Annotated in this window: 51 protein-coding genes (1 of these 51 running past the window's edge); 34 read left to right on the top strand and 17 right to left on the bottom strand. The window is 57.3% G+C overall.

Annotated elements, in window-relative coordinates; genetic code table 11:
* The 5 genes from mrcB to fhuB all read left to right on the top strand — a co-directional run.
* Window positions 1-2,265 carry the 3' portion of a bifunctional glycosyl transferase/transpeptidase gene (gene mrcB / locus CWM61_RS17210; protein WP_074386835.1) on the top strand. Its footprint begins 291 nt before the window's first position, so the window shows 2,265 of its 2,556 coding nt (coding positions 292-2,556); its start codon lies off the left edge, out of view; it ends in the stop codon at window positions 2,263-2,265.
* A gap of 234 nt (window positions 2,266-2,499) precedes the next feature.
* Window positions 2,500-4,707, top strand: coding sequence for a ferrichrome porin FhuA (fhuA, locus tag CWM61_RS17205; protein ID WP_061155714.1), 2,208 nt, complete (start codon window positions 2,500-2,502; stop codon window positions 4,705-4,707).
* A 45-nt stretch (window positions 4,708-4,752) separates the two neighbouring features.
* The gene (fhuC, locus tag CWM61_RS17200; RefSeq protein ID WP_012968912.1) at window positions 4,753-5,550 is read left to right on the top strand and encodes a Fe3+-hydroxamate ABC transporter ATP-binding protein FhuC; all 798 of its coding nucleotides are present in this window, start codon (window positions 4,753-4,755) and stop codon (window positions 5,548-5,550) included.
* Window positions 5,550-6,443: a Fe(3+)-hydroxamate ABC transporter substrate-binding protein FhuD gene (gene fhuD / locus CWM61_RS17195; RefSeq protein WP_100631607.1), complete on the top strand. Its 894-nt coding sequence runs from the start codon at window positions 5,550-5,552 to the stop codon at window positions 6,441-6,443. Before fhuC ends, fhuD begins: the two co-directional genes overlap by 1 nt.
* Window positions 6,440-8,422, top strand: coding sequence for a Fe(3+)-hydroxamate ABC transporter permease FhuB (fhuB, locus tag CWM61_RS17190; protein ID WP_100631606.1), 1,983 nt, complete (start codon window positions 6,440-6,442; stop codon window positions 8,420-8,422). Before fhuD ends, fhuB begins: the two co-directional genes overlap by 4 nt.
* Before the next feature lie 223 nt (window positions 8,423-8,645).
* On the opposite strand, the gene hemL is transcribed toward fhuB, so the two are convergent.
* Complete coding sequence (hemL, locus tag CWM61_RS17185; protein WP_016160319.1) at window positions 8,646-9,926, bottom strand: glutamate-1-semialdehyde 2,1-aminomutase; 1,281 nt, start codon at window positions 9,924-9,926, stop codon at window positions 8,646-8,648.
* 180 nt (window positions 9,927-10,106) lie between these two features.
* Here hemL and clcA point away from each other — a divergent pair, with 180 nt between their 5' ends.
* Together clcA and erpA are read left to right on the top strand one after the other, a co-directional pair.
* Window positions 10,107-11,525, top strand: coding sequence for a H(+)/Cl(-) exchange transporter ClcA (gene clcA, locus CWM61_RS17180; RefSeq protein WP_100631605.1), 1,419 nt, complete (start codon window positions 10,107-10,109; stop codon window positions 11,523-11,525).
* 81 nt (window positions 11,526-11,606) lie between these two features.
* Entirely contained in the window at window positions 11,607-11,951 is a 345-nt protein-coding gene (erpA, locus tag CWM61_RS17175; RefSeq protein ID WP_015368181.1) for an iron-sulfur cluster insertion protein ErpA, read from the top strand.
* An 85-nt stretch (window positions 11,952-12,036) separates the two neighbouring features.
* Here the strand turns inward: erpA and CWM61_RS17170 are convergent, their stop codons facing one another.
* The 3 genes from CWM61_RS17170 to mtnN are packed head-to-tail and all read right to left on the bottom strand — an operon-like array spanning window position 12,037 to window position 14,188.
* The gene (locus CWM61_RS17170; RefSeq protein ID WP_002889277.1) at window positions 12,037-12,660 is read right to left on the bottom strand and encodes a TRIC cation channel family protein; all 624 of its coding nucleotides are present in this window, start codon (window positions 12,658-12,660) and stop codon (window positions 12,037-12,039) included.
* A gap of 36 nt (window positions 12,661-12,696) precedes the next feature.
* A complete protein-coding gene (gene btuF / locus CWM61_RS17165) occupies window positions 12,697-13,497 on the bottom strand; it encodes a vitamin B12 ABC transporter substrate-binding protein BtuF (protein WP_100631604.1) in 801 nt (266 codons plus the stop codon).
* Window positions 13,490-14,188, bottom strand: coding sequence for a 5'-methylthioadenosine/S-adenosylhomocysteine nucleosidase (gene mtnN / locus CWM61_RS17160; protein WP_008807361.1), 699 nt, complete (start codon window positions 14,186-14,188; stop codon window positions 13,490-13,492). Before mtnN ends, btuF begins: the two co-directional genes overlap by 8 nt.
* Before the next feature lie 83 nt (window positions 14,189-14,271).
* On the opposite strand from mtnN, the gene dgt reads away from it, so the two are divergent.
* The 3 genes from dgt to cdaR all read left to right on the top strand — a co-directional run bounded on the left by dgt (window position 14,272) and on the right by cdaR (window position 18,679).
* Entirely contained in the window at window positions 14,272-15,786 is a 1,515-nt protein-coding gene (dgt, locus tag CWM61_RS17155) for a dGTPase (RefSeq protein ID WP_061155708.1), read from the top strand.
* A 134-nt stretch (window positions 15,787-15,920) separates the two neighbouring features.
* Window positions 15,921-17,354 carry a serine endoprotease DegP gene (gene degP / locus CWM61_RS17150; protein ID WP_008807359.1) on the top strand — a complete coding sequence of 478 codons (1,434 nt, stop codon included), beginning with the start codon at window positions 15,921-15,923 and terminating at the stop codon, window positions 17,352-17,354.
* A 167-nt stretch (window positions 17,355-17,521) separates the two neighbouring features.
* The gene (gene cdaR / locus CWM61_RS17145; RefSeq protein ID WP_002889289.1) at window positions 17,522-18,679 is read left to right on the top strand and encodes a DNA-binding transcriptional regulator CdaR; all 1,158 of its coding nucleotides are present in this window, start codon (window positions 17,522-17,524) and stop codon (window positions 18,677-18,679) included.
* Between the two features lie 117 nt (window positions 18,680-18,796).
* Here cdaR and CWM61_RS17140 read toward each other — a convergent pair whose 3' ends face one another.
* The 4 genes from CWM61_RS17140 to map all read right to left on the bottom strand — a co-directional run bounded on the left by CWM61_RS17140 (window position 18,797) and on the right by map (window position 23,661).
* A complete protein-coding gene (locus tag CWM61_RS17140) occupies window positions 18,797-19,183 on the bottom strand; it encodes a DUF3461 family protein (protein ID WP_002889292.1) in 387 nt (128 codons plus the stop codon).
* 107 nt (window positions 19,184-19,290) lie between these two features.
* Window positions 19,291-20,115: a 2,3,4,5-tetrahydropyridine-2,6-dicarboxylate N-succinyltransferase gene (gene dapD, locus CWM61_RS17135; RefSeq protein ID WP_002889295.1), complete on the bottom strand. Its 825-nt coding sequence runs from the start codon at window positions 20,113-20,115 to the stop codon at window positions 19,291-19,293.
* A gap of 30 nt (window positions 20,116-20,145) precedes the next feature.
* Window positions 20,146-22,809, bottom strand: a complete 2,664-nt coding sequence (gene glnD, locus CWM61_RS17130; RefSeq protein WP_074386830.1) for a bifunctional uridylyltransferase/uridylyl-removing protein GlnD — start codon at window positions 22,807-22,809, stop codon at window positions 20,146-20,148.
* 57 nt (window positions 22,810-22,866) lie between these two features.
* On the bottom strand, window positions 22,867-23,661 hold the full coding sequence (map, locus tag CWM61_RS17125; protein WP_004204446.1) for a type I methionyl aminopeptidase: 795 nt from the start codon (window positions 23,659-23,661) through the stop codon (window positions 22,867-22,869).
* A gap of 322 nt (window positions 23,662-23,983) precedes the next feature.
* On the opposite strand from map, the gene rpsB reads away from it, so the two are divergent.
* The 20 genes from rpsB (at window position 23,984) to tilS (ending at window position 47,666) form a co-directional block, all read left to right on the top strand.
* Entirely contained in the window at window positions 23,984-24,709 is a 726-nt protein-coding gene (gene rpsB, locus CWM61_RS17120; protein WP_061155705.1) for a 30S ribosomal protein S2, read from the top strand.
* A gap of 119 nt (window positions 24,710-24,828) precedes the next feature.
* On the top strand, window positions 24,829-25,680 hold the full coding sequence (gene tsf, locus CWM61_RS17115) for a translation elongation factor Ts (protein WP_004151930.1): 852 nt from the start codon (window positions 24,829-24,831) through the stop codon (window positions 25,678-25,680).
* 147 nt (window positions 25,681-25,827) lie between these two features.
* A complete protein-coding gene (gene pyrH, locus CWM61_RS17110; protein ID WP_004098747.1) occupies window positions 25,828-26,553 on the top strand; it encodes a UMP kinase in 726 nt (241 codons plus the stop codon).
* Between the two features lie 150 nt (window positions 26,554-26,703).
* The gene (frr, locus tag CWM61_RS17105; RefSeq protein ID WP_061155704.1) at window positions 26,704-27,261 is read left to right on the top strand and encodes a ribosome recycling factor; all 558 of its coding nucleotides are present in this window, start codon (window positions 26,704-26,706) and stop codon (window positions 27,259-27,261) included.
* A gap of 227 nt (window positions 27,262-27,488) precedes the next feature.
* A complete protein-coding gene (gene ispC, locus CWM61_RS17100; RefSeq protein ID WP_100631603.1) occupies window positions 27,489-28,691 on the top strand; it encodes a 1-deoxy-D-xylulose-5-phosphate reductoisomerase in 1,203 nt (400 codons plus the stop codon).
* A gap of 237 nt (window positions 28,692-28,928) precedes the next feature.
* On the top strand, window positions 28,929-29,687 hold the full coding sequence (gene ispU, locus CWM61_RS17090; protein ID WP_012968905.1) for a (2E,6E)-farnesyl-diphosphate-specific ditrans,polycis-undecaprenyl-diphosphate synthase: 759 nt from the start codon (window positions 28,929-28,931) through the stop codon (window positions 29,685-29,687).
* A 12-nt stretch (window positions 29,688-29,699) separates the two neighbouring features.
* Window positions 29,700-30,557 carry a phosphatidate cytidylyltransferase gene (gene cdsA / locus CWM61_RS17085; RefSeq protein ID WP_061155702.1) on the top strand — a complete coding sequence of 286 codons (858 nt, stop codon included), beginning with the start codon at window positions 29,700-29,702 and terminating at the stop codon, window positions 30,555-30,557.
* Between the two features lie 11 nt (window positions 30,558-30,568).
* On the top strand, window positions 30,569-31,921 hold the full coding sequence (rseP, locus tag CWM61_RS17080) for a sigma E protease regulator RseP (protein WP_061155701.1): 1,353 nt from the start codon (window positions 30,569-30,571) through the stop codon (window positions 31,919-31,921).
* 31 nt (window positions 31,922-31,952) lie between these two features.
* Window positions 31,953-34,382: an outer membrane protein assembly factor BamA gene (bamA, locus tag CWM61_RS17075; RefSeq protein WP_061155700.1), complete on the top strand. Its 2,430-nt coding sequence runs from the start codon at window positions 31,953-31,955 to the stop codon at window positions 34,380-34,382.
* A gap of 121 nt (window positions 34,383-34,503) precedes the next feature.
* The gene (skp, locus tag CWM61_RS17070; RefSeq protein ID WP_061155699.1) at window positions 34,504-34,989 is read left to right on the top strand and encodes a molecular chaperone Skp; all 486 of its coding nucleotides are present in this window, start codon (window positions 34,504-34,506) and stop codon (window positions 34,987-34,989) included.
* Between the two features lie 3 nt (window positions 34,990-34,992).
* Window positions 34,993-36,018, top strand: a complete 1,026-nt coding sequence (lpxD, locus tag CWM61_RS17065) for a UDP-3-O-(3-hydroxymyristoyl)glucosamine N-acyltransferase (RefSeq protein ID WP_008807350.1) — start codon at window positions 34,993-34,995, stop codon at window positions 36,016-36,018.
* Window positions 36,019-36,123: 105 nt separating this feature from the next.
* Window positions 36,124-36,579 (top strand): 3-hydroxyacyl-ACP dehydratase FabZ, encoded by a 456-nt coding sequence (gene fabZ, locus CWM61_RS17060; RefSeq protein ID WP_061155698.1) that lies wholly within the window; start codon window positions 36,124-36,126, stop codon window positions 36,577-36,579.
* Window positions 36,580-36,582: 3 nt separating this feature from the next.
* Window positions 36,583-37,371, top strand: coding sequence for an acyl-ACP--UDP-N-acetylglucosamine O-acyltransferase (lpxA, locus tag CWM61_RS17055; RefSeq protein ID WP_100631602.1), 789 nt, complete (start codon window positions 36,583-36,585; stop codon window positions 37,369-37,371).
* Window positions 37,371-38,522, top strand: a complete 1,152-nt coding sequence (gene lpxB, locus CWM61_RS17050; RefSeq protein ID WP_100631601.1) for a lipid-A-disaccharide synthase — start codon at window positions 37,371-37,373, stop codon at window positions 38,520-38,522. The genes lpxA and lpxB overlap by 1 nt, the downstream gene beginning before the upstream one ends.
* On the top strand, window positions 38,519-39,118 hold the full coding sequence (gene rnhB, locus CWM61_RS17045; RefSeq protein ID WP_012542806.1) for a ribonuclease HII: 600 nt from the start codon (window positions 38,519-38,521) through the stop codon (window positions 39,116-39,118). The genes lpxB and rnhB overlap by 4 nt, the downstream gene beginning before the upstream one ends.
* A 17-nt stretch (window positions 39,119-39,135) precedes the next feature.
* Entirely contained in the window at window positions 39,136-42,618 is a 3,483-nt protein-coding gene (gene dnaE, locus CWM61_RS17040) for a DNA polymerase III subunit alpha (RefSeq protein WP_061155695.1), read from the top strand.
* Window positions 42,619-42,630: 12 nt separating this feature from the next.
* The gene (accA, locus tag CWM61_RS17035) at window positions 42,631-43,590 is read left to right on the top strand and encodes an acetyl-CoA carboxylase carboxyl transferase subunit alpha (protein ID WP_061155694.1); all 960 of its coding nucleotides are present in this window, start codon (window positions 42,631-42,633) and stop codon (window positions 43,588-43,590) included.
* 113 nt (window positions 43,591-43,703) lie between these two features.
* Window positions 43,704-45,857, top strand: a complete 2,154-nt coding sequence (locus tag CWM61_RS17030; RefSeq protein ID WP_061156413.1) for a lysine decarboxylase LdcC — start codon at window positions 43,704-43,706, stop codon at window positions 45,855-45,857.
* 46 nt (window positions 45,858-45,903) lie between these two features.
* Window positions 45,904-46,293 carry a VOC family protein gene (locus CWM61_RS17025; protein WP_002889387.1) on the top strand — a complete coding sequence of 130 codons (390 nt, stop codon included), beginning with the start codon at window positions 45,904-45,906 and terminating at the stop codon, window positions 46,291-46,293.
* A 53-nt stretch (window positions 46,294-46,346) separates the two neighbouring features.
* On the top strand, window positions 46,347-47,666 hold the full coding sequence (gene tilS / locus CWM61_RS17020; protein ID WP_165785278.1) for a tRNA lysidine(34) synthetase TilS: 1,320 nt from the start codon (window positions 46,347-46,349) through the stop codon (window positions 47,664-47,666).
* Window positions 47,667-47,678: 12 nt separating this feature from the next.
* On the opposite strand, the gene rof is transcribed toward tilS, so the two are convergent.
* Together rof and CWM61_RS17010 are read right to left on the bottom strand one after the other, a co-directional pair.
* Window positions 47,679-47,939 (bottom strand): Rho-binding antiterminator, encoded by a 261-nt coding sequence (gene rof / locus CWM61_RS17015; RefSeq protein WP_002889424.1) that lies wholly within the window; start codon window positions 47,937-47,939, stop codon window positions 47,679-47,681.
* On the bottom strand, window positions 47,926-48,126 hold the full coding sequence (locus CWM61_RS17010) for a YaeP family protein (protein WP_002889429.1): 201 nt from the start codon (window positions 48,124-48,126) through the stop codon (window positions 47,926-47,928). The genes rof and CWM61_RS17010 overlap by 14 nt, the downstream gene beginning before the upstream one ends.
* A 196-nt stretch (window positions 48,127-48,322) precedes the next feature.
* Here CWM61_RS17010 and CWM61_RS17005 point away from each other — a divergent pair, with 196 nt between their 5' ends.
* The 3 genes from CWM61_RS17005 to nlpE are packed head-to-tail and all read left to right on the top strand — an operon-like array spanning window position 48,323 to window position 50,019.
* Window positions 48,323-48,868 (top strand): YaeQ family protein, encoded by a 546-nt coding sequence (locus CWM61_RS17005; RefSeq protein ID WP_074386827.1) that lies wholly within the window; start codon window positions 48,323-48,325, stop codon window positions 48,866-48,868.
* Window positions 48,865-49,278 (top strand): alternative ribosome rescue aminoacyl-tRNA hydrolase ArfB, encoded by a 414-nt coding sequence (arfB, locus tag CWM61_RS17000; protein WP_074386826.1) that lies wholly within the window; start codon window positions 48,865-48,867, stop codon window positions 49,276-49,278. Before CWM61_RS17005 ends, arfB begins: the two co-directional genes overlap by 4 nt.
* Window positions 49,279-49,320: 42 nt before the next feature.
* Window positions 49,321-50,019: an envelope stress response activation lipoprotein NlpE gene (gene nlpE, locus CWM61_RS16995; RefSeq protein ID WP_100631637.1), complete on the top strand. Its 699-nt coding sequence runs from the start codon at window positions 49,321-49,323 to the stop codon at window positions 50,017-50,019.
* Window positions 50,020-50,149: 130 nt separating this feature from the next.
* Here the strand turns inward: nlpE and CWM61_RS16990 are convergent, their stop codons facing one another.
* The 7 genes from CWM61_RS16990 to metN all read right to left on the bottom strand — a co-directional run bounded on the left by CWM61_RS16990 (window position 50,150) and on the right by metN (window position 56,638).
* Window positions 50,150-50,992: a YaeF family permuted papain-like enzyme gene (locus tag CWM61_RS16990; RefSeq protein WP_100631600.1), complete on the bottom strand. Its 843-nt coding sequence runs from the start codon at window positions 50,990-50,992 to the stop codon at window positions 50,150-50,152.
* 59 nt (window positions 50,993-51,051) lie between these two features.
* A complete protein-coding gene (gene proS / locus CWM61_RS16985; RefSeq protein ID WP_074386824.1) occupies window positions 51,052-52,770 on the bottom strand; it encodes a proline--tRNA ligase in 1,719 nt (572 codons plus the stop codon).
* 112 nt (window positions 52,771-52,882) lie between these two features.
* A complete protein-coding gene (gene tsaA, locus CWM61_RS16980) occupies window positions 52,883-53,590 on the bottom strand; it encodes a tRNA (N6-threonylcarbamoyladenosine(37)-N6)-methyltransferase TrmO (RefSeq protein WP_100631599.1) in 708 nt (235 codons plus the stop codon).
* Window positions 53,587-53,994, bottom strand: coding sequence for an Rcs stress response system protein RcsF (rcsF, locus tag CWM61_RS16975; protein ID WP_061155686.1), 408 nt, complete (start codon window positions 53,992-53,994; stop codon window positions 53,587-53,589). Before rcsF ends, tsaA begins: the two co-directional genes overlap by 4 nt.
* 107 nt (window positions 53,995-54,101) lie before the next feature.
* Complete coding sequence (metQ, locus tag CWM61_RS16970) at window positions 54,102-54,917, bottom strand: methionine ABC transporter substrate-binding lipoprotein MetQ (protein ID WP_074386822.1); 816 nt, start codon at window positions 54,915-54,917, stop codon at window positions 54,102-54,104.
* 43 nt (window positions 54,918-54,960) lie between these two features.
* Window positions 54,961-55,614, bottom strand: coding sequence for a methionine ABC transporter permease MetI (locus CWM61_RS16965; RefSeq protein WP_061155684.1), 654 nt, complete (start codon window positions 55,612-55,614; stop codon window positions 54,961-54,963).
* A complete protein-coding gene (gene metN, locus CWM61_RS16960; protein WP_061155683.1) occupies window positions 55,607-56,638 on the bottom strand; it encodes a methionine ABC transporter ATP-binding protein MetN in 1,032 nt (343 codons plus the stop codon). Before metN ends, CWM61_RS16965 begins: the two co-directional genes overlap by 8 nt.
* Before the next feature lie 188 nt (window positions 56,639-56,826).
* Here metN and gmhB point away from each other — a divergent pair, with 188 nt between their 5' ends.
* Window positions 56,827-57,393, top strand: a complete 567-nt coding sequence (gene gmhB, locus CWM61_RS16955) for a D-glycero-beta-D-manno-heptose 1,7-bisphosphate 7-phosphatase (RefSeq protein ID WP_100631598.1) — start codon at window positions 56,827-56,829, stop codon at window positions 57,391-57,393.
* Window positions 57,394-57,671: the final 278 nt, after the last annotated feature.

Genomic DNA, 57,671 nt, shown 5'->3' with positions numbered 1-57,671 from the left:
AAAGTTTGGGAGCTGCCGGCCGCGGTCTATGGCCGGATGGTGAACCTTGAGCCGGACATGCAGATCAGCAAAAACGAGATGGTGCGTCTGCTGAATGCCACCCAGTATCGTCAGGTCAGCGCGATGACGCGCCCGGGCGAATACACCGTGCAGGCCAACAGCATCGAGATGATCCGTCGTCCGTTCGATTTCCCGGATAGTAAAGAAGGGCAGGTGCGCGCGCGTCTGACCTTCGATGGCGATCATCTGGATACCATCGAGAATATGGATAATAACCGCCAGTTCGGTTTCTTCCGCCTCGATCCGCGGCTTATCACCATGCTGCAGTCGCCGAACGGTGAGCAGCGCCTGTTCGTGAAGCGCAGTGGCTTCCCGGATCTGCTGGTGGATACGCTGCTGGCGACCGAAGACCGCCACTTCTACGAGCACGATGGTATCAGCCTGTATTCCATCGGCCGCGCCGTGCTGGCGAACCTGACGGCAGGTCGTACGGTGCAGGGGGCGAGTACCCTGACCCAGCAGCTGGTGAAAAACCTGTTCCTCTCCAGCGAGCGCTCCTACTGGCGTAAAGCCAACGAAGCGTATATGGCGCTGATCGTCGACGCCCGCTACAGCAAGGATCGCATTCTTGAGCTGTATATGAACGAGGTGTACCTCGGCCAGAGCGGCGATAACGAAATTCGCGGCTTCCCGCTGGCGAGCCTGTACTACTTCGGCCGTCCGGTGGAAGAGCTGAGCCTCGATCAGCAGGCGCTGCTGGTGGGGATGGTGAAAGGGGCGTCGGTATATAACCCGTGGCGCAACCCGAAACTGGCCCTTGAGCGACGCAATCTGGTACTGCGTCTGCTGCAGCAGCAGCAGGTCATCGACCAGGAGCTGTATGACATGCTGAGCGCGCGTCCGCTGGGCGTACAGCCGCGCGGTGGGGTGATTTCACCGCAGCCGGCGTTTATGCAGATGGTTCGTCAGGAGCTGCAGGCGAAGCTGGGCGACAAAATGAAAGATCTCTCCGGCGTGAAGATCTTCACTACCTTCGACTCGGTAGCCCAGGATGCGGCGGAAAAAGCGGCCTCGGAAGGGATCCCGGTACTGAAGAAACAGCGCAAGCTGGCAGACCTGGAAACCGCCATGGTGGTGGTTGACCGCTTCACCGGCGAAGTGCGGGCAATGGTCGGCGGCGCGGAGCCGCAGTTCGCGGGGTACAACCGCGCGATGCAGGCCCGCCGGTCAATTGGTTCTCTGGCCAAGCCGGCGACCTATCTGACCGCGCTGAGCCAGCCGAATCAGTATCGCCTGAACACCTGGATCGCCGATGCGCCGGTGACCATTCGCCTGTCCAACGGCCAGACGTGGTCCCCGCAGAACGACGATCGTCGCTTCAGCGGTCAGGTGATGCTGGTGGATGCCCTGACCCGCTCGATGAACGTCCCGACGGTTAACCTTGGGATGGCGCTGGGCTTGCCGGCGGTGGTCGATACCTGGACGAAGCTGGGCGCGCCGAAAGATCAGCTCAACGCCGTACCGGCGATGCTGCTTGGCGCGCTGAACCTGACGCCGATTGAAGTGGCGCAGGCCTTCCAGACCATCGCCAGCGGCGGTAACCGCGCGACGCTGTCGGCGCTGCGTTCGGTGATTGCGGAAGATGGCACGGTGCTGTATCAGAGCTACCCGCAGGCGGAACGCGCTGTGCCTGCCCAGGCGGCCTACATGACGCTGTGGACCATGCAGCAGGTGGTGCAGCGCGGGACGGGGCGTCAGCTGGGCGCGAAGTATCCGGGCCTGCATCTGGCGGGGAAAACCGGGACCACCAACAATAACGTCGATACCTGGTTCGCCGGCATCGACGGTAGCCAGGTGACCATCACCTGGGTGGGCCGCGACAACAACCAGCCGACCAAACTGTACGGCGCCAGCGGCGCGATGTCGATTTACCAGCGCTATCTGGCGAACCAGACGCCAACGCCGCTGGCGTTGACGGCGCCGGAAGACGTGGTCGACATGGGCGTGGACAGCAACGGCAACCTCGTCTGCAGCGGTGGCGTGCGTTCGCTGCCGGTCTGGACAACGCAGCCGGATGCGCTGTGCCGCCAGGGCGAGCTGATGCAGCAGCAGCAGTTGCAGCAGCAGGAAGCGAACAACCCGTTTAATCAGTCCGGGCAACAGCAGCCGCAGCAGCAACAACAACAGCAGCAACAGCCGCCGAAGCAGCAGGAAAAGAGCGACGGCGTCGCGGGCTGGATCAAGGATATGTTCGGCAGTAACTGATTTCGGCCGCATGACCTGACCCCTTAGTACGAAAGTATTAAGGGGTTTTTTTATACCTGTAAAAAAGTTAACGCCTCTTTAACTCCATAATAACTATCTGGTTATTAATTCGGCCTTCGGTTTCTCCAGGCGGGCATATCGCTTGCCTTGCCTTCGGCGTTTCGCCTATTATATCGCCCGTCATAATAATAATTATCGTTTACGTTATCATTCACTTTCATCAGAGATATACCCATGGCGCGTCCAAAAACTGCTCAGCCAAATCACTCGCTGCGTAAAATCGCAGTTGTAGTAGCCACGGCGGTTAGCGGCATGTCTGTCTATGCACAGGCTGCGGAACAACCGAAACAAGAAGAAACTATCACCGTCGTTGCGGCACCGGCCGCCCAGGAAAGCGCCTGGGGACCGGCGCCGACCATCGCGGCAAAACGCTCTGCCACGGCGACGAAAACCGATACCCCGATTGAAAAAACGCCGCAGTCTGTCTCGGTGGTCACGCGCCAGGAGATGGAGATGCGTCAGCCGACCACGGTAAAAGAGGCGCTCTCCTATACGCCGAGCGTCTTCTCCACCCGCGGTAGCTCGACCACCTATGATGTGGTCACCATCCGCGGTTTCACTACCTCGACGACCGTCAATACCAACCAGTATCTGGACGGCATGAAGCTGCAGGGGAATAACTACTCTGAAGTCTCCATGGACCCGTATTTCCTCGAGCGCGTGGAAGTGATGCGCGGGCCAACCTCGGTGCTGTATGGCAACAGCAACCCGGGCGGTATCGTCAGCATGGTCAGCAAACGCCCGACCACTGAGCCGCTGAAGGAAGTGCAGTTCAAGATGGGCACCGACAACCTGTGGCAGACCGGGTTTGACTTCAGCGACGCCATTGATGATGCCGGCGTCTGGTCCTATCGCCTGACCGGCCTGGGCCGCAGCCAGGATACCCAGCAGCAGATGGCGAAGTCTACCCGCTATGCGGTGGCGCCGTCCTTTAGCTGGCGCCCGGACGATAAAACCGACTTCACCTTCCTGAGCAACTTCCAGAATGACCCGGATGCGGGCTATTACGGCTGGCTGCCACGCGAAGGCACCGTGGTGCCGTATTACGACGCCAACGGGAAGGCGCACAAGCTGCCGACCGATTTCAACGAAGGCGAGGCGGATAATAAGATCTCGCGCCGCCAGAAGATGGTGGGTTATAGCTTCTCCCATCAGTTTGATGACACCTTTACCGTGCGGCAGAACCTGCGCTATGCCGAAGTCGATACCTTGTATCGCTCGGTGTACGGGAATGGCTATGTCGCCCCGGGCTACATGAATCGCGCCTATGTGCGTTCTGATGAGCACCTGAACACCTTTACCGTCGATACCCAGCTGCAGTCTGCTTTCGCCACCGGCGCGGTCAGCCATACGCTGCTGACCGGCGTGGATTACTCGCGGATGCGCAACGATGTGGATGCCGACTACGGGACGGCGGATCCTATCAGCATGAGCAACCCGCAATACGGCAACCCGAATATTCAGGTCACTTTCCCGTACGCGGTCCTCAACCGAATGGAGCAGACGGGCCTGTACGCGCAGGATCAGATGGAGTGGGATAAGTGGGTCATGACCCTGGGCGGCCGTTACGATTACGCCACCACCTCAACGTTAACTCGCTCCAGTAACAGCCTGGCGGAGAATCACGACCAGCAGTTCACCTGGCGCGGCGGTATCAATTACCTGTTTGATAACGGCATCTCTCCGTACTTCAGCTACAGCGAATCCTTCGAGCCGGTATCGGGTTCCGGGCTTAACGGCCAGCCGTTCGATCCGTCGCGTGGCAAGCAGTATGAAGCTGGCGTGAAATATGTGCCGAAAGACATGCCGGTGGTGGTCACCGCGGCGGTCTATCAGCTGACCAAAGATAAGAACCTGACGGCGGATCCGGCTAACCAGGCGTTCAGCATCCAGACCGGCGAGATCCGCTCCCGCGGCCTTGAGCTGGAGGCGAAAGCGGCGGTGAACGCCAATATCAACGTCACCGCGGCCTACAGCTACACCGATGCGGAATACACTCACGATACGGTGTTCAACGGCAAGCGTCCGGCGGAAGTGCCGCGTAACATGGCGTCGCTGTGGGCGGATTACACCTTCCACGAAACCGCGCTCAGCGGTCTGACGGTCGGCGCCGGGGCACGCTATATCGGTTCAACGGTCAGTTACTACAAAAACGACACCAGCACCGGTAACAAAAATGATGCCTTCAATGTGGCCGGTTATGCGCTGATGGATGCGACGGTGAAATACGATCTGGCGCGCTTTGGCCTGCCGGGCTCTTCGGTCGGCGTCAACGTCAACAACCTGTTTGACCGCGAATATGTCTCCAGCTGCTATAGCGAATACGCCTGCTACTGGGGGGCGGGACGTCAGGTTGTCGCGACCGCAACCTTCCGCTTCTAACTACTCACGGGCGCGGTTCGCCGCGCCCAACATCAGGTTGTTGCTATGCAGGAACAGACTCCGCACTCTGAGACCACCTTTGCGTTAAATGGCGTGACCTTTCGCGTACCGGGTCGCACGCTGCTTCACCCCCTTTCGTTAACCTTCCCGGCAGGAAAAGTGACTGGCCTGATAGGCCATAATGGTTCCGGCAAATCCACATTACTGAAAATGCTCGGCCGCCATCAGCCGCCTTCCGCAGGCGATGTGCTGCTGGACGGCCAGCCGCTGGAGAGCTGGAGCAGCAAGGCGTTTGCCCGCAAAGTGGCCTATCTGCCGCAGCAACTGCCAGCGGCGGAAGGGATGACAGTTCGCGAGCTGGTGGCGATAGGTCGCTACCCGTGGCACGGCGCGCTGGGGCGCTTCGGCGCGGCGGATCGCGAAAAGGTGGAAGAGGCGATCGCGCTGGTGGGGCTGAAGCCTTTGGCGCAGCGGCTGGTGGACAGCCTCTCCGGCGGCGAGCGTCAGCGGGCGTGGATCGCCATGCTGGTGGCGCAGGATAGCCGCTGCCTGCTGCTTGATGAACCGACCTCGGCGCTGGATATCGCCCATCAGGTTGATGTGCTCGCGCTGGTGCATCGTCTCAGCCAGCAGCGTGGCCTGACGGTGATCGCGGTCCTGCATGATATCAATATGGCTGCCCGCTACTGCGATTATCTGGTCGCGCTGCGCGGTGGGGAAATGATCGCCCAGGGGACGCCAGCAGAACTGATGCGCAGCGACACGCTGGAACAAATCTACGGCATCCCGATGGGGATCCTGCCGCACCCGGCGGGCGCGGCGCCGGTAAGTTTTGTCTATTGATGATGAACCCAACTCTGATAACCCGACGCCGCCTGCTGACGGCGATGGCGCTCTCGCCGCTGCTGTGGCAGATGCGTGGCGCGCAGGCGGCGAACATTGACCCGCAGCGCGTCGTCGCGCTGGAGTGGCTGCCGGCCGAACTGCTGCTGGCGCTTGGCGTCACGCCCTACGGCGTGGCCGACATTCCCAACTATCGCCTGTGGGTGAACGAACCCGCGCTGCCCACGTCGGTAATTGATGTCGGCCTGCGCACCGAACCCAATCTTGAGCTGCTGACGCAGATGAAACCGTCGTTTATCGTCTGGTCGGCAGGCTATGGCCCGTCGCCGGAAAAGCTGGCGCGTATCGCACCCGGCCGCGGTTTCACCTTCAGCGACGGCAAACGGCCGCTGGCGATGGCCCAGCGTTCGCTGCTGGAAATGGCCGACCTGCTGGGTAAACAACAGCAGGCGAAGCACCACCTGGCGGAGTTCGACGCGCTGATGGAGAACCTGCGTCCGCGTTTTGCCGGGCGTGCTGATCGCCCACTGCTGATGATTTCGCTGCTCGATGTCCGCCACGTACTGGTATTCGGTGAGAACTGCCTGTTCCAGGAAGTGCTCGATCGCTTTGGCATTCAAAACGCCTGGCGCGGCGAAGCGGCGTTCTGGGGCAGCATCACCGTCGGTATTGACCGGCTGGCGGCATTTAACGAGGCCGATGTGATCTGTTTCGATCATGGCAACGATCGGGAGATGGCCCAGCTGTTGGCGACGCCGCTGTGGCAGGCGATGCCGTTCGTGCGCGCGGGGCGTTTCCAGCGGGTTCCGGCGGTGTGGTTCTATGGCGCGACGTTGTCGGCGATGCATTTCGCCCGCGTGCTGGCCGATGCGCAGGGGAGGGCGGCGGTATGAACGCGCGTCTCTCGCCGTTAGCCATTCTCCTGCTGACCGGGCTGCTGGTTGCCGCTTTCGCGCTGAGCATCGTCAACCTCAATGTCGCTTTACCTTACGCGCAATGGCGTCAGGCGCTGTGGCAGCCGGATATCGATAATATCGCCCAGATGCTGTTCCATTACAGCCTGCTGCCGAGGCTGGCGATATCGCTGCTGGTCGGCGCCGGGCTGGGCCTCGTCGGCGTGCTGTTCCAGCAGGTGCTGCGTAACCCGCTGGCGGAGCCGACCACGCTTGGCGTCGCCACCGGCGCGCAGTTGGGAATGACCGTCACCACATTATGGGCGATCCCCGGCGTGCTGGCGTCACAGTTTGCCGCGCTGGCTGGGGCTTGTCTGGTGGGGGCGCTGGTGTTCGGCGTCTCGTGGGGCAAACGTTTGTCGCCGGTGACGCTGATCCTGGCCGGCCTGGTGGTGAGTCTCTATTGCGGCGCGGTCAATCAGCTGATGGTGATTTTCCATCATGACCAGCTGCAAAGCATGTTCCTGTGGAGTACCGGCACCCTGACGCAGACCGACTGGAGCGTGGTGCAGCGTCTGTGGCCGCAGCTGCTCGGCGGCGCGATGTTGACGCTGTTGTTGCTACGCCCGTTAACCCTGATGGGGCTTGATGATGGCGTGGCGCGTAACCTTGGGCTGGCGTTGTCTCTGGCGCGGCTTGGCGTGCTGACGCTGGCGATTGTCATCAGCGCGCTGCTGGTTAACGCGGTCGGCATTATCGGCTTTATCGGTCTGTTCGCGCCGCTGCTGGCGAAAATGCTCGGCGCCCGCCGCCTGCTGCCGCGGCTGCTGCTGGCGGCGCTGATCGGCGCGCTGATCCTGTGGCTTTCCGACCAAATTATTCTCTGGCTCAGCCGGGTCTGGCGGGAAGTCTCGACCGGGTCAGTCACCGCGCTGATTGGCGCGCCTTTATTGCTGTGGCTGCTGCCGCGGCTGCGCAGCATCAGCGCCCCGGTGATGAACGGCGGCGATAAAGCGCTGATCGAGCGCCGCCACGTGCTGTGGTTCGCGCTGGGCGGCTTAGCGCTGCTGCTGTTGGCGGTAACCGCCGCGCTAACCTTTGGCCGCGATGCCCATAGCTGGCAGTGGGCCAGCGGCGATCTGCTGGCGCAACTGATGCCCTGGCGCTGGCCACGAGTGCTCTCGGCGCTGTTCGCCGGGGTGATGCTGGCGGTCGCGGGCTGCATCATTCAACGCCTGACCGGCAACCCGATGGCCAGCCCGGAAGTACTGGGCATCAGCTCTGGCGCGGCCTTCGGCGTGGTATTGATGCTGTTCTTCGTGCCGGGCAACGCCTTTGTCTGGCTGCTGCCTGCCGGCAGCCTTGGCGCGGCGGCGACGCTGCTGGTTATCCTGATCGCCGCCGGGCGCGGCGGTTTCTCGCCGCACCGGATGCTGCTGGCGGGGATGGCGCTGAGTACCGCTTTCACCATGCTGCTGATGATGCTGCAGGCCAGCGGCGATCCGCGCATGGCGCAGATCCTGACGTGGATGTCCGGTTCGACCTATAGCGCGACGCCGGAAATGGTGCTGCGTAGCGGTGTGGTGATGCTGGCGCTGCTGGCGCTGGCGCCGCTCTGCCGCCGCTGGCTGACCATCCTGCCGCTGGGCGGCGAGGCGGCGCGGGCGGTGGGGATGGCGCTGACGCCATCGCGTATCGGGTTGCTGCTGCTGGCGGCGAGCCTGACGGCGACGGCGACGCTCACCATAGGGCCGTTAAGTTTCGTTGGCCTGATGGCACCGCACATTGCGAGGATGCTGGGATTCCGCCGGACGATGCCGCATATGGTGATTTCCGGGCTGACGGGCGGGATGCTACTGGTGCTCGCCGACTGGTGCGGGCGAATGATCATGTTCCCCTACCAAATTCCCGCGGGGCTGTTGTCGACCTTTATCGGCGCGCCGTACTTTATCTATTTGCTGAGAAAGCAGAGCCGCTAACGATCCCGGATGGCCTCAACATCCCCGGTGGCGCTATCGCTTACCGGGGTTACAGCGTTGTGCGATTTGGTAGCCCGGATAAGGCGCAATGCGCCGCCTCCGGGAAACTCCCCGGTGGCGCCATCGCTTACCGGGGCTACAGCGCTGTGCGATTTGGTAGTCTGGAGAAGGCGCAATGCGCCGCCTCCGGGAAAATCCCTGCGCCACCAGGCATTCAAGCACCTTACAGTTTGGCAAACACCCGACGGGCGGCGTCGATGGTGTTGTTAATGTCCTCTTCGCTGTGGGCGATGGACATAAAGCCGGCTTCAAACGCCGACGGTGCCAGGTACACGCCTTCCTCCAGCATCAGGTGGAAGAAGCGCTTGAAGCGTTCGACATCGCACTTCACCACGTCCTGATAACAGGTGACGGTTTCGGCATCGGTAAAGAAAATGCCGAACATGCCGCCAACGTTATTGACCACCAGCGGGATCCCGGTTTCGCGCGCCGCGTTCAGCAGGCCATCCGCCAGCTGGTTGGTCAGATCGGTCAGGGTTTCATGCACGCCCGGCTGCGCCACTTCACTTAAGCAGGCGAAGCCAGCGGCCATGGCGATCGGGTTACCGGAGAGCGTACCAGCCTGGTACACCGGGCCGGTCGGCGCCAGCGCGTCCATCACTTCGCGGCGGCCGCCGAAGGCGCCCACCGGCATCCCGCCGCCGATAATTTTACCAAGGCAGGTCAGATCTGGCTCCACGCCGTAATAAGCCTGGGCGCCCGCCAGCGCCACGCGGAAGCCGGTCATCACTTCGTCGATGATCAGCAGGGCGCCGAACTCATCGCACAGCGCGCGCAGGCCCGGCAGGAACTCCGGCTGCGGCGGAATGCAGTTCATGTTGCCGGCCACCGGTTCGACGATGATACAGGCGATATCCTGCGGATACTGCTCGAACGCCGCGCGTACCGAGGCGAGGTCGTTATAGGTGCAGGTCAGGGTATGTTTAGCGAAATCGGCTGGCACGCCCGGCGAGTTTGGCTGGCCGAGGGTCAGCGCGCCGGAACCGGCTTTCACCAGCAGACAGTCGGCATGGCCGTGATAGCAGCCTTCGAACTTAATGATCTTATCGCGGCCGGTGAAGCCGCGGGCCAGTCGAATGGCGCTCATGGTCGCTTCGGTGCCGGAGTTCACCATCCGCACCATATCCATGGTCGGGACCAGCTCGGTCACCAGCGCCGCCATTTTCACTTCCATTTCGGTCGGCGCGCCAAAGCTCAGGCCGCGGGACGCCGCTTCGATCACCGCATTGCGGATAGCCGGATGGTTGTGACCCAGCACCATCGGACCCCAGGAGCCGACATAATCGATATAGGCCTTCCCATCCACGTCATAAAGATAGGCGCCATCCGCGCGTTCGATAAACAGCGGCGTGCCGCCGACGCCGGTGAAGGCGCGCACCGGCGAGTTAACGCCGCCGGGGATCAGTTCGCGCGCAGCATGGTACAGATTTTCAGATTTGCTCATGGCCAGGGTCCTGGTTCGTGAAAAATGTTTTATCGGCTATTCTAAGTTATTCCAGGATGGTTATGAAAGTTTTGCCCAATTGAAACAATGTGCCGCAAGGGCATTTTTTTGACGACGCAGCGCGCCGGGGCGGCTAAAATGCCTCTCTCTTCATTTGTATTACCAATAATTGATAATGGCATGAAAGCAGATACTCCCTCTTTTGAAGCACATCAGTTCGTGCGGGTGCGTCGCGGCGATGCGGTACGCCGTTTGATTCAACGCGATAAAACGCCGCTGGCGGTCCTGTTGATGGCGGCGGTGGTCGGCACGCTGGCCGGTCTGGTGGGCGTCGCGTTTGAAAAGAGCGTGAACTGGGTGCAGAACCAGCGGATCGGCGCGCTGGCGCAGGTGGCCGACCATTGGTATCTGGTCTGGCCGCTGGCGTTTATCTTGTCGGCGCTGTTGGCAATGGTCGGTTATTTCCTCGTGCGCCGCTTTGCGCCGGAGGCGGGCGGCTCCGGGATCCCGGAAATCGAAGGGGCGCTGGAGGAGCTGCGGCCGGTGCGCTGGTGGCGCGTGCTGCCGGTGAAATTCATCGGCGGCATGGGGACCCTGGGCGCCGGAATGGTGCTGGGACGCGAAGGGCCGATGGTGCAGCTTGGCGGCAACATTGGACGCATGGTGCTGGATATTTTCCGTATGCGCAGTCCGGAAGCGCGGCACACGCTGCTGGCGACCGGTGCGGCGTCGGGGCTTTCGGCGGCCTTTAATGCGCCGCTGGCCGGTATTCTGTTTATCATCGAAGAGATGCGCCCGCAGTTTCGCTACAACCTGATCTCCATTAAAGCGGTATTTACCGGCGTGATCATGTCGAGCATTGTGTTTCGTATTTTCAACGGCGAAGCGGCGATCATTGAGGTGGGCAAGCTGAGCAACGCCCCGGTGAATACCCTGTGGCTGTATCTGGTGCTGGGCATGCTTTTTGGCTGCTTTGGCCCACTGTTTAATTTTCTGGTGCTGCGCACCCAGGATCTGTTCCAGCGCATCCACGGCGGCAATATCAAAAAATGGGTGTTGATGGGCGGGGTAATCGGCGGGATCTGCGGTCTGCTGGGGCTGATGCAGCCCTCCGCGGTGGGGGGGGGCTTCAACCTGATCCCTATCGCTGCCGCCGGTAATTTCTCCGTCGGTTTGCTGCTGTTTATCTTTGTCGCCCGCGTGGTGACCACGCTGATCTGCTTCTCTTCCGGCGCGCCGGGGGGCATTTTCGCGCCGATGCTGGCGCTGGGCACGTTGCTGGGCACGGCGTTCGGCATGGCGGCTATTCCGCTGTTTCCGGCCTACCATCTGGATGCTGGCACCTTCGCTATCGCCGGGATGGGGGCGCTGCTTGCCGCCTCGGTACGTGCGCCGCTGACCGGAATTGTGCTGGTGCTGGAGATGACCGATAACTATCAGCTCATTTTGCCAATGATTATTACCTGCCTTGGCGCAACACTACTGGCGCAATTCCTCGGCGGTAAGCCTTTGTATTCGACCATTCTGCAACGTACTCTGGCGAAGCAGGAGGCTGAGCAGGCGGCAAAAGCGCAGCAGCCACCCCGGGAGAATACTTGAACGATTTACCAGGGTATTAGATAATGGCTCAAAAGGTCCGGTTATTCTTTAACCGGCCGGAAGTATCAATGGGAGCAAAAAATGAGTGATGACGTAGCGTTGCCGCTGGAGTTTACCGAAGCCGCAGCCAACAAAGTAAAACACCTGATTGCGGATGAAGATAATCCGAACCTGAAACTGCGCGTGTATATCACCGGCGGCGGTTGCAGCGGTTTCCAGTATGGCTTCACCTTTGATGATCAGATCAACGAAGGCGATATGACCATCGAGAAACAGGGCGTCGGCCTGGTGGTCGACCCAATGAGCCTGCAGTATCTGGTTGGCGGCGCCGTCGACTATACCGAAGGGCTGGAAGGTTCGCGTTTCATCGTGACCAACCCGAACGCGAAAAGCACCTGCGGCTGCGGGTCCTCGTTCAGCGTTTAACGAGAGTACGGCCGATTGCCTTCTCCCACAGAGAGAGGGAGTCAACGCGAAAAACGGTAACCTTACGGTTACCGTTTTGCTTTTATTACCTTCCGTTATCGTCCAGGGCAAACGTCGGCAGCTTCAGGTGCCAGCGGATCGCCGCCAGACGGATCACCAGCGTCACCACCATGCCCATCATCGCCGAATTCTCCAGCGGGAGATGAAAGGTGTCGTGCGCTGTAGCGTGGACAATGCCGCCGACAATACAGGCGGTGGCGTAGATCTCGGTGCGCAGAATCATGGGAATTTCGCGCGCCAGCACGTCACGAATAATCCCGCCGCCGACACCGGTGACTACCCCCATGCAGACCGCCACCAGCGGACCGCTGCCGGCGAGAAAGGCTTTATTGACGCCGATGCCGACAAACACCGCCAGACCGACGGCATCAAGAACGGGCAGTATCCATTTCGGTAGCCGACGCGGCTGACGGACCAGCAGGATGGTCAGCATGCTGGTGACCATCGCCACCACCAGATCGGTGGGATCTTTGACCCAGAATACCGGGCCATTCGCCAGCGCCATGTCGCGAATGGTCCCGCCGCCCACCGCCGTCACCACGCCTAACACCAGCACGCCGAACGGGTCCATGCGTAATTTTCCAGCCAGCAGAACGCCGGAGATCGCGAAGACAGCCGTGCCAATAATATCCAGCCAATAGACAAGCATCGTTGATTCCCACTGAACATCCGGTGTGCCGGATGATTATTTTACCTGGTCAAGCGCCGCACAAAGTTGTTTGGCGGCGAGGATAATACGTGGGCTTGCGCGTTCAAACCAGTCGCTGTGTAACGCAATCAACGAAATGGTGAGCTGATGTTGCCAAAAGCGCTGCGCTTCGGCAATGCGGCTGGCGTCGCCGGTCACCACGATCGCCTGCGGCTGGCGGGCCAGCACCTGTTCGCGGCTCACTTGCGGCCAGGGAACACGGCTGGTGGCAAAGATATTCTCGCCGCCGCACAGCCTCAGCACCTGATCCTGAATCGAATCGGGACCACTGGTGAACAGCGGCGTGGATCCGAACTGCAGGAAGACGCGTTTCTTCGGCGCATTGGCATAGCGCGCTTTCAGCGCATCGTATTCCTGCTGCATCGCCTGTGCCGCCTGCTGCGCTTTTTCCGGCTGCGGGCTCCACTGCGCCAACTGACGCAGGGTGGCGATGATCTCTTCTATCGTCGAGGTCTGCACCCAGAGGACGTGAATACCCAGCGACTGCAACTGGTTAACCTGGCGTTCGGCATTGCCCCCGCGCCAGGCCAGCACCACGTCTGGCTTTAGCGCCACGATGCGCTCCAGGTTCATCCCCTGCCAGCTGGCAACCTGTTCTATGGTTTTGGCCTGCGGCGGATAATCGGAATAGCTGCTGACGCCGACCGGCGTGATCCCGGCGGCAAAGGCCAGTTCGGTATTGGCGGGGGAGAGGGTGACCACCCGCGGCGCGGCCAGTAGCCACGCCGGGGCGAGTAACAGCAGCGCGGCAAGCGCGAAGGATAGCGACTTAGCCACGTGCCAGGTTCTGTACCAGATTCTCCACCATCAGGGTGGACTGTCTGGCGGCGACCGCAAGGAACTCCTCAAAGCTGAGGTGGGACTGCTGGTCGGCCACGTCGGAGATGGCGCGAACCACCACGAAGGGAACTTTGAAGTTATGGCAGACGTGAGCGATGGCGGTCGCTTCCATTTCCACGGCAATTGCCTGCGGGAAATTATGGCGGATCTTCGCCAGTGCGACGGAGCCGTTAATGAAGGCATCGCCGCTGACGATCAGGCCGCGAACGGCATTGAGATCTAACGCTTTAATGCAGTCTTCGGCGGCGGCCACCAGCTTATCGTCCGCTTTAAAGCCCGCCGGGCAGCCAGGCAGCTGGCCATACTCATAACCGAAGGCGGTGACGTCGGCATCGTGGTAGCGCGCTTCATCGGAGACGACGATATCGCCGACCTTCAGCGTCGGTGCGAGGCCGCCGGCAGAACCGGTATTAATGATCACGTCAGGCTGGCAGCGCTCCAGCAGCAGGGTCGCGCCCGTCGCCGCCGCCACTTTCCCGATACCAGACTTCAGCAGAGCGACGTCAACGCCGTGAAGTTGGCCGGTATAGATTTCGCTGCCGCCAATGGTGATGGTCTGGCGGTTTTCGATTTTGTCGCGCAGGAGGGTAACTTCCTCTTCCATAGCGCCAATAATGCCAATTTTCATAGATTTACTCGCGATGTGTCAGGTTTAGTTGCATAGTCTATCATGCGCTTAAGGGGAAGCGTATTGCTCGCGCGGGAGAGGCTATGGCAAAGATTGATTTTCGCAACAAGATAAACTGGCATCGACGCTTCCGTTCGCCGCCGCGGGTGGAGACGGAGCGTGACATCCTGCGGATCTTCGAAAGCGATCGGGGACGGATCGTCAACTCGCCGGCCATCCGCCGCTTACAGCAAAAAACTCAGGTCTTCCCGCTGGAGCGCAATGCAGCGGTGCGAACCCGCCTGACCCACTCGCTGGAGGTGCAGCAGGTGGGGCGCTATATCGCCAAAGAGGTGCTGAGCCGGCTGAAAGAGCAGAAGCTGCTGGAAGAGTATGGTCTTGAAGAGCTGACCGGGCCATTCGAGAGCGTGGTAGAGATGGCCTGCCTGATGCACGACATTGGCAACCCGCCGTTTGGCCACTTTGGCGAGGCAGCGATTAACGACTGGTTTCGCCAGCGCCTTGCCCCCGGCGATGCGCTCGGCCAGCCGTTGACCGACGATCGCTGCGAGGTGCAGGCGTTACGCCTGCATGAAGGGGAAACGGCGCTGAATGCGCTGCGGCGCAAAGTGCGCCAGGATCTCTGCAGCTTTGAGGGCAACGCGCAGGGGATTCGTCTGGTCCACACGCTGATGCGGATGAATCTGACCTGGGCGCAGGTGGGCTGTATCCTGAAATATACCCGACCGGCGTGGTGGTTCGAGGCGACGCCAGCCAGTCACAGTTATTTAATGAAGAAGCCTGGCTATTATTTAGCCGAAGAAGAGTATGTCGCGCGCCTGCGTAAAGAACTGGATCTGGCACCTTACAATCGATTCCCATTAACCTGGATTATGGAGGCCGCGGATGACATCTCATATTGCGTCGCGGATCTCGAGGACGCGGTTGAAAAACGTATTTTCAGCGCCGAGCAGCTTTATCAGCATCTTTACGATGCCTGGGGCAACCATGAAAAAGGATCGTTATTCTCTCAGGTGGTGGAAAATGCCTGGGAAAAATCGCGAGCTAATTACCTGCGACAGAGCGCGGAAGATCAGTTCTTTATGTATTTGCGGGTAAACACGCTGAATAAGCTGGTGCCCTACGCGGCGCGCCGATTTATTGATAACCTGCCGGCCATCTTCACTGGCGACTTTAATCATGCGCTGCTCGAGGACGATAGCGATTGCAGTCAGCTGTTGGAACTCTATAAAAATGTAGCGATGAAACAGGTCTTTAGCCATCCGGATGTCGAGCAGCTGGAATTGCAGGGCTACCGGGTGATTAGCGGCCTGCTGGATATCTATCAGCCGCTGCTGAAATTATCATTGGAGGATTTCAGCGAATTAGTGGCACAGGAGCGGGTACGGCGGTTACCCATTGCCTCCCGGCTGTATCAGAAACTTTCAACCCGTCACCGGCTGGCCTATGTTGAAGCAGTAAATAAGCTGGTGCGCACGGCGCCCGAATTTGCGCTGATGGAATACTATTATCGCTGCCGTCTGATCCAGGATTATATCAGCGGAATGACGGATTTGTATGCGTGGGATGAATATCGGCGATTGATGGCGGTGGAATAGGCTGGAGTTTTGTAAAGATGGACAATAAATTTTTACTTTTTCCAGAATCTTAATTCCGGAACTTAGCGCTATAAAATGACTCTGATAGTCACGTACACAGCAACTTTCGTTATCTGATATTGAGATTGAAACTGATGAAAAAAACCACGTTAGCAATGAGTGCACTGGCTCTGAGTTTAGGTCTGGCGTTGTCCCCGCTCTCTGCGAGCGCGGCAGAAACGGCATCTTCGGCGACTAATGCGCAGCAGATGCCAAGCCTGGCCCCGATGCTGGAGAAGGTGATGCCATCGGTGGTGAGCATTAACGTTGAAGGTAGCACCACCGTTAATACCCCACGGATGCCGCGTAACTTCCAGCAGTTCTTTGGCGATAACTCGCCGTTCTGCCAGGATGGTTCTCCTTTCCAAAGTTCACCGTTTTGCCAGGGCGGTGGACAGGGCGGTCAGCCTGACGGCGGCCAGCAGCAGAAATTTATGGCGCTGGGCTCCGGCGTCATCATTGATGCGGCCAAAGGGTATGTGGTGACCAACAACCACGTTGTGGACAACGCCACCACGATTAAGGTTCAACTGAGCGATGGCCGTAAGTTTGATGCCAAAGTCGTGGGCAAAGATCCGCGCTCCGATATCGCGCTGATTCAGATTCAGGATCCGAAAAACCTGACGGCGATTAAGCTGGCTGATTCTGACGCGCTGCGCGTTGGCGACTACACCGTGGCTATCGGTAACCCGTTCGGTCTGGGCGAAACCGTGACCTCCGGGATTGTCTCCGCGCTGGGCCGTAGCGGCCTGAACGTGGAAAACTACGAAAACTTTATCCAGACCGATGCGGCGATTAACCGCGGGAACTCCGGCGGTGCGCTGGTGAACCTCAACGGTGAGCTGATCGGCATTAACACCGCCATCCTGGCGCCGGACGGCGGCAACATCGGTATCGGTTTTGCTATCCCGAGCAACATGGTGAAAAACCTGACCGAGCAGATGGTGAAATATGGCCAGGTGAAACGCGGTGAGCTCGGCATCATGGGTACCGAACTGAACTCTGAACTGGCGAAAGCGATGAAAGTCGACGCCCAGCGCGGCGCCTTCGTCAGCCAGGTGATGCCAGGTTCGGCTGCGGCGAAAGCGGGTATTAAAGCCGGCGACGTGATCACTACCCTCAACGGCAAGGCGATCAGCAGCTTCGCCGCGCTGCGTGCTCAGGTCGGCACTATGCCTATCGGTAGCAAAGTTGAGCTTGGCCTGCTGCGCGACGGCAAACCGGTCACCGTTACCGTCGAACTGCAGCAGAGCAACCAGACCCAGGTTGATTCCAGCACCATCTTCAACGGGATTGAAGGGGCGGAAATGAGCAACAAGGGTCAGGACAAGGGCGTGGTGGTCAATAATGTGAAAGCCGGTACTCCGGCGGCGCAGATTGGCCTCAAGAAAGGCGATATTATTGTCGGGGCGAACCAGCAGCCGGTGAAAAATATCGCCGATCTGCGGAAAATCTTCGACGCCAAACCGTCAGTACTGGCGCTGAACATTCAGCGCGGCGACGCCTCTATCTACCTGCTGTTGCAGTAATCGTCAGCGCGAGCACCATAGCCCCTTCCCTCGTCGAGGGCAGGGGCTTTTTTTCGTTCTGTGACCGCTTCCACAACTCCACATATCTCGCCCCGCCTTCGGGCATATGCACAATGCAGCAGGGCGATGACTCTTTTATGCTGGTCCCCTGCATAGGGGAGGATTACATGGCTGGCTGGCATCTTGATACCAAAATGGCGCAGGATATTGTGGCGCGGACGATGCGCATCATCGATACCAACATCAACGTGATGGATGCCCGCGGGCGGATTATCGGCAGCGGCGATCGCGAAAGGATTGGTGAATTGCACGAAGGCGCGCTGCTGGTGCTCTCCCAGGGGCGGGTAGTGGATATCGACGACGCGGTCGCTCGCCATCTGCACGGAGTGCGCCAGGGGATCAACCTGCCGCTGCGTCTCGAAGGTGAAATCGTCGGGGTGATCGGCTTGACGGGCGAGCCTGAATCGTTACGAAAATATGGCGAGCTGGTGTGCATGACGGCAGAGATGATGCTGGAGCAGTCGCGACTGATGCATCTCCTGGCGCAGGACAGCCGACTGCGCGAAGAGCTGGTGATGAACCTGATTCAGGCGGAAGAGCATACCCCGGCGCTGAACGAATGGGCTCAGCGGTTAGGTATCGATCTTAATCAACCGCGGGTGGTGGCGATGATTGAGGTGGACAGCGGCCAGCTCGGTGTGGACAGTGCGATGGCTGAATTGCAGCAGTTGCAGAACGCGCTGACCACCCCCGATCGCAATAACCTGGTGGCCATTGTGTCACTCACGGAAATGGTGGTGCTGAAACCGGCGCTGAACAGCTTTGGTCGCTGGGATGCCGACGATCACGTCCGCCGCGTCGAGCAGCTTATCGCCAGGATGAAAGAGAATGGCCAGCTCCGCTTTCGCGTGGCGCTGGGCAACTTCTTCACCGGCCCCGGGAGCATCGCCCGTTCTTACCGTACCGCACGGACGACAATGATGGTGGGTAAGCAGCGGATGCCGGAGAGCCGCAGCTATTTCTATCAGGATCTGATGCTGCCGGTGCTGCTCGACAGCCTGCGCGGCGGCTGGCAGGCTAATGAACTGGCTCGTCCACTGGCGCGTCTGAAGGCAATGGATAACAACGGTTTGCTGCGACGTACGCTGCAGGCGTGGTTTCGCCATAACGTGCAGCCGCTGGCGACGTCAAAAGCGCTGTTTATTCATCGCAATACCCTGGAGTATCGGTTAAACCGTATCTCGGAACTGACCGGTCTGGATCTCGGCAGCTTTGACGATCGGCTGCTGCTCTATATTGCCCTGCAGCTGGATGAACAACGATAGGGTATTGAGATAAAAATGCCGGGAGGCGGTTTCGCCTTACCCGGCCTGGAGGATGCATGGCGTAAGCGGCAGATTATATCGTTTGCCCGGTCAGGCGGTGCGCCGCCGGGAACGCTGTTACTTACGGGTGAGCTTTTCCAGATCGGCTTCGATTTCGCTGATCTTGTTGGTGACCACACTTTCCAGATGGCGTAAGTCGTCGAGGATTTTACGCTTGAGATCGATTTCAGTGCGATCGCGCTGACAGATCTGATCCAGTTCATCGATGACGTAGCGCAGGTTCGGACTGATCTCCTGGACCTCTTTGTAGCCCTGGCCGACGCCGTCGGCGACGACGGTTTTGCGCTGACGCGGGTATTTGAACTTCACGCTCTTGGCGAAGAATTCGCCTTTGTCTTTCTGAAAATAGATTTTCAGGATGTCGTTGTTAGCTTCCTGCCGCAGGCTATAGCGATCGATTTCATCAGGGTTGGTAATGCCAAGACTTTTCAGATTATCGTACATAACGGTACCTTTGATAGCATCATAACCATTGAATAATTAACGAAAAAATCCATTTTCGCCAGCATCAAATATAAAAAAAGCGGGATATCTCCCGCTTTTTATTTGCTTTAGTCGATGGTGCGCAGCAGTTCGTTAATGCCGACTTTGCCGCGGGTTTTGGCATCGACTTTCTTAACGATTACCGCGCAGTACAGGCTGTATTTACCATCTTTCGACGGCAGGTTGCCTGACACGACCACCGAGCCAGCCGGTACGCGGCCGTAGAAGACTTCACCGGTTTCGCGATCGTAGATTTTGGTGCTCTGACCCAGGTAGACGCCCATGGAGATCACGGAACCTTCTTCGACAATCACCCCTTCAACCACTTCAGAGCGCGCGCCGATGAAGCAGTTGTCTTCGATGATGGTCGGGTTCGCCTGCAGCGGCTCCAGTACGCCACCGATGCCGACGCCGCCGGACAGGTGAACGTTTTTACCGATCTGCGCGCAGGAGCCGACGGTAGCCCAGGTATCAACCATGGTGCCTTCGTCAACGTAGGCGCCGATGTTAACGTAGGACGGCATCAGCACGGTGTTGCGGGCGATGAATGCGCCCTGACGTACCGCTGCCGGCGGCACCACGCGGAAACCTTCTTTCTGGAAACGCGCTTCGTCATAGTCAGCGAATTTCATCGGTACTTTATCGAAGTAGCGGCTTTCCGCACCATCGATAACCTGGTTATCGTTAATACGGAAAGAGAGCAGTACCGCTTTCTTCAGCCATTGATGCGTCACCCACTGACCATCGATCTTCTCAGCGACGCGCAGCGCGCCGGAATCCAGAAGGGCGATAACCTGGTTTACCGCTTCGCGGGTCACGGTATCCACATTGGCCGGCGTGATGTCGGCGCGACGCTCGAAGGCGGACTCAATAACGTTCTGTAACTGCTGCATTGTTTCTTTCCATTCACTAAAAAAAATACGTCACCCTTTATCGTTTGGATTGAGGGCCTCTGTCAACCGTTGTTGCACTTCTTGTTGTAGCTCATTATTAAGGCCACGCCGGTCGGCGGTGGCGATTATAAATAAATCTTCTACTCGCTCACCAATTGTCGTAATTCGCGCCCCGTGAAGCGAAATACCGAGGTCGGCGAACACCTGTCCGACGCGGGCGAGCAGCCCAGGCTGATCGAGCGCAATCAGCTCCAGAAACGATTTTCGATCGGTATGGGTCGGCAGGAAATTCACCTCGGTCGGCACAGAGAAGTGACGCAGTTTTGCCGCCTGGCGACGCGGGGCCGGGGGTTCCCAGCTGCGCTGAGTTATCGTCTGTTCAAGACCGTGGCGAATCGCGTCGTGGCGATCAGCGGAAAGCGGGCTGCCGTCGGGTTCGAGGACAATAAAGGTATCCATCGCCATGCCGTCGCGGGTGGTGAAGATCTGCGCGTCGTGGACGCTGAGGTTGCGGCGGTCCAGCTCGCCGCACACCGCGGCAAACAGATAAGGTCGATCCGGGCTCCAGATAAAAATCTCCGTACCGCCGCGGGTGGCCTGCGAGCTCAGCAGGATCATCGGCTTATTCAGATCGTGGCGCAGTAGGTTGCGGGCGTGCCAGGCGAGCTGCGTCGGCGTATGCCGCACGAAATAGTTGGCGCGGCAGCGGTTCCAGATCTGATGCAGCGCCTCTTCATTAATATTGTCCATCCGCAGCAGGGCCAGCGCCTGCAACTGATGATGACGCACCCGTTCGCGCATATCCGGGGTGCTTTGCATGCCGCGACGGAGCTGCTTCTCGGTAGCGAAATAGAGTTCGCGCAGCAGGCTCTGCTTCCAGCTGTTCCACAGCGTTTCGTTGGTGGCGCAGATATCGGCGACGGTCAGGCACACCAGATAGCGCAGGCGATTTTCCGTTTGCACTTCCTCGGCGAACTGCTTAATCACCTCCGGATCCTGAATGTCGCGCCGCTGGGCGGTGACCGACATCAGCAGATGGTGACGCACCAGCCAGGCGACCAGCTGCGTTTCGCGGGAGTTCAGCCCATGTAGCTCGGCAAACTTCAGCACATCCTGCGCGCCGAGGATCGAGTGGTCGCCGCCGCGCCCTTTTGCGATGTCGTGGAACAGGGCGGCGATTAAAATCAGTTCCGGGTGCGTTAAGCGCGGCCATAGCTCCACGCACAGCGGGTGGCGGCTGCGGGTCTCTTCTTTGGCAAAGCTCTCCAGCTTCAGCATCACGCGGATGGTGTGTTCATCGACGGTGTAGGCGTGAAACAGGTCGAACTGCATCTGGCCGACGATATGTGACCACTGCGGCATATAGGCCCATAGCACGCTGTGGCGATGCATCGGCAGCAGTCCGCGGCTTACCGCCCCCTGATGGCGCAGCATGCTGAGAAAGAGCGTGCGCGCCTCCGGGATATAGCACAGCGGCTGGGTCAGATGGCGCCGGGCATGGCGCAGATGACGCAACGTCGTGGAGTAGATGCCGGTGATGGTGCTGTTGCGTACCATCATATAAAACATGCGCAGAATGGCCTGCGGTTCGCGAATAAACAGCGTGTCGTCACGTAGATCAATAAGGGTGCCGCGCAACTGGAAGTCATCGTCTATCGGGCGCGGTTTTTCATCCTCGGTCAGGGCGAGAATAGCCTCTTCAAACAGCTGAAGCAGCATCTGGTTCAGCTCGCTCACCCGGCGGGTGACGCGGAAGAAGTCCTTCATCATATGCTCAATCGGCTGGTTGCCGTCGCCTTCATAGCCGAGCCGGCGGGCGACGCTGAGCTGACGGTCGAAAAGCAGGCGGTTGTCATAGCGCGTGAGCTCGAGATGCAGCGCGAAACGGATGCGCCACAGCTGGTGCAGGCACTCGTTGAGCTCATTGCGCTCGGCTTCGGTCAGAAAGCCGAAGCCGACCATCTCATCCATCGAGGTGGCGCCAAAATGGCGGCGAGCTACCCACTGTAGCGTATGGATGTCGCGCAGGCCGCCGGGGCTGCTTTTCACGTCCGGCTCCAGGTTATAGCTGGTGCCGTGATAGCGTTGATGACGGACGTTCTGTTCTTCGACCTTGGCGGCGAAGAACTTTTCCGATGGCCAGAAGCCGTCGCTAAAAATATGTTTTTGTAGCTCAAGGAACAGCGCGACGTCGCCGATCAGCAGGCGCGATTCAATCAAGTTAGTGGCGACGGTGAGATCCGAGAGGCCTTCGAGCAGACACTCTTCGAGGGTACGTACGCTGTGGCCCACCTCCAGCTTAACGTCCCACAGCAGCGTCAGCAGTTCGCCGACCTTTTGCGCCTGGTCGTCCGGCAGCTTTTTGCGGCTGAGGATCAGCAGGTCGACGTCAGAGAGCGGATGCAGCTCGCCGCGGCCATAGCCGCCGACGGCGACCAGCGCCAGATCGCAGACGGATTCAAAGCCGCAGGCTATCCACAACCGCTGCAGCAGCTGGTCGATAAATTCGGTGCGCGCCGCAATGAGCTGCTCCGCAGCGATGCCGGAGTCAAACGCCTCACCCAGCCAGTGCTGGAAGGTATCGATGTGCGCCTTAATTGCAGCACAGTTCAGATCGCCCTGCGGCCAGCTCACCGGATGTTCCGGCGGGACGGGCAGAAGAGGGGAGGCTGTGTCAGGTAATGAGTTGCTCATCGCGTCACCATAAGAAAAAACTATCTAATAAAAAAGCCGGCGGGCGCCGGCTTTTCATCATTCATCGTGCGAGATTATCGCCGGGATGGTGTCATCCTTGCGTAGCGTCAGAATTTCGCAGCCGTTGTCTGTCACCACAATAGTATGCTCGTACTGCGCAGACAAGCTCCGGTCTTTAGTTTTCACCGTCCAGCCGTCTTTCATACTGCGGATCTCTTTTTTACCGGCGTTGACCATCGGCTCGATGGTGAAGGTCATGCCGGGTTTGAGTACAACGTTGGTCTCCGGTGAGTCGTAGTGCAGCACCTGCGGCTCTTCATGGAAGCCGCGGCCAATACCGTGACCGCAGTATTCGCGCACCACGGAAAAACCTTCGGCTTCAACGTATTTCTGGATAGCAGCGCCGATGGTGCGCAGGTTGATCCCCGGCTTCACCATTTTCAGTGCCAGATACAGGCTTTCCTGAGTGATGCGGCACAGGCGCTCGCCGAGAATCGTCGGTTTACCGACGATAAACATTTTGGAGGTATCGCCATGGAAATCATCTTTAATGACCGTCACGTCGATGTTAACGATATCGCCATCTTTCAGCAGCTTGCCGTCGTCAGGGATACCGTGGCAAACCACTTCGTTGACCGAAATGCAGACGGACTTCGGATAGCCGTGATAGCCGAGGCAGGCGGAAATGGCCTTCTGCTCGTTAACGATATAGTCGTTACAGATGCGGTCCAGTTCGCCGGTGCTGACGCCCGGTTTAACCCAGGGTTCGATCATTTCCAGCACTTCAGCGGCCAGGCGGCCGGCAACGCGCATTTTTTCGATGTCTTCAGATGTCTTGATAGAGATAGCCATGGAGTATGTCCAGCAGTGTCGATATTTTCGACAATAATAGAGTAAGTCCTGCCAATGGTAACAGTCCGGGCAGGCTGGTGCCAAATTGAGAATCATTAACAGCACGTGACGTCAACAAGAGTTGGTGTCTGGATTGATTTTGTGGTATAAAGCGCGCCGGACTTCCGTTCCATCTCAGATACACAAGGATGGACGTAAGCGACATACTCATATTGTGTAAATAACACACACGTATCGGCACATATTCCGGGGTGCCCTTCGGGGTCGGTAATATGGGATACGTGGAGGCATAACCCCAATTTAATCTATAGAGGTTTTAAACATGGCAACTGTTTCCATGCGCGACATGCTCAAGGCTGGTGTTCACTTTGGTCACCAGACCCGTTACTGGAACCCGAAAATGAAGCCTTTCATCTTCGGCGCGCGTAACAAAGTTCACATCATCAACCTTGAGAAAACGGTACCGATGTTCAACGAAGCTCTGGCTGAGCTGAACAAAATCTCTGCCCGTAAAGGCAAGATCCTGTTCGTTGGTACTAAGCGCGCTGCAAGCGAAGCGGTAAAAGAAGCTGCTAACAGCTGCGACCAGTTCTTCGTGAACCATCGCTGGCTGGGCGGTATGCTGACTAACTGGAAAACCGTTCGTCAGTCCATCAAACGTCTGAAAGACCTGGAAACTCAGTCCCAGGACGGTACTTTCGAGAAGCTGACCAAGAAAGAAGCGCTGATGCGCACTCGTGAGCTGGACAAGCTGGAAAACAGCCTGGGCGGTATCAAAGACATGGGCGGCCTGCCGGACGCACTGTTCGTTATCGACGCTGACCACGAGCACATCGCTATCAAAGAAGCAAACAACCTGGGTATCCCGGTATTTGCTATCGTTGATACCAACTCTGATCCGGACGGCGTAGACTTCGTTATCCCGGGTAACGACGATGCAATCCGCGCAGTGACCCTGTACCTGGGCGCTGTTGCTGCTACCGTTCGTGAAGGTCGCTCTCAGGACCTGGCTTCTCAGGCGGAAGAAAGCTTCGTAGAAGCTGAATAATAAGGTTTAAGCCCTTATTAGTACCGTGTATGAATAGGGGCCCATTACAGGCCCCTTTTTTCAATTTACGCTGTTTGGCCGCTGGCCGGGCAGTATCCACATCTCCCGAGGATTTTAGAATGGCTGAAATTACCGCTTCCCTGGTAAAAGAGCTGCGCGAACGTACTGGCGCAGGCATGATGGATTGCAAAAAAGCGCTGACTGAAGCGAATGGCGACATCGAGCTGGCAATCGAAAACATGCGTAAATCCGGCGCGATCAAAGCGGCGAAGAAAGCAGGCAACGTGGCTGCTGACGGCGTGATCAAAACCAAAATCGAAGGCAACTACGGTTACATTCTGGAAGTTAACTGCCAGACTGACTTCGTTGCTAAAGATGGTGGTTTCCAGGCATTTGCTGACAAAGTACTGGACGCAGCTGTTGCTGGTAAAATCTCCGACGTTGAAGTTCTGAAAGCGCAGTTCGAAGAAGAACGTGTTGCGCTGGTTGCTAAAATCGGTGAGAACATCAACATCCGTCGTATCGCTGTTCTGGAAGGCGACGTTCTGGGTAGCTACCAGCACGGTGCGCGCATCGGCGTTCTGGTTGCCGCTAAAGGCGCTGACGAAGAGCTGGTTAAGCAGCTGGCAATGCACGTTGCAGCAAGCAAGCCGGAATTCGTTAAGCCGGAAGACGTGTCTGCTGAAGTCGTAGAAAAAGAGTACCAGGTTCAGCTGGACATCGCGATGCAGTCTGGTAAGCCGAAAGAAATCGCAGAGAAAATGGTTGAAGGCCGCATGAAGAAATTCACCGGCGAAGTTTCTCTGACGGGTCAGCCTTTCGTTATGGAGCCGAGCAAATCTGTTGGTCAGCTGCTGAAAGAGCATAATGCTGACGTGACTGGCTTCATCCGCTTTGAAGTGGGCGAAGGCATCGAGAAAGTTGAGACTGACTTTGCAGCAGAAGTTGCTGCGATGTCCAAGCAGTCTTAATTTTTACAAGGAGCCGCCTGAGGGCGGCTTCTTTTTGCGCCCATTTTGTAAATTCAGCCAACTGCGTATAGTGACCGCGCTGAAATGCGACATACAATGTCGCCAGAATTCTCATATCTCATTCGTTGACAGTCTCAGGAAAGAAACATGGCTACCAATGCAAAACCCGTCTACAAACGTATTCTGCTGAAATTAAGTGGCGAAGCGCTGCAGGGCTCAGAAGGCTTCGGTATTGATGCAAGCATACTTGACCGCATGGCTCAGGAGATCAAAGAGCTGGTTGAGCTGGGTATTCAGGTTGGCGTAGTAATTGGTGGCGGTAACCTGTTCCGTGGTGCTGGTCTGGCGAAAGCGGGTATGAACCGCGTTGTGGGCGACCACATGGGCATGCTGGCAACGGTCATGAACGGCCTCGCAATGCGTGATGCGCTCCACCGCGCCTATGTGAACGCTCGTCTGATGTCCGCCATCCCGCTGAACGGCGTGTGCGACAACTACAGCTGGGCAGAGGCGATCAGCCTGCTGCGCAACAACCGCGTGGTGATCCTCTCCGCGGGTACCGGCAACCCGTTCTTTACCACCGACTCCGCAGCCTGCCTGCGTGGTATTGAAATTGAAGCCGACGTGGTGCTGAAAGCGACCAAGGTTGACGGTGTGTTTACCGCGGATCCGGCAAAAGATCCTTCTGCCACCATGTACGATCAGCTGACCTACAGCGAAGTGCTGGATAAAGAGCTGAAAGTGATGGATCTGGCGGCCTTCACCCTGGCGCGTGACCACAAATTGCCGATTCGCGTCTTCAACATGAACAAACCCGGCGCCCTGCGTCGCGTGGTGATGGGCGAAAAAGAAGGCACATTGATCACGGAATAATTCCCGTCAGCGCCAAATCCGGGTAATATTCCGCTTTACTTTCGCGGGGATATTGCCCGGTGATTTTCATTAAATCTGACTATACTTAGCTCATTTTCCGACGGGTGCCCCGTCTGGTCTGACTGAGACAAGTTTTCAAGGATTCGTAACGTGATTAGCGATATCAGAAAAGATGCTGAAATCCGCATGGAAAAATGCGTTGAAGCATTCAAAAACCAAATCAGCAAAATTCGCACGGGTCGTGCTTCTCCGAGCCTGCTGGACGGGATTATTGTTGAATACTACGGTACCCCGACCCCGCTGCGCCAGCTGGCCAGCGTTACGGTAGAAGACTCCCGTACGCTGAAAATCAACGTCTTTGACCGCTCCATGAGCCCGGCCGTTGAAAAAGCAATCATGGCGTCCGACCTCGGTTTGAACCCAAGCTCTGCCGGCAGCGATATTCGTGTTCCGCTGCCGCCGCTGACCGAAGAACGTCGTAAAGATCTGACCAAGATCGTGCGTGGCGAAGCGGAGCAGGCGCGTGTCGCCGTGCGTAACGTTCGCCGTGATGCGAACGACAAAGTTAAAGCTCTGCTCAAAGAGAAAGAGATCAGCGAAGATGACGATCGCCGTTCTCAGGACGACGTGCAGAAAATGACTGACGCCGCCATCAAGAAAGTTGACGCGGCGCTGGCAGATAAAGAAGCGGAACTGATGCAGTTCTGATGCTCTGCTGTTGCTCGGGCCGACACTTCCTGGCCTGAGTAAAATCTGAAACGCCGTACAGAAGACTGTACGCTCAATTCTCGGGATTGCGTTGAGACGGCTGGCCTTGTAGCCTTTAGCGCTAAGTTGAAGGCCTGATGCCGCCGTCTTATCCCCGATAGTTGTCGCGTAGGGGCTTGCTGGCGGCGTTTTGCTTTTTATTCTGTTTCCTTTCTTCTGGACGTCTCATGAAGCAATTAACCGTTCTCGGTTCGACCGGATCCATTGGCTGTAGCACGCTGGACGTGGTACGCCATAACCCTGGTTGCTTTTCCGTCGCCGCGCTGGTCGCGGGGAAAAACGTTGACCGCATGGTTGAACAATGCCTGGAATTTACCCCTCGCTTCGCGGTGATGGATGATGCGCAAAGCGCTGAGCGGTTGCGCACCCGTCTGCATGAGCATGGCTGCCGTACCGAGGTGTTGAGCGGCCAGCAGGCGGCAGCTGAGGTCGCGGCGCTGGATGAAGTCGATCAGGTGATGGCGGCTATCGTCGGCGCGGCGGGACTGGTGCCGACGCTGGCGGCGATCCGCGCCGGGAAAACGGTGTTGTTGGCGAATAAAGAATCGCTGGTGACCTGCGGTCGCTTGTTCATGGAGGCCGTTCAGCGGTCGGGGGCGCGATTGCTGCCGGTCGATAGCGAACATAACGCTATTTTTCAGAGTATGCCGGAGACAATTCAACAGCATCTGGGATACGCTGACCTCACCCAGAATGGCGTTTCGTCGATTCTGTTGACCGGTTCAGGAGGCCCTTTCCGCGAGACGGACGTGGCTGAACTGTCGGCGATGACCCCGGATCAGGCCTGCCGCCATCCAAACTGGTCAATGGGACGTAAGATCTCCGTCGACTCAGCCACGATGATGAACAAAGGTCTGGAGTATATTGAAGCGCGCTGGCTGTTCAATGCCTCGGCGCAGCAGATGGAAGTGCTGATCCACCCGCAGTCGGTGATCCACTCGATGGTTCGCTATCAGGACGGCAGCGTGCTGGCCCAGCTTGGGGAGCCGGATATGCGCACGCCGATTGCCCATACCATGGGCTGGCCACAGCGCCTGACCTCCGGGGCCAAACCGCTGGACTTCTGCCAGCTGAGCAACCTGAGCTTCTCAGCGCCGGACTACACTCGGTATCCTTGCCTGAAGCTGGCGATGGACGCGTTTGATGTCGGCCAGGCGGCCACTACGGCGCTGAATGCGGCCAATGAAGAGTCGGTTGCCGCGTTTCTGCATGGCGATATCCGCTTTACCGATATTGCGGCGGTGAATCTGGCGGTGCTGGATAAGATGAACCTGCAGGAGCCGCAAAGCATTGATGAGGTTCTGGTTATCGACGCTGACGCTCGTGCGGTAGCTCACCAGCAGCTGAAGCGTTTGGGCGCGCAGGCGTAACGCGGTGGTATTTGTGGGCGAAAGGCTTCGGTGATATAGTCTGCGCCACCCGATCGTTGCATTTTGTTGTTAAAGATTACGGTGGCCGTGGCAAAACACGGCTTTTTTGCGTAAAGCTTTTGGTTGTTCTCTGCGATTGGCTGCAGCCCCGGCATCGGATAAAAATGCGTATCCAGCGCGGCCCGGTGGCCTCTGTTTGGTGGCTAGTTAATCCTTATTATGGACTTAAAACGCGTGATGTTGTCTGCTAATCAAACTGTCAGCGAAATATCGCCAACACATGGCTGCCGTCATGTCGCCATTATTATGGATGGCAACGGCCGTTGGGCGAAACGGCAAGGTAAAATTCGCGCTTTCGGGCACAAGGCCGGTGCGAAATCCGTGCGTCGTGCGGTCTCCTTTGCGGCGAATAATGGAATTGAGGCGTTAACGTTATACGCGTTCAGCAGCGAAAACTGGAATCGTCCGGCTCAGGAAGTCAGCGCGCTGATGGAACTGTTCGTCTGGGCGCTGGATAGCGAAGTCAAAAGTCTGCACCGACACAATGTGCGTTTGCGGGTGATTGGCGACACCACGCGCTTCAATGCACGCCTGCAGGAACGCATCCGCAAAGCGGAAGCGTTGACCGCAAACAATACCGGCTTAACGCTGAACATTGCGGCAAATTACGGTGGTCGCTGGGATATTACCCAGGGCGTTCGTCTGCTGGCCAAACAAGTGCAGGACGGGACGCTGCTGCCTGAAGAGATCACGGAAGAGATGCTGAGTCAGCAGGTCTGCATGCATGAACTGGCTCCCGTTGATTTAGTTATTAGGACCGGGGGAGAGCACCGAATAAGTAACTTTTTGATTTGGCAAATTGCCTATGCCGAACTTTACTTTACGGATGTTCTTTGGCCCGATTTTGCTGAACAGGACTTTGAAGGTGCACTCCATGCCTTTGTTAATCGAGAGCGTCGTTTCGGCGGCACTGAGCCGGGTGGCAGTCATGCCTGATGGGGGTCACTTTTGCTGAAGTATCGCCTGATATCTGCTTTCGTCTTAATTCCCGTCGTCATTGCGGCGCTGTTCTTATTGCCGCCGATGGGGTTTGCTATCGTGACCCTCGTGGTCTGTATGCTCGCCGCGTGGGAGTGGGGGCAACTGAGCGGTTTCAACTCAACGTCGCAGCGGGTCTGGCTGGCGGTGCTGTGCGGCCTTCTGCTGGCTGCCATGCTTTTTCTGCTGCCTGAATACCATTATGACGTTCATCAACCGATGGTCGAAGGTTCACTATGGGCCTCGTTCGCCTGGTGGATCGTCGCCCTGTTACTGGTGTTATCGTACCCGGCGTCGGCGGCATTCTGGCGCCATTCCAAAGTGCTGCGCCTTATCTTCGGCATATTGACCATCGTCCCGTTTTTCTGGGGCATGTTGGCGCTGCGCGCCTGGCACTATACCGATAATCACTATAGCGGCGCGGTGTGGCTGCTGTACGTCATGATCCTGGTCTGGGGTGCCGACTCGGGCGCCTACATGTTTGGCAAAATGTTCGGCAAGCATAAGCTGGCGCCGAAGGTTTCACCGGGAAAAACCTGGCAGGGTTTTTTTGGCGGTTTGCTGACGGCGGCCGTGATCTCCTGGGCTTACGGGGTGTGGGCGCATCTTGACGTCACGCCGACGGTGCTACTGGTCTGTTCCGTGGTGGCGGCCCTGGCTTCCGTGCTGGGCGACCTGACGGAAAGTATGTTTAAGCGCGAGGCCGGCATTAAGGATAGCGGGCACTTGATTCCCGGACACGGCGGTATTCTCGATCGTATCGACAGCCTGACGGCGGCGGTACCGGTCTTCGCCTGTTTGCTACTGTTGGTCTTCAGGACGATTTGACGGAAGGTTATATGCTGAGCGTGCTCTGGAATCTGGCAGCTTTTATCATTGCGCTTGGCGTACTGATTACGGTGCATGAGTTTGGCCATTTTTGGGTGGCGCGCCGCTGCGGCATCCGGGTTGAGCGTTTTTCTATTGGCTTTGGCAAAGCGCTGTGGCGGCGGATGGATAAGCAGGGCACGGAGTTCGTCATTGCTTTGATCCCGCTGGGCGGCTACGTCAAGATGCTGGACGAGCGCGTCGAGGCGGTAGCGCCGGAGATGCGCCACTACGCTTTCAACAATAAAACCGTCGGCCAGCGTGCGGCGGTGATTGCCGCAGGCCCCATCGCTAACTTCCTTTTCGCAATCTTTGCCTACTGGCTGGTCTTTATCATCGGCGTTCCCGGCGTGCGGCCGGTGGTGGGTGAAATAACGCCCAATTCGGTTGCCGCGCAAGCACAAATTGCAAAAGGAACGGAACTTAAAGCGATAGATGGTATCGAAACGCCTGATTGGGATGCGGTGCGTATGCAGCTGGTGGCCAAAATCGGCAACTCGCAAACAATACTTACCGTCGCCCCTTTCGGGACCAATCAGCGCCAGGATAAAATCGTCGATCTGCGGCACTGGGCGTTTGAGCCAGACAAGCAAGATCCCGTGACCTCGCTGGGGATCCAGCCGCGCAGCGCGCAGATTGATACGGTGCTGGCGGAAGTCCAGGCGGGCTCGGCGGCCCAGAAAGCGGGTTTGCAAGCGGGCGACCGGATCGTTAAAGTCGATGGTCAACCGTTAACGCAGTGGATGACGTTTGTTAATCTGGTGCGAGATAATCCGGGCAAAGCGCTGGCGCTGGAGATTGAACGGCAGGGGAGTGCGCTGCCGTTAACCCTGACGCCGGATGCGAAAACGGTAAAAGGTAAGGCAGAAGGGTTCGCAGGGGTGGTGCCAAAGGTCATCCCGCTACCTGAGGAATACAAGACAGTACGTCAGTACGGACCGTTTGCCGCCATCGCTGAAGCCACGGATAAAACCTGGCAGCTGATGTCACTGACGGTCAGGATGCTGGGTAAATTGATAACCGGTGATGTCAAACTGAACAACCTCAGTGGGCCGATCTCTATCGCTCAGGGGGCTGGAATGTCAGCGGAGTTTGGGTTGATTTATTATCTGATGTTCCTTGCGCTGATTAGCGTGAACCTCGGAATCATCAACCTGTTCCCACTGCCCGTACTGGATGGGGGACATCTGCTGTTTTTAGCGATCGAAAAGCTGAAGGGCGGGCCGGTATCCGAGCGAGTTCAAGACTTTAGTTATCGCATTGGCTCAATACTGCTGGTGCTGTTAATGGGGCTTGCACTTTTCAATGATTTCTCTCGGTTATAAGAGAGTTTGTTAGGAAGAACGCATAATAACGATGGCGATGAAAAAGTTGCTCATAGCGTCGCTGCTGTTTAGCAGCGCGACTGTATACGGTGCTGAAGGGTTCGTGGTGAAGGACATTCATTTCGAAGGCTTGCAGCGTGTCGCTGTTGGTGCGGCCCTCCTCAGTATGCCAGTGCGTCCTGGCGATACGGTGACCGACGATGATATCAGTAACACTATTCGCGCGCTGTTTGCCACTGGCAACTTCGAGGACGTCCGCGTCCTGCGCGACGGTGATACCCTGCTGGTGCAGGTGAAAGAGCGTCCGACGATCGCCAGCATCACCTTCTCCGGCAACAAGTCGGTGAAAGATGACATGCTCAAGCAGAACCTTGAGGCTTCTGGTGTTCGGGTGGGCGAGTCGCTTGACCGCACGACCATCGCGGATATCGAGAAGGGTCTTGAGGATTTCTACTACAGCGTCGGTAAATACAGCGCCAGCGTCAAAGCGGTTGTGACGCCGCTGCCGCGTAACCGTGTCGATCTGAAGCTGGTCTTCCAGGAAGGCGTCTCCGCAAAAATTCAGCAGATCAATATCGTCGGCAACCATGCGTTTTCGACCGATGAACTGATCTCCCACTTCCAGCTGCGCGATGAGGTACCGTGGTGGAACGTGGTCGGCGACCGTAAATACCAGAAGCAGAAGCTGGCGGGCGACCTTGAAACCCTGCGCAGCTACTATCTGGATCGCGGTTATGCCCGTTTCAACATCGATTCTACTCAGGTTAGCCTGACGCCGGACAAGAAAGGGATCTACATTACCGTCAACATCACCGAAGGCGATCAGTACAAGCTTTCCGGGGTGCAGGTAACGGGCGATCTCGCGGGCCATTCGGCCGAAATCGAAGCGCTGACCAAAGTCGAGCCGGGCGAACTGTACAACGGCGCGAAAGTAACCAAGATGGAAAACGACATCAAGAAACTGTTGGGTCGTTATGGTTACGCCTACCCGCGCGTTCAGTCGCAGCCGGAAATCAACGACAGCGATAAGACCGTCAAACTGCACGTCAACGTCGATGCGGGTAACCGCTATTACGTGCGTAAAATTCGCTTCGAAGGCAACGACACCTCCAAAGATGCCGTACTGCGCCGCGAAATGCGCCAGATGGAAGGCGCATGGCTGGGGAGCGATCTCGTCGATCAGGGTAAAGACCGTCTCAACCGTTTAGGCTTCTTCGAAACGGTGGATACCGATACCCAGCGCGTGCCGGGCAGCCCGGACCAGGTCGACGTTGTCTACAAGGTGAAAGAGCGTAATACCGGTAGCTTCAACTTCGGCATCGGCTACGGTACCGAAAGCGGCGTCAGCTTCCAGGCGGGCGTCCAGCAGGATAACTGGTTAGGTACGGGTTATGCTGTCGGGATCAACGGCACCAAAAATGACTACCAGACCTATACCGAACTGTCGGTGACCAACCCGTACTTCACCGTAGACGGTGTGAGCCTCGGCGGTCGTATCTTCTATAATGACTTTGATGCGAACGATGCGGATCTGTCTGACTATACCAACAAAAGCTATGGTACAGACGTCACGCTGGGCTTCCCGGTCAACGAATACAATACGCTGCGCGCCGGTGTCGGTTATGTCCATAACTCCCTGTCCAATATGCAGCCGCAGGTGGCGATGTGGCGTTACCTGAACTCGATGGGCCAGTATCCGGACAACACCAACGACCGGAACTCGTTCAGTGCGAATGACTTCACCTTCAACTACGGTTGGACCTATAACAAGCTTGACCGCGGCTTCTTCCCAACGGAAGGTTCGCGCGTCAACCTGAACGGTAAGGTGACCATTCCGGGCTCAGACAACGAATACTACAAAGCGACGCTGGATACGGCGACCTACGTGCCGATCGACAACGATCACCAGTGGGTAGTGCTGGGGCGTACCCGCTTTGGCTATGGCGATGGTATCGGCGGCAAAGAGATGCCGTTCTATGAGAACTTCTATGCCGGTGGTTCCAGCACCGTGCGTGGTTTCCAGTCGAACACCATCGGTCCGAAGGCGGTATACTTCCCGTCGAGCAGCCGTCATGATGGCGATAGCGGTTATACCAATGACTGTAAGAGCACCGAATCCGCACCGTGTAAATCTGATGATGCGGTGGGCGGTAACGCGATGGCGGTGGCCAGCCTGGAGCTGATTACCCCGACACCGTTTATTAGTGACAAATATGCGAACTCGGTCCGTACTTCCTTCTTCTGGGATATGGGTACCGTATGGGATACTCACTGGGATTCGAACGCCTATGGCGGCTATCCGGATTACAGTGATCCGAGCAACATCCGTATGTCTGCGGGTATTGCCGTGCAGTGGATGTCGCCGTTGGGGCCGTTGGTCTTCTCCTACGCCCAACCGTTCAAAAAGTACGATGGAGACAAAGCCGAACAGTTCCAGTTTAACATTGGTAAAACCTGGTAATTGTAGGTGGCAACGGAATGCAAGTGCAGTATAGCGCTGACTGTAGGCGATAACGCGTTTATCGCCTCGCCACGCAAATAACGGTACCCCTGGGTACTCATGGGATGGTAAGGAGTTTATTGTGAAAAAGTGGTTATTAGCTGCAGGTCTGGGTTTGGCAATGGTTACTTCCGCTCAGGCGGCAGATAAAATTGCCCTGGTGAACATGAACAGCCTGTTCCAACAGGTTGCCCAGAAAACTGGCGTTTCCAACACGCTGGAAAACGAGTTCAAAGGCCGCGCTAGCGAACTGCAGCGTATGGAAGGCGACCTGCAGTCTAAAATGCAGCGTCTGCAGTCCATGAAGCCGGGCGCCGATCGTACCAAACTGGAAAAAGACGTGATGGCTCAGCGCCAGAGCTTCTCCCAGAAAGCGCAGGCATTTGAGCAAGATCGCGCACGTCGTTCTAACGAAGAGCGTGGCAAACTGGTTACCCGCATCCAGACTGCTGTACAGAGCGTAGCGAAAGATCAGAGCATCGATCTGGTGGTTGACGCAAATGCCGTTGCATACAACAGCGGCGATGTAAAAGACATCACCGCTGATGTGCTGAAACAGGTTAAATAAGTAATGCCTTCAATTCGACTGGCTGATCTCGCGCAGCAGTTGGATGCAGAATTACACGGTGATGGCGATATCGTCATCACCGGCGTTGCGTCCATGCAGAGCGCGAAAACGGGCCAAATCACTTTCATGGTCAACCCTAAGTACCGTGAACACCTGGCCGCTTGTCAGGCTTCTGCCGTTGTCATGACGCAGGATGATTTGCCTTTTGCCCATAGCGCCGCGCTGGTAGTGCGTAATCCCTACCTGACCTACGCGCGCATGGCTCAAATTCTTGATACCACGCCGCAGCCGGCACAGGATATCGCGCCGAGCGCGGTTATCGATCCGTCGGCGAAGCTGGGTAACAACGTGGCGATCGGTGCTAACGCCGTTATCGAATCCGGTGTTGTGCTGGGCGATAACGTGGTGATCGGCGCAGGCTGCTTCGTTGGGAAAAATACGAAAATTGGTGCCGGCTCGCGTTTGTGGGCCAATGTGACCATTTACCATGAGATTGAGATCGGCGAGAATTGCCTGATCCAGTCCAGCACGGTGATCGGCGCGGATGGCTTCGGCTACGCTAACGATCGTGGCAACTGGGTAAAGATCCCGCAGCTTGGTCGCGTTATTATTGGCGATCGCGTGGAGATCGGCGCCTGTACCACTATCGATCGCGGCGCGCTGGATGACACCCTTATCGGTAATGGCGTCATTATCGATAATCAGTGTCAGATTGCGCATAACGTGGTGATTGGCGACAATACCGCGGTTGCCGGCGGTGTTATCATGGCCGGAAGCCTGAAAATTGGCCGCTACTGCATGATTGGCGGCGCCAGCGTGATTAATGGCCATATGGAAATCTGCGATAAAGTCACCGTCACGGGGATGGGGATGGTTATGCGTCCTATTTCTGAACCTGGCGTATACTCCTCCGGTATTCCGCTGCAGCCGAACAAGGCGTGGCGTAAAACTGCGGCGCTGGTGATGAATATTGACGAGATGAGCAAGCGCCTGAAAGCGATTGAGCGCAAGGTTAATCAACAAGACTAATTCATCATTTGGTCACATGACATTTCCGGCCTGTTGCATTCGCTAAAAGATTGCCGCAGGCCGTGTTATTATTGCCTTTTAGTACATTTAGACAGGAAGAGTATTTTGACTACTGACACTCATACTCTGCACATTGAAGAGATTCTGGAACTTCTGCCTCACCGTTACCCGTTCCTGCTGGTAGACCGCGTGCTGGATTTTGAAGAAGGTCGTTTTCTGCGCGCAGTAAAAAATGTTTCTGTAAACGAGCCGTTTTTCCAGGGGCACTTCCCTGGTAAGCCGATTTTGCCGGGCGTGCTGATTCTGGAAGCGATGGCGCAGGCCACCGGGATTCTGGCATTTAAAAGCGTCGGGAAACTGGAGCCAGGCGAGCTGTACTATTTCGCGGGCATCGACGAAGCGCGCTTCAAACGTCCGGTAGTACCAGGCGATCAGATGATTATGGAAGTCACTTTCGAGAAAACCCGTCGTGGCCTGACCCGCTTTAAGGGCGTCGCGATGGTTGACGGTAAAGTGGTTTGCGAAGCGACGATGATGTGTGCGCGTAGCCGGGAGGCCTGATACGTGATTGATAAAACCGCTTTTGTTCATCCTACCGCCATTGTAGAAGAAGGCGCCGTCATTGGCGCTAACGTTCACATTGGTCCGTTTTGTATTGTTGGCGCTAACGTCGAAATTGGCGAAGGCACCGTACTGAAGTCTCATGTCGTCGTTAACGGCCACACCAAAATCGGCCGTGACAATGAGATCTATCAGTTCGCTTCCGTCGGCGAAGTTAACCAGGATCTGAAATATGCTGGCGAACCGACCCGGGTGGAAATTGGCGATCGCAACCGCATCCGCGAAAGCGTCACCATTCATCGCGGCACAGTACAGGGCGGTGGATTAACAAAGGTGGGCAACGATAACCTGCTGATGATCAACGCCCACGTGGCGCACGATTGTACGCTTGGCGATCGCTGCATTCTGGCCAATAACGCAACCTTGGCCGGTCACGTATCTCTGGATGATTTCGTCATCATCGGCGGCATGACTGCAGTACACCAGTTCTGCATCATCGGCGCACACGTCATGGTTGGCGGTTGCTCCGGCGTGGCGCAGGACGTTCCGCCGTTCGTGATTGCCCAGGGTAACCACGCCACCCCGTTTGGCGTGAACATCGAAGGGCTGAAACGCCGTGGCTTTAGCCGTGAGGCGATTACCGCGATTCGTAACGCGTATAAACTGCTGTACCGCAGCGGCAAAACGCTGGACGAAGCCAAACCGGAAATCGCCGAACTGGCGACTCAGTATCCTGAAGTTCAGCCGTTTGTCGATTTCTTTGCCCGTTCCACTCGCGGCTTGATTCGTTAATGGCTGAATCGCCTCCCCTGACGATTGCCCTGGTCGCCGGAGAAACCTCCGGCGATATTCTTGGTGCAGGCCTCATCCGGGCTCTCAAAGCGCGCATCCCTGATGCACGCTTTGTCGGCGTGGCGGGGCCGCTGATGCAGGCGGAAGGGTGCGAAGCCTGGTACGAAATGGAAGAGCTGGCGGTGATGGGCATTGTTGAAGTGCTAGGTCGCTTACGCCGCTTACTGCATATTCGCGCCGATTTAACCCGCCGTTTTGGCGAGCTGCGCCCCGATGTCTTTGTCGGCATCGACGCCCCTGACTTCAATATTACCCTCGAAGGGAATTTGAAAAAGCAGGGCATCAAAACGATTCACTACGTCAGCCCGTCGGTCTGGGCCTGGCGACAAAAACGCGTTTTCAAAATCGGCAGATCGACCGATCTGGTGCTGGCATTTCTGCCTTTCGAAAAAGCGTTTTATGACAAATTTAACGTCCCTTGCCGCTTTATCGGCCATACCATGGCGGATGCGATGCCGCTGGATCCCGACAAGAACGCTGCGCGTGACCGGTTAGGGATCCCGCACAATGTGCGCTGTCTGGCGCTGCTGCCCGGCAGCCGCGGCGCGGAAGTTGAAATGCTCAGCGCGGACTTTCTGAAAACCGCACAGTTGTTACGCGTCACCTATCCCGATCTGCAGGTGGTGGTGCCGCTGGTCAATGCCAAACGACGGGAGCAGTTTGAGCGAATCAAAGCTGAGACGGCGCCGGATATGATCGTGCATATGCTGGATGGTCAGGCGCGCGATGCGATGATCGCCAGCGACGCCGCGCTGCTGGCCTCCGGGACGGCGGCGCTGGAGTGCATGCTGGCGAAGTGCCCGATGGTGGTTGGCTACCGCATGAAGCCGTTCACCTTCTGGCTGGCAAAGCGTCTGGTGAAAACCGACTACGTCTCCTTGCCGAATCTGCTGGCCGGGCGCGAGCTGGTCAAAGAGCTGCTGCAGGATGAATGCGAGCCGCAGGCGCTGGCTGCCGCCCTGAAGCCGCTGCTGGCCGATGGCAAAACCAGCCACGAAATGCATGAGACGTTCCGCGCGCTGCATCAGCAGATCCGCTGCAACGCCGATGAGCAGGCCGCGGACGCCGTACTGGAGTTAGCAAAACAATGATGGAGTTCGTCTATCCGCATACCCATCTGGTTGCCGGCGTTGATGAAGTTGGCCGCGGGCCACTGGTTGGCGCGGTCGTGACCGCGGCGGTGATCCTCGATCCGGCGAAGCCGATTGTGGGTCTGAATGATTCCAAAAAACTCAGCGAGAAGCGTCGTCTGGCGCTGTGCGATGAGATTAAAGAGAAAGCGCTGTGCTGGAGCCTGGGGCGCGCCGAGCCGCACGAAATCGACGAGCTGAATATTCTGCATGCCACTATGCTGGCGATGCAGCGCGCCGTTGCCGGCCTGAGCATTGTTCCTGAGTTTGTCCTGATCGATGGCAACCGCTGTCCGTCGCTGCCGATGCCCTCCCTGGCGGTGGTGAAAGGCGACAGCCGGGTGGCAGAAATCAGCGCAGCGTCTATTCTGGCAAAAGTCACTCGTGACGCCGAAATGGCCACGCTGGATCTCGCATTTCCCCACTACGGTTTTGCCCAGCACAAAGGCTATCCCACCGCTGTTCACCTGCAGAAGCTGCAGGAACACGGCGCAACAGAGCATCACCGGCGCAGTTTTGGCCCGGTGAAGCGTGCCCTGGGCCTGGCGTCCAACTAAGTCACCGGGATCTAAAGATGGCTGAACCACGTTTCGTACACCTGCGGGTGCACAGCGACTATTCCATGATCGATGGGCTGGCAAAGACCGGGCCGCTGGTGAAAAAGGCGGCCTCGCTTGGCATGCCGGCGCTGGCGATCACCGATTTCACCAACCTGTGTGGACTGGTGAAGTTCTACGGGACGGGACACGGCGCGGGCATTAAGCCGATTGTCGGCGCCGACTTTCACGTGCAGTGCGACCTGCTCGGCGACGAGTTTACCGAGCTGACTGTACTGGCGGCGAATAATGCGGGTTATCAGAATCTGACGCTGCTCATTTCCCGCGCCTACCAGCGCGGCTACGGCGCGCTGGGGCCGTGGATTGACCGCGACTGGCTGGTAGAACATCAGGAAGGGTTGATTCTGCTCTCCGGCGGCCGTAAAGGCGACGTTGGTGTTAGCCTGATCCGCGGCAATATGCCGTTAGTGGAACAGTGCGTCGCGTTCTATGAAGAGCATTTCCCGGACCGTTATTTTCTTGAGCTGATCCGCACCGGTCGTCAGGATGAAGAGTCCTATCTCCACGCCGCGGTGGCGCTGGCGGAAGCGCGTGGCCTGCCGGTGGTGGCGACCAACGATGTCCGCTTCCTCGACACCAGCGATTTCGACGCCCATGAAATCCGCGTCGCGATCCACGACGGCTTCACGCTCGACGACCCGAAACGGCCGCGCAATTACTCGCCGCAGCAATATATGCGCAGTGAGGAGGAGATGTGCGAGCTGTTCGCCGATATCCCGGAAGCGCTGGAAAACAGCGTTGAGATCGCCAAACGATGCAACGTCACCGTTCGGCTTGGTGAATATTTCCTGCCGCAGTTCCCGACGGGCGATATGACCACCGAAGATTTCCTGGTCATGAAATCGAAAGAGGGTCTGGAAGAGCGTCTGGAATTCCTCTTCCCGGATCCTGCCGTACGTGCTGAAAAGCGCCCGGCGTATGACGAGCGTCTGGATATTGAACTCCAGGTCATCAACCAGATGGGGTTCCCGGGCTACTTCCTGATCGTCATGGAGTTTATCCAGTGGTCGAAGGATAACGGCGTACCGGTTGGCCCGGGCCGCGGTTCCGGCGCCGGTTCACTGGTGGCCTACGCGCTGAAAATCACCGATCTTGATCCGCTGGAATTTGATCTGCTGTTCGAACGTTTCCTTAACCCGGAGCGTGTCTCGATGCCCGACTTCGACGTCGATTTCTGCATGGAGAAACGCGACCAGGTTATTGAGCATGTGGCGGACATGTATGGCCGCGATGCGGTATCGCAGATCATCACCTTCGGTACCATGGCGGCGAAAGCGGTCATCCGCGACGTGGGCCGTGTGCTGGGTCACCCGTACGGCTTTGTCGACCGTATCTCCAAGCTGGTGCCGCCCGATCCGGGTATGACGCTGGCGAAAGCGTTTGAAGCCGAACCGCAGCTGCCGGAAATCTACGAGGCGGACGAAGAAGTTAAAGCGCTGATCGACATGGCGCGTAAGCTGGAAGGGGTGACGCGAAACGCCGGTAAACACGCCGGTGGGGTGGTTATCGCTCCCACTAAAATCACCGACTTTGCGCCACTGTATTGCGATGAGCAGGGGCTGCATCCGGTTACCCAGTTTGACAAGAACGACGTCGAATACGCCGGGCTGGTAAAATTCGACTTCCTCGGTCTGCGTACGCTCACTATCATTAACTGGGCGCTGGAGATGATCAACAAGCGGCGGGCGAAGAACGGCGAAGGGCCGTTGGATATCGCCGCTATCCCGCTGGATGACAAGAAAAGCTTCGACATGCTGCAGCGCTCGGAAACCACCGCGGTCTTCCAGCTTGAATCACGCGGCATGAAAGATCTGATTAAGCGTCTGCAGCCTGACTGCTTCGAAGATATGATCGCGCTGGTGGCTCTGTTCCGTCCGGGCCCGCTGCAGTCGGGGATGGTAGATAACTTTATCGACCGTAAGCACGGCCGCGAAGAGATTTCCTATCCGGACGTACAGTGGCAGCATGAGAGCCTGAAACCGGTGCTTGAGCCGACCTACGGCATTATCCTGTATCAGGAACAGGTCATGCAGATTGCCCAGGTGCTTTCCGGTTATACCCTCGGCGGCGCAGATATGCTGCGCCGTGCGATGGGTAAGAAAAAACCGGAGGAGATGGCCAAGCAGCGTGGCACCTTCGAAGAAGGGGCGAGGAAAAACGGTGTTGATGGTGAACTGGCGATAAAAATCTTCGACCTGGTGGAGAAATTCGCCGGTTACGGGTTTAACAAATCGCACTCCGCTGCCTACGCGCTGGTCTCTTACCAGACGCTATGGCTTAAGGCGCACTATCCGGCAGAGTTTATGGCGGCGGTAATGACCGCCGATATGGACAACACTGAGAAGGTGGTTGGCCTGGTGGATGAGTGCTGGCGCATGGGGCTGAAAATTTTGCCCCCGGATATTAACTCCGGCCTGTACCATTTCCACGTCAATGATGACGGTGAGATCGTCTACGGCATCGGCGCCATCAAAGGCGTTGGCGAAGGGCCGATCGAAGCGATCATTGAGGCGCGCAACAATGGCGGTTATTTCCGCGAGCTGTTCGACCTCTGCGCGCGGACCGATATTAAAAAGCTCAACCGTCGGGTGCTGGAAAAACTGATTATGTCCGGGGCGTTCGATCGTCTCGGTCCGCATCGCGCAGCGCTGATGAATTCGCTGGGCGATGCGTTAAAAGCCGCCGACCAGCACGCGAAAGCGGAGGCCATTGGCCAGGCCGATATGTTCGGCGTGCTGGCGGAAGAGCCTGAGCAAATAGAACAGTCCTACGCCAGCTGCCAGCCGTGGCCTGAGCAGGTGGTGCTGGATGGTGAAAGGGAAACCCTGGGGCTGTATCTGACCGGTCACCCGATTAACCAGTACCTGAAAGAGATCGAGCGCTACGTCGGTGGCGTGCGGCTCAAAGACATGCATCCGACCGATCGTGGTAAAGTGACCACGGCGGCGGGGCTGGTGATTGCGGCGCGGGTAATGGTCACCAAGCGCGGCAATCGTATCGGCATCTGTACGCTGGATGACCGTTCCGGGCGTCTGGAGGTGATGTTGTTCACCGACGCGCTGGATAAATATCAGCAGTTGCTGGAAAAAGACCGCATACTTATCGTCAGCGGACAGGTCAGCTTTGATGACTTTAGCGGGGGGCTTAAAATGACCGCCCGCGAAGTCATGGACATTGACGAAGCCCGGGAAAAATATGCTCGCGGGCTTGCTATCTCGCTGACGGACAGGCAAATTGATGACCAGCTTTTAAACCGACTCCGTCAGTCTCTGGAACCCCACCGTTCGGGAACCATTCCAGTGCACCTCTACTATCAGAGGGCGGATGCACGCGCGCGGTTGCGTTTCGGCGCAACATGGCGCGTCTCTCCGAGCGATCGTTTACTTAACGATCTGCGTGGCCTTATCGGCTCGGAGCAGGTGGAACTGGAGTTTGACTAATACAGGAATACTATGAGTCTGAATTTCCTAGATTTTGAACAGCCGATTGCAGAGCTGGAAGCGAAAATCGATTCCCTGACTGCGGTAAGCCGTCAGGATGAGAAACTGGATATTAACATCGACGAAGAAGTGCATCGTCTGCGCGAGAAAAGCGTAGAGCTGACGCGCAAAATCTTCGCCGATCTTGGTGCATGGCAGGTAGCCCAGCTGGCGCGCCATCCACGTCGTCCCTATACCCTGGATTATGTCCGCCTGGCGTTCGACGAGTTTGACGAACTGGCCGGTGACCGCGCCTACGCTGACGATAAAGCGATTGTCGGCGGTATTGCGCGTCTTGATGGTCGTCCGGTGATGATCATCGGCCACCAGAAAGGTCGCGAAACCAAAGAGAAGATCCGTCGCAACTTTGGTATGCCGGCCCCGGAAGGCTATCGCAAAGCGCTGCGCCTGATGGAGATGGCTGAGCGGTTTAAAATGCCGATCATCACCTTCATCGACACCCCTGGCGCCTATCCGGGTGTTGGTGCGGAAGAGCGCGGCCAGTCTGAAGCGATTGCCCGCAACCTGCGTGAAATGTCGCGTCTTAGCGTGCCGGTTATCTGCACCGTGATCGGTGAAGGCGGCTCCGGCGGCGCGCTGGCGATTGGCGTGGGCGACAAGGTTAACATGCTGCAGTACAGCACCTATTCGGTCATTTCGCCGGAAGGCTGCGCGTCCATTCTGTGGAAAAGCGCGGATAAAGCACCGCTGGCCGCGGAAGCGATGGGTATTGTCGCGCCGCGTCTGAAAGAGCTGAAGCTGATTGACTCTATCGTTCCGGAACCGCTGGGCGGCGCGCACCGCAACCCGGAAGTGATGGCAGCGAGCCTGAAAGCGCAGCTGCTGGCAGACCTGGCCGATCTCGATCTGCTCAGCGAAGAAGAGCTGCTGAACCGCCGCTATCAGCGCCTGATGAGCTACGGTTACGCCTAAGTTTTTCGCGAGCGCAAAACACTAAGGGCCGGATTTTCCGGCCCTTTTTTTATGTGCGATGCGCCGAGGGGATTGCTATGATGCTTGACTTAGGTGAATACCAGGAGGAAAGCGTGAATATCATCGCCATCATGGGGCCTCACGGCGTCTATCACAAAGACGAACCGATCAAAGAACTGGAAGCGGCGCTGCAACGCCAGGGCTTTCAGACCATCTGGCCGCAAAACAGCGCCGACCTGCTGCAGTTTATTGAGCACAACCCGCGCATCTGTGGGGTGATTTTCGACTGGGATGAATACAGTGTCGATCTGTGCAGTGACATTAATCAGCTCAATGAATATCTGCCTCTGTACGCCTTTATTAACGCCCACTCGACGATGGACGTCAGTAGTCAGGATCTGCGCATGACGCTGTGGTTCTTCGAATATGCGCTGGGACTCTCCGAAGAGATCGCCACCCGCATCGGGCAGTACACGCGCGAGTACCTGGACAATATCACCCCGCCGTTTACCCGCGCCCTGTTCAACTATGTGCAGGAGGGGAAGTATACCTTTTGTACACCGGGCCATATGGGCGGTAGCGCCTATCAGAAAAGCCCGGTGGGCTGCCTGTTCTATGATTTCTTTGGCGGGAATACGTTAAAGGCGGATGTTTCGATTTCGGTAACCGAGCTGGGGTCGCTGCTGGATCATACCGGCCCGCATCTGGAGGCGGAGGAGTATATTGCCCGCGCCTTTGGCGCTGAACAGAGCTACATGGTGACCAACGGCACCTCGACGTCCAACAAAATTGTCGGTATGTACTCGGCGCCCGCCGGCAGCACGCTGCTGATTGACCGTAACTGTCACAAATCACTGGCCCATCTGCTGATGATGAGCGATGTGGTTCCCCTGTGGCTGAAGCCGACCCGCAACGCGCTGGGGATCCTCGGCGGTATCCCCCGGCGCGAATTTACCCGCGACAGCATTCACCAGAAAGTGCGCGACACGGGTGGGGCGCAGTGGCCCGTGCATGCGGTGATCACTAACTCCACCTACGATGGCCTGCTCTATAACACCACCTGGCTTAAGGAGACGCTCGACGTCCCGTCGATCCATTTCGATTCCGCCTGGGTGCCGTATACCCATTTCCATCCGATATATCAGGGGAAAAGCGGCATGAGCGGTGAGCGGATCCCCGGGAAAGTCATCTTCGAGACGCAGTCCACGCATAAGATGCTGGCCGCGCTGTCGCAGGCCTCGCTGATCCACATTAAGGGCAACTATGATGAAGAGACCTTTAATGAAGCCTTTATGATGCATACCTCTACGTCGCCGAGCTATCCCATCGTCGCGTCGATTGAGACCGCAGCGGCGATGCTGCGCGGTAACTCCGGTAAGCGTCTGATCCAGCGCTCCATTGAGCGAGCGCTGGATTTTCGCAAAGAGGTGCAGCGACTGCGCGAGGAGTCGGACGGCTGGTTCTTTGATATCTGGCAGCCGGAAGCGGTGGATAAAGCCGAGTGCTGGCCGGTGGCGCCTGGCGAAGACTGGCACGGTTTCAAAGATGCCGATGCGGATCATATGTATCTCGATCCGGTGAAGGTCACCATTCTGACGCCGGGCATGGACGAGCAGGGGAATATGGATGAAGAGGGGATCCCGGCGGCGCTGGTGGCGAAGTTCCTCGACGAGCGGGGCGTGGTGGTGGAAAAAACGGGCCCCTATAACCTGCTGTTCCTGTTCAGCATCGGTATTGATAAAACCCGGGCGATGGGGCTGCTGCGCGGTTTGACAGAGTTCAAACGCGCCTACGATCTCAATCTGCGGGTGAAAAATATGTTGCCGGATCTGTACGCGGAAGATCCCGACTTCTACCGCAACATGCGGATCCAGGACCTGGCGCAGGGGATCCACCGCTTGATCCGTCAGCACCAGCTGCCGCAGCTGATGCTCAGCGCCTTTGACGTCCTGCCGGAAATGAAAATGACGCCGCATCACGCCTGGCAGCGCCAGATCAAGGGTGAGGTGGAAACGATTGAACTGGAGAACCTGGTGGGCCGGATTTCGGCCAACATGATCCTCCCTTATCCACCGGGCGTACCGCTGCTGATGCCGGGAGAGATGATCACGGAGGAGAGTCGGGCAGTGCTCGATTTCCTGCTGATGCTCTGCTCCATCGGCCGTCATTATCCGGGCTTTGAGACTGATATTCACGGTGCGAAGCGCGATGAGGACGGCGTGTATCGGGTACGAGTCTTAAAAAATGACGAAAGGCTTGCGCGTTAACGGCGCGCACGAGTAACGTGGCTGGCTTAACAGAAGGAGTTTGACCATGCTGGGTTTGAAACGGGTTCACCATATTGCCATCATCGCGACGGACTACGCCCGCAGTAAAGCGTTCTATTGTGATATTCTGGGGTTTACGCTGCAAAGTGAGTTTTATCGCGCCGAGCGCGACTCCTGGAAGGGCGATCTGGCGCTCAATGGCGAGTACGTGATTGAGCTGTTCTCGTTCCCGTTTCCGCCGGCCCGACCCAGTCGCCCCGAAGCCTGTGGGTTGCGTCATCTGGCCTTTAGCGTGGATGATATCGACGCTGCGGTGGCGCATCTGACGGCCCATGGCGTCGAGTGCGAAGCGATTCGCGTCGATCCCTTTACCGGCAAACGCTTTACCTTCTTTAGCGATCCGGACGACCTGCCGCTGGAAATATATCAGCAGTAAACCTTGCCAGCGCGACCCTGGCCCGGTAACGTGCCGGGCCATCACTTCTCGGTATGTTCGTGGATATGACGGCTGATATTGCGCATACGCTTCATCCCCATCGCCAGCTGCTGGTGGCCTTCAGCGGCGGTCTGGATTCGACGGTTCTCCTGCACCAGCTGGTGCTGCTGCGGGAACAGGATCCCTCGCTGACGCTGCGGGCAGTGCATGTTCACCACGGCCTGAGCGTCCATGCAGACGACTGGGTGGCGCATTGTCGGCAGATTTGCCAGCAGTGGCAGGTACCGCTGGTGGTGCATCACGTGACGTTAGCCCGGGGTGGTCTGGGCGTGGAGGCTCATGCCCGCGCGGCGCGCTATCAGGCCTTTCAGGATACGCTCAACGCCGGCGAGGTGTTAGTGACCGCCCAGCACCAGGATGACCAGTGCGAAACGCTGCTGCTGGCGTTAAAACGCGGCAGCGGTCCTACCGGTCTGTCGGCGATGGCGGCATCCTCTGCCTTTGCCGGCAGCCGCCTACTGCGTCCTCTCCTCAATGAAACCCGCGAATCGCTACGCCAGTGGGCGCTCGCCCATCAGCTCTCGTGGATTGAAGATGAGAGTAATCAGGATGATACCTATGACCGCAACTTTCTGCGCCTGCGGGTGATCCCGGTCCTGCGCGAGCGCTGGCCGCACTTTAGCGAGGCCGTCGCCCGCAGCGCCAGCCTGTGCGCCGAGCAGGAACAACTGCTGGACGAAATGCTGGCGGCGGAGCTGGCGTCGCTGGTGGCCGAAGATGGCTCGCTGGCTATCACGCCGCTGACGTCGATGAGCCCACCCCGTCGCGCGGCGCTGCTGCGTCGCTGGCTCGCCGGGCATCAGGCGCCGATGCCGGCCCGCGAGGTGCCTGAGCGCCTCTGGCATGAGGTGGCGCTGGCGCGGGAAGATGCCAGCCCTTGTCTGCGGCTGGGGGAATTTACCGTTCGTCGTTTTCAACAGCGTTTGTACTGGGTGAAGTATCTTCCCGGCCAGACGGAAAGTGTCCAGCACTGGCCCAACTGGCGCCAGCCGCTGCGGCTGGCAGACGGTCTCGGCGAGCTGATGCTGCAGCCCGGCGGGACGTTGCGCCCGCCGTCTGCGGATGAGCCGGTCACTATCCGCTTTCGCGCCAGCGGCCGCCTGCATATCGTCGGGCGCCACGGCGGACGTAAGCTGAAGAAGATCTGGCAGGAGCTGGGCGTTGCTCCGTGGCGACGAGACACCACGCCGCTGCTGTTTTACGGCGAAACGCTGATTGCCGCAGCGGACGATCTGTTTGTGGCCAAAGAAGGTGCCGTCATGGAAGGGGAAGGGGAAGGGGTCAGGCTGGCATGGAGGAAAACGGGCGGTTAAGCCCGTTTTGATTCAGGATTCGCTCACCACCACGGTGCCGATTTCCGGGTGACTGAAGCTGGCGATTTTATCCAGGCGTAGCTCGCGGACGTTGCCGGCGAGTTCGACCACCAGATACTCGATATTTTTACGCGAGATTAGATCGCTGGCCTTCGCCTGCAGCTGTTCACCATCCTTCAGCGCCAGCGTCAGCACCAGGTGATGCTGGCAAGCCAGTTCCAGGTTGTCGTAATCGTCGCAGTTAATGGGTTGATAAGTATCATTCATTGACATAATCGCTCACCAGTAAGTTTGCTGCCGCATAAGCGGCCTTTTCCCTGACTGACTCCGAAAGGGCCTCATCCGCCGCAATCTCATTCAATACTTTCAACACGCAACCCAGCGCATCCGGGATATACCCTAAGTCTCCGCTGGCTATTTCCGCATACCGCTTGCGTATTAACTCACAATAGTGGTCCACATGCCCTCCTGTCAGCGTTCTGACTCAACCGTGGGATGCAAGTTTAAGCCTACGAAGATAAACTCTGTTTAGCAAGGGAACTATATCATAGTCATTTAAGCAATTTCAGCAGGATGAAACAGGTTGCTGCGATTGACGACAGCCTTTTGCCGCCAGTTTCGCTACAATGTACGCCATTCTTTTCAGGAGTTTATTCATGGCGCTGAAAGCGACGATATATAAAGCCGCGGTAAATGTAGCCGATCTGGATCGCAACCAGTTTCTGGATGCTAACCTGACGCTGGCGCAGCACCCCTCGGAAACCCAGGAGCGCATGATGTTGCGCCTGCTGGCGTGGATCAAATATGCCGATGAGCGGCTACAGTTTACCCGGGGGTTATCCTCGGATGATGAACCGGAGCTGTGGCAGCTAAACGACCATTTGGGCATCGATCTGTGGATTGAGCTGGGGCTGCCGGACGAGAAACGTCTCAAGAAAGCCTGCTCCCGGGCGCAGGCGGTGGCGCTGTTTGCCTATAATAGCCGGGCCGCTGAAATCTGGTGGCAGCAGAATCAGAACAAGCTTGCGGCGTACCCGAAGCTGACCATCTGGTATCTTGATGATGCGCAACTGGCGCAGCTTAGCGCCTTTGCCGATCGCACCATGACGCTGCAGGCCACTCTGCAGGACGGCGCTATCTGGTTATCCGACGCTCGGAATAATCTGGAAATTCATTTAACGGCCTGGCAAGCATCAGCATGATTACCATTAGCCGCAGCGTGACCATTGCCGATGATGAAGTCACGCTGGAAGGCATTCGTGCCCAGGGGGCCGGGGGCCAGCATGTGAATAAAGCGTCGACGGCGATCCATCTGCGCTTCGATATCAAAGCCTCGAGCTTGCCAGAGCATGACAAGGAGCGCCTGCTCGCCGCCAGCCACCACTTAATTTCTGCTGACGGTGTGGTTATCATTAAGGCTCAGGAATATCGCAGCCAGGAGATGAACCGCGAAGCGGCGATCTCGCGGCTGGTGGCCCTCATAAAAGAATTAACCGCAGTGCAAAAAAGTCGCCGGGAGACGCGACCGACTCGGGCATCCAAAGAGCGACGCCTTGCTTCCAAGGCACAAAAGTCCTCAGTTAAAGCGCTGCGTGGGAAAGTTCGCCAGTGAAGGCGATGGTGAACGGGTGGAATGGATGATAAGGAAAGCAAAGTGAAAAAAATCGTATTCTCCGTGATAGCGGCCTGTTCGCTGTTCGCGCTGTTTGGTTGTAACCATCGCGCCGAGACTGACACCGTACAGCCAGCGGCGATGGAAGAGCTCAAACCGATGCAGCAAAGCTGGCGTGGGGTGCTGCCTTGCGCGGATTGTGAAGGTATTGAAACCTCGCTGTTCCTGGAAAAAGACGGTACCTGGGTGATGAACGAGCACTACCAGGGCGCCCGTCGTGAACCGTCATCTTTTGCCTCTTATGGCACCTGGGCTCGCACAGCGGATAAACTGGTGCTGACCGACAGCAAAGGTGAGAAATCATATTTTCGCGCGAAGGGCGACAAGCTGGAGATGCTTGACCGCAGCGGGAGCCCCGTTCAGTCTCCTCTCAATTATACCCTGGAGCCGGTGAAGGCCAGCCTGCCGACCACCCCGATGGCGATGCGCGGCATGTATTTCTATATGGCCGATGCGGCAACCTTTACCGATTGCGCGACCGGTAAACGCGTCGCGGTGGCGAACAATGCCCAGCTTGAGCGGGATTATGCCGCTGCCCGCGGCAATGATTCACGACCGGTGCTGCTGGTGGTGGAGGGGCACTTTACCCTCGAGGCGAACCCGGATACCGGCGAAATGATGAAGACGCTGATGACAGATAAAGACGGCAAATTTATCCCAGGAAAAGACTGCAGCCACTGATTGTCAGGCCCCTGCCCGGGACCGGGCAGGGGATGATCCCCCCAGCTACCACCAGCTTGCTCCTGCGATTCGCCCTGTCACATCAACAGTGAGCGTGGGTCTGGCTGGCGGAAAAGCGCAAATCGTTTTTTCACTTCACATCTGTCTTCGGTTTATTCAGCCCCACCAGCTTCCCGGCCTGAAGATAAACGCCTGGTTTCAGATGCCCGACATACTGCAACTGCGTTTCGGGTTTAAACGTGGCGACGTCTCCTTCCCGCATGTGCAGCAAATCAGAAGGACTGATCCACGCCGCCTGCGCCAGGGTCAGTGGATGCCCGGCTCTGACGAAGGCCTCGCTGACAAACTCCGAGCAAAACCACGCTTTCTTGTCGGCGCTTGCCGCATCGCCCAGTTGCGCTTTGGCCAGGCCGCTCACGCACTGCTGACGAAAGTTACGCGAGAAAGGGTTGAGCGAGCAGAGCGGTTTGGTGACCATATAAGGGATAAACTGAATAATGCCGCGATAGTTATACCCGCTGTCTTTGACCTGCCAGGCAAAATTTTTCATCGCCGTTGCCTGGTCCGGCGTCAGGTCGGGCACCCTGAGGGCAAAGAGTTTATCGCTGTGCGCCAGCGCCTGCTGAACAGAAATCACCTGTACGCCAGCGCCGGTGGCTTCCGCGATCTGACCCTCGCCAAGATACAGTGCGACGTGGCTAACGGAAGAGGCGCTGAAGGCGCGGATCCCAAACGAAGTGATACCCAGGCTGGACGAGAAGAGCAGGTCGCCGGAACGGAGGTCGCTTTCGCCAATTTCGAGGAGCCCGCTGCCGGCAATCGAGCTTTGACGCTGGAGGGTGACAGCCCATGGCGGGGAGCGGCCCTCGGTAGCGGATACGGAAGGGGCGCTGCGGCCGACGTCTACGGTGCAGGCGGTAAGCAGTAGCAGGGCGGAAGTAAGCAGTCCGCTGCTCAGGATAGGTGCAGTCATGGGTACTGTCCTTGTAAAAAAAAGGCCCTGACATCCGTTCAGGGCCCTGAGGTGGGTGCTTAGCCTTTTATCGCTTTAACCAGATATTCCACGATATCACCGGTTTTAATCAGCTGCTTCTCACCGTTACGACGATACTTGTATTCAATATCATCGTTATCGAGGTTCCGATCGCCCAGCACGATAGTGTGCGGGATACCGATCAGCTCCATATCAGCGAACATCACGCCAGGACGCTCTTTACGGTCGTCCATCAGCACATCGATGCCATGCGCACGCAACTCGGCGTACAGCTTCTCGGCCAGCTCCTGCACGCGATAGGACTTGTGCATATTCATCGGCAGAATCGCCACCTGGAACGGCGCGATGGCGTCTGGCCAGATAATCCCGCGATCGTCGAAGTTCTGCTCGATAGCGGCGGCCACCACGCGGGTCACCCCAATACCGTAGCAGCCCATGGTCAGGATCTGGTTACGGCCATCTTCGCCCTGTACGGCGGCATTCATCGCCTGAGAGTACTTAGTACCCAGCTGGAAGATGTGACCGACTTCGATACCGCGCTTGATAAGCAGGGTACCTTTGCCGTCCGGGCTCGGATCGCCAGCGACGACGTTACGAATATCGGCGACTTCCGGCGTGGCAACGTCGCGATCCCAGTTGATGCCGAAGTAGTGTTTGCCATCGATGTTGGCGCCAGCGGCGAAATCGCTCATCACCGCAACGGTACGGTCGATAACCACTGGGATCGGCAGGTTCACCGGACCCAGGGAGCCCGGACCGGCTTTCACCAGAGCGCGGATCTCCTCTTCGGTGGCGAAGGTCAGCGGGCTGGCGACCTGCGGCAGTTTTTCCGCTTTCACTTCGTTCAGCTCGTGATCGCCGCGCACCAGCAGGGCAACCAGCGGGAAGGCGCTACCTTCAACCGCTTTCACCAGCAGGGTCTTCACGGTTTTTTCGATCGGCAGGTTGAACTGCTCAACCAGTTCGGCGATGGTTTTGGCGTTCGGCGTATCAACCAGGGTCATCTCCTGGGTGGCGGCTGCGCGCGGCGCTTTTGGCGCAACGGCTTCGGCAAACTCGATGTTTGCCGCGTAGTCGGAGCTGTCGGAGAAGATCACATCGTCTTCGCCGCTCTGCGCCAGCACCTGGAATTCATGAGAGGCGCTGCCGCCGATAGAACCGGTATCAGCCTGTACCGCACGGAAATCCAGCCCCATACGACTGAAGATTTTGCTGTAAGCGGTGTACATCGCGTCGTAGGTTTCCTGCAGCGATTCCTGAGAGGTATGGAAAGAGTAAGCATCTTTCATCAGGAATTCACGGGAGCGCATCACGCCGAAACGCGGACGCACTTCGTCGCGGAACTTGGTCTGAATCTGATAGAAGTTCAGCGGCAGCTGCTTATAAGAATTCAGCTCGTTGCGAATCAGATCGGTAATGACCTCTTCGTGGGTTGGTCCGAGGACGAACGGGCGATCGCCGCGATCGGCAATGCGCAGCAGTTCCGGGCCGTACTGCTCCCAGCGACCGCTCTCCTGCCACAGTTCAGAGGGCTGAACGACCGGCATTAACACCTCGATCGCACCGGCGTTGTTCATTTCTTCACGCACGATGTTTTCGACTTTTTTCAGGACGCGCACGCCGGTCGGCAGCCAGGTGTATAACCCGGAGGCCAGCTTGCGGATCATCCCGGCGCGCAGCATCAGCTGGTGGCTGATGACCTCGGCGTCGGCAGGTGTCTCCTTCAAAGTGGAGAGCAGATATTGGCTAGTACGCATGTTGTAACGGTTCCAGTTAAACGAGCGGAACAGGCTGGTTGCCCAGCCTGAAACAAAAAAAGTGGTTTAGTTTACCAGTGTGGCAAAGATGCCAAAAGAGAGGAAAATAAAATTAGCGCGCTTCGAGGGCAAAGACTTCAAAACCGGAAGCGATAACCCGCCAGCGGACGTTGAAATCCAGCAGCCAGACTGCGTAATTTTTTCCTGCTTCTTCCTCTTTACGGTAGGCTGGGCGCGGATCCTGTGCCAATACTTCGCGAATAAACGCTTTGATATGCGGGTAGCGTTTTTCCAGGGTCAGTAACTGCGCTTCTGTTTCCGGTGTAAAACTGACGTTCATACCCGCCAGCGGCGCCTGTTGCGCATAGCTGGCGCTGGCATCCGGCAGGGCTTCGGCGAAAGGAAGATACGGTTTGATATCAACCACCGGCGTCCCGTCGACGAGATCGAGGCTACCGAGTTCCAGGATCACCTGATCCTTCTGACAACGAATGCCTTTCAGCTCAACCAGCGACATGCCGATGGGGTTAGGGCGAAACGTCGAACGGGTGGCAAAGACGCCCATCCGTGCATTGCCTCCCAGTCGGGGAGGGCGCACCGTCGGACGCCAGCCGCCTTCCATGGTCTGATGAAACACAAACAGGACCCACAGATGGCTGAAGTTTTCCAGGCCACGCACGGCGTCGGCCTGATTGTAGGGCGCGACCAGATGCAGTTCTCCGCCGCCGTGCTTAACCAGCCCAGGCTGGCGAGGAACGGCAAATTTCTCTTTATACGGCGAGCGGATAACGCCTATCTGCGCGAACTGGAATGCACTCATTGTGCCGAAACGTTAAGCGCCGAGCCCAGACAAACCGCCTGACGGTAGCAGCCTGGCGTGCCGCTGGTCACTTCGCAGCGGTGAAGCAGGACGGCATTGGCTTTCATGCGTGCCGCATTCACCTGCAGACGCTTGCGGGCGGTTGGGATGTTCGGTGGGGAATCCTGATTTGAGGCCTGGCATGACTCACCAGTCACTTCACCCAGATCGCGGAACGGTTTTCCCACCAACTCTGACGCATCGGTATAAATACGTACCGGCGCCGGACGGGTTACGCGTGGTTTGCTCGGCTCAGATTTAACCGGGGGGGTTGCAGTGCTTTGAACAGGTTCAACAGGGGATCTGCTTAGCATGGAACAACCGCTTAACATGAGTGCTAACAAACAGACCGGTAAAGCACGCATAGTATTTCCTCAATGAATAAAAAACAGGGCGTTATTGAATCAGGTGCTTGCATAAATGACAAGACGGGCGTGAAGCCCGTCCTGAATGATATTACGGTGAGAAAAGATTACCAGCCTTTCACTGCGCCACCGTTAAAGATCTTGTTCGCCGCTTCGTAAACTTCATCGCTCTGGTAAGCCTGAACGAATTTCTTCACATTCTCAGCATCTTTATTGTCTTCGCGCGCCACAATCAGGTTCACGTAAGGAGACTCTTTGCCTTCAACAAAGATACCGTCTTTCGCCGGGGTCAGGCCAATCTGGCTGGCGTAAGTGGTGTTGATGACGGCCAGCGCTATCTGTGCATCGTCCAGAGAACGCGGCAGCTGCGGCGCTTCCAGCTCAACAATCTTCAGGTTTTTCGGATTCTCTACCACATCCAGAGAGGTTGGCAGCAGACCTACACCTTCTTTCAGTTTAATCAGACCCACTTGCTGCAGCAGCAGCAGGGAACGACCGAGGTTGGTCGGATCGTTAGGGACGGCGATCTGCGAGCCCGGCTGCAGTTCGTCCAGCGATTTGATTTTCTTCGAGTAACCCGCGATCGGATAAACGAAGGTGTTGCCAACGGAGACCAGCTTATAGCCACGGTCTTTAATCTGCTGGTCGAGATACGGTTTATGCTGGAAGGCGTTCACGTCGATATCGCCTTTGCTCAGCGCTTCGTTTGGCAGCACATAATCGTTAAAGGTGACCAGCTCAACGTCGAGGCCATACTTCTCTTTTGCCACTTTCTGCGCAACTTCAGCGACCTGCTGTTCCGCCCCGACGATAACGCCGACTTTAATATGATTCGGATCTTTTTCATCCTGACCGCAACCCACCAGCGCCAGAGAACCGATTAACGCGCCAACTGCCGCAAAGGTTTTGAAATTAAAGGCCATGTTATTTCCTTCCTGTAAGAATGAGTGTTGTCTGCCAATAACGTTATTTATGAGTCACAGCCCGGACGATACGATCGCCAGAGAATTGAATTAGATAAACCAGAATAACCAGTAATACCAGTACGGTATTCATCACGGTGGCGTTGTAGCCGATATAACCGTACTGATAACCAATCTGCCCCAGACCACCGGCGCCCACCGCACCGCCCATGGCGGAATAGCCCACAAGAGTAATGAGGGTGATGGTGGCGGCGTTGACCAGACCCGGCAGCGCTTCAGGCAGTAGAACCTTGCGGACGATCTGCAGCGGTGTAGCGCCCATCGCGCGGGAAGCTTCGATGAGCCCGGTCGGGATCTCCAGCAGGGCGTTCTCCACCATGCGGGCGATAAACGGCGCGGCGCCGACGGTTAACGGCACGATCGCCGCTTGCAGGCCGATCGAGGTGCCGACGATTATGCGAGTAAACGGGATCATCCAGACCAGCAGGATAATGAACGGGATGGAACGGAAAATATTCACCACCGCCGACAAGGTACGATACAGTTTGGCATTGGCGGCAATTTGCCCAGGGCGCGTGACATACAGCAGCACGCCCACCGGCAGACCAAGGACAAAGCCGAAGAAGCCGGAGACAAAGGTCATTGCCAGCGTTTCCCACACGCCGCGCAACAGCAGCCACATCATTGGCTCAGACATATCCCAATACCTCTACTTTTACATGGTGTTCCTGCAGCCAGGCGATGGCCGCCTGAGTGTCTTCCTGTGTACCGTGCATTTCGGTCAGCATTATGCCGAACTTCACGCCACCGGCGTAATCCATCTGCGCACTAATAATGTTGTTATTCACATTGAAGCGACGCGCGGTTTCAGAGAGCAGCGGCGCATCGACGGAGTGGCCGGTAAATTCCATGCGCAGCATCGGTACACTGTCCGCTGCGGCGGTAGGTTTCAGGCGTGCCTGGTAGTCATCCGGAATATCCAGGTGCAGAGTCGACTGAATGAACTGCTGGGCCAGCGGCGTCTTCGGATGGGAGAAGACTTCACTTACCGTGTCCTGCTCAATAAGCTGGCCGTTGCTAATCACCGCCACGCAGTCGCAGATGCGTTTCACCACATCCATTTCGTGGGTGATTAGCAGAATGGTCAGTCCCAGACGACGGTTAATGTCTTTCAGCAGTTCGAGAATGGAACGGGTGGTGGCCGGGTCGAGAGCGCTGGTGGCTTCATCGCACAGCAATACCTTCGGGTTGCTGGCCAGCGCGCGGGCAATGGCGACGCGCTGTTTCTGGCCACCAGAGAGATTAGCCGGGTAGCTGTCGTGCTTATCACCCAGGCCGACGAGATCCAGCAGCTCGGTGACACGGCGTTTGATTTCAGCCTGCGGGGTGTTATCCAGTTCCAGGGGCAACGCCACGTTGCCGAAAACGGTCCGGGAAGCCAGCAGGTTAAAATGCTGGAAAATCATGCCAATCTGACGGCGCGCGCGGGTTAGCTCTTTTTCCGACAGAGCAGTCAATTCCTGACCGTCAACTTGTACGCTGCCCTCGGTCGGGCGCTCCAGCAGGTTGACGCAGCGAATCAGCGTACTTTTACCGGCGCCGGAGGCACCGATAACGCCATAAATTTGTCCGGCAGGGACATGCAGGCTGACGTCATTCAGCGCCTGAATGCTGCGATTCCCCTGCTGGAACACTTTGGTGATATTGGAAAGTTTAATCATCAGTTATTTATTATCGTTTAGCCGTTTGCCGTGGCATTTTCTTCTGCCGTATCCAGGCGATGCCTGTCAATGAAATGGATGTTAAGGCATCCAGACGTCTAAATCAATCTGACTCTTTATAATGAGCACTTTCTTGCATGCCGAAACATGCGATACTAACGGCATTAGCCTTTTTCAGGAGCAAACCGGTGGCAAAGTCAGTACCCGCAATTTTTCTCGACCGTGACGGCACGATTAATATCGATCATGGTTACGTCCACGAAATCGACAATTTTGAATTTATCGATGGCGTCATTGACGCGATGCGCGAACTAAAAGAGATGGGCTACGCGCTGGTGCTGGTCACTAACCAGTCCGGTATTGCTCGCGGCAAATTTACCGAAGCTCAGTTTGAAACGCTGACCGAATGGATGGACTGGTCTCTGGCGGACCGTGGTGTCGACCTGGATGGTATCTACTATTGCCCGCATCATCCGCAGGGTACGGTGGAGGAGTACCGCCAGACCTGTGATTGCCGTAAACCACATCCGGGGATGCTGATCTCTGCACGTGATTTTCTGCATATCGATATGGCCGCTTCCTATATGGTAGGGGACAAACTGGAAGATATGCAGGCCGCCGCCGCAGCGGATGTCGGTACTAAAGTGCTGGTGCGTACCGGTAAGCCCCTTACTGAAGAAGCGGAAAAAGCGGCTGACTGGGTGCTAAATAGCCTGGCAGAGCTGCCTGCGGCGATTAAAAAGCAGCAAAAATAAGCGTTGCGTTTAAAAGATGAGCGGTTGAAATAAAATTGTATTTTTCCGCTTGTCATTCCCGGAGAGCTCCCTATAATGCGCCTCCATCGACACGGCGGATGTGAATCACTTCACACAAACAGCCGGTTCGGTTGAAGAGAAAAATCCTGAAATTCAGGGTTGACTCTGAAAGAGGAAAGCGTAATATACGCCACCTCGCGACAGAGCGCTAAAGCGCGTCGCAACTGCTCTTTAACAATTTATCAGACAATCTGTGTGGGCACTCAAAGTGACATGGA

Origin of the sequence: Klebsiella sp. K-Nf6 (assembly GCF_002806655.1) — a bacterium.
Taxonomy (GTDB): Bacteria; Pseudomonadota; Gammaproteobacteria; order Enterobacterales; family Enterobacteriaceae; genus Klebsiella; species Klebsiella variicola.
The sequence above is the reverse complement of the archived record's forward strand: the minus strand, read 5'-3'. Positions and strand labels throughout refer to the sequence as shown.

Coding starts and splice junctions, on each gene's coding strand:
- fhuA (WP_061155714.1), top strand. CDS start 2,500: ATGGCGCGTCCAAAAACTGCTCAGCCAAATCACTCGCTGCGTAAAATC.
- fhuC (WP_012968912.1), top strand. CDS start 4,753: ATGCAGGAACAGACTCCGCACTCTGAGACCACCTTTGCGTTAAATGGC.
- fhuD (WP_100631607.1), top strand. CDS start 5,550: ATGATGAACCCAACTCTGATAACCCGACGCCGCCTGCTGACGGCGATG.
- fhuB (WP_100631606.1), top strand. CDS start 6,440: ATGAACGCGCGTCTCTCGCCGTTAGCCATTCTCCTGCTGACCGGGCTG.
- hemL (WP_016160319.1), bottom strand. CDS start 9,926: ATGAGCAAATCTGAAAATCTGTACCATGCTGCGCGCGAACTGATCCCC.
- clcA (WP_100631605.1), top strand. CDS start 10,107: ATGAAAGCAGATACTCCCTCTTTTGAAGCACATCAGTTCGTGCGGGTG.
- erpA (WP_015368181.1), top strand. CDS start 11,607: ATGAGTGATGACGTAGCGTTGCCGCTGGAGTTTACCGAAGCCGCAGCC.
- CWM61_RS17170 (WP_002889277.1), bottom strand. CDS start 12,660: ATGCTTGTCTATTGGCTGGATATTATTGGCACGGCTGTCTTCGCGATC.
- mtnN (WP_008807361.1), bottom strand. CDS start 14,188: ATGAAAATTGGCATTATTGGCGCTATGGAAGAGGAAGTTACCCTCCTG.
- dgt (WP_061155708.1), top strand. CDS start 14,272: ATGGCAAAGATTGATTTTCGCAACAAGATAAACTGGCATCGACGCTTC.
- degP (WP_008807359.1), top strand. CDS start 15,921: ATGAAAAAAACCACGTTAGCAATGAGTGCACTGGCTCTGAGTTTAGGT.
- cdaR (WP_002889289.1), top strand. CDS start 17,522: ATGGCTGGCTGGCATCTTGATACCAAAATGGCGCAGGATATTGTGGCG.
- CWM61_RS17140 (WP_002889292.1), bottom strand. CDS start 19,183: ATGTACGATAATCTGAAAAGTCTTGGCATTACCAACCCTGATGAAATC.
- dapD (WP_002889295.1), bottom strand. CDS start 20,115: ATGCAGCAGTTACAGAACGTTATTGAGTCCGCCTTCGAGCGTCGCGCC.
- glnD (WP_074386830.1), bottom strand. CDS start 22,809: ATGAGCAACTCATTACCTGACACAGCCTCCCCTCTTCTGCCCGTCCCG.
- map (WP_004204446.1), bottom strand. CDS start 23,661: ATGGCTATCTCTATCAAGACATCTGAAGACATCGAAAAAATGCGCGTT.
- rpsB (WP_061155705.1), top strand. CDS start 23,984: ATGGCAACTGTTTCCATGCGCGACATGCTCAAGGCTGGTGTTCACTTT.
- tsf (WP_004151930.1), top strand. CDS start 24,829: ATGGCTGAAATTACCGCTTCCCTGGTAAAAGAGCTGCGCGAACGTACT.
- pyrH (WP_004098747.1), top strand. CDS start 25,828: ATGGCTACCAATGCAAAACCCGTCTACAAACGTATTCTGCTGAAATTA.
- ispC (WP_100631603.1), top strand. CDS start 27,489: ATGAAGCAATTAACCGTTCTCGGTTCGACCGGATCCATTGGCTGTAGC.
- ispU (WP_012968905.1), top strand. CDS start 28,929: ATGTTGTCTGCTAATCAAACTGTCAGCGAAATATCGCCAACACATGGC.
- rseP (WP_061155701.1), top strand. CDS start 30,569: ATGCTGAGCGTGCTCTGGAATCTGGCAGCTTTTATCATTGCGCTTGGC.
- bamA (WP_061155700.1), top strand. CDS start 31,953: ATGGCGATGAAAAAGTTGCTCATAGCGTCGCTGCTGTTTAGCAGCGCG.
- lpxD (WP_008807350.1), top strand. CDS start 34,993: ATGCCTTCAATTCGACTGGCTGATCTCGCGCAGCAGTTGGATGCAGAA.
- lpxB (WP_100631601.1), top strand. CDS start 37,371: ATGGCTGAATCGCCTCCCCTGACGATTGCCCTGGTCGCCGGAGAAACC.
- rnhB (WP_012542806.1), top strand. CDS start 38,519: ATGATGGAGTTCGTCTATCCGCATACCCATCTGGTTGCCGGCGTTGAT.
- dnaE (WP_061155695.1), top strand. CDS start 39,136: ATGGCTGAACCACGTTTCGTACACCTGCGGGTGCACAGCGACTATTCC.
- accA (WP_061155694.1), top strand. CDS start 42,631: ATGAGTCTGAATTTCCTAGATTTTGAACAGCCGATTGCAGAGCTGGAA.
- CWM61_RS17025 (WP_002889387.1), top strand. CDS start 45,904: ATGCTGGGTTTGAAACGGGTTCACCATATTGCCATCATCGCGACGGAC.
- tilS (WP_165785278.1), top strand. CDS start 46,347: ATGTTCGTGGATATGACGGCTGATATTGCGCATACGCTTCATCCCCAT.
- rof (WP_002889424.1), bottom strand. CDS start 47,939: ATGTCAATGAATGATACTTATCAACCCATTAACTGCGACGATTACGAC.
- CWM61_RS17005 (WP_074386827.1), top strand. CDS start 48,323: ATGGCGCTGAAAGCGACGATATATAAAGCCGCGGTAAATGTAGCCGAT.
- arfB (WP_074386826.1), top strand. CDS start 48,865: ATGATTACCATTAGCCGCAGCGTGACCATTGCCGATGATGAAGTCACG.
- CWM61_RS16990 (WP_100631600.1), bottom strand. CDS start 50,992: ATGACTGCACCTATCCTGAGCAGCGGACTGCTTACTTCCGCCCTGCTA.
- proS (WP_074386824.1), bottom strand. CDS start 52,770: ATGCGTACTAGCCAATATCTGCTCTCCACTTTGAAGGAGACACCTGCC.
- tsaA (WP_100631599.1), bottom strand. CDS start 53,590: ATGAGTGCATTCCAGTTCGCGCAGATAGGCGTTATCCGCTCGCCGTAT.
- rcsF (WP_061155686.1), bottom strand. CDS start 53,994: ATGCGTGCTTTACCGGTCTGTTTGTTAGCACTCATGTTAAGCGGTTGT.
- metQ (WP_074386822.1), bottom strand. CDS start 54,917: ATGGCCTTTAATTTCAAAACCTTTGCGGCAGTTGGCGCGTTAATCGGT.
- CWM61_RS16965 (WP_061155684.1), bottom strand. CDS start 55,614: ATGTCTGAGCCAATGATGTGGCTGCTGTTGCGCGGCGTGTGGGAAACG.
- metN (WP_061155683.1), bottom strand. CDS start 56,638: ATGATTAAACTTTCCAATATCACCAAAGTGTTCCAGCAGGGGAATCGC.